Origin of the sequence: Paenibacillus woosongensis (assembly GCF_030122845.1) — a bacterium.
GTDB classification, from domain to species: domain Bacteria; phylum Bacillota; class Bacilli; order Paenibacillales; family Paenibacillaceae; genus Fontibacillus; species Fontibacillus woosongensis_A.
Genome location: NZ_CP126084.1, coordinates 576,713 through 633,680, shown reverse-complemented (window position 1 = coordinate 633,680; position 56,968 = coordinate 576,713). Strand labels below are relative to the sequence as shown.

Below are 56,968 nucleotides of genomic sequence, written 5' to 3'. Positions count from 1 at the left end.
AGATGAATGAGTCCGGGTTGGACTTCCTCGTTGTATTTGCCAAGGATCTGCAAGGAGAGAAGTGGGTGCTTCGAAAGCCTAGACGCAAAGACGTATGGGAGCGAGCGAAAAATGAGCAGAAGGTGCTGCAGGCCGTCGGTCAGCACCTGCCCGTTGAGGTGCCGGACTGGCGTATTTTCACGCCCGGGCTTATCGCATATCCATTGCTGGGCGGGCATCCCATTGCGACGGTCGACCCTGCTGGCGGCGGTTATGCCTGGAGGTTCCCTCAGGATTCATTAACCGATGAGTTCTTTGATTCTCTGGCCGGGGCAATAGCGGCCTTGCATAGCATCGAACACAGCGAAGCAATCCAGGGTGGCGTTCGTTACAAAACTCCGCAGGAAACGCGGGAATCTTTTGCCTCAAACATCGAAGAAGTAAAACAATCCTTCACCATTCCTGCCAAGCTGTACGACCGTTGGACGGAATGGCTCTGTACCGATTCCTACTGGCCGGATCATTCCGTGCTTCACCACGGCGATTTGCATCCGCCTCATATCATTGTGGACGATCACCAGCGGGTTACGGGCTTAATTGATTGGACGGAAGCTGAGATTGCCGACCCCGGCAAAGATTTTGTCATTCTTTATGCCCTATTTGGCCGGGAGGGATTGCGGGATTTACTGGCCCGCTATGAAATAGCAGGGGGCAAAACCTGGCCCCGCATGCATGAGCACATCGCCGAGCAATGGGCGGCTTACCCGGCTATCGTTGCCAAATTCGCGCTGACCACAGGAAAAGAATCCGATATGGAAATGGCCAGGGGCATGATGGCTAACTGGAATGTGGATTAATTCTCTCTAACACCCCTTTTCATTGAGATAAATATCCAATGCCTTGATCCCTCTGCGAGCAAGCTTAATAAATAGGATCAAGCCGTAAACACTCAACCCTACAAAAGACACATAAATTAAAAAAACCAAAAAAGCAAAAACTCCGCCACCTATAGAGGCAAGTTCCATTGTATTCTCCTCCAATCATTTTTGGAATTGCGCATGGGCTCTCAAGCAAACAGCCCCAGCCATAAGATTGCTCTAATCTTAGGCCGGGGCTGTTTCTGCTGGAGCATGTTCCATAGTTATACATACGCTGCTCTAAAAATGCTAGAACCATATCATGCCCTGTAAACAGCGATCACTCCAAGACGGTAAGAAAGCTACTCCCAGTAAGACGGACCCCTGCCCTTCAGCCGAGCCAAGCCTTCCACAAAAAAGAAGTCGCCGTAAATTAACGGAACGTCAATATTGGTTCCCTGCGGGTAGTTGCTGGTGCCATGCAGCAGCAATCCTTCCTCTGCAGGATCATCCCAGGCGCCGTAATTTTCGTACAGTGACTTCAGGATGCGCTCACCGCCTGCACGGTAAACATCCGCATCCCCTCCCTCACTCTTATCCGCGAGCAGCAGAAGACCGCTTGCCGCACAGGAGCCGGCTGAACTATCGCGCAAATTTCGCAGCTCGTCCGGGGCCCGGAAATCCCAAGCCGGCACATGGTCCTCCGGCAGTCTGCTGAGGAAGAAGTTCGCGACACGCTTGGCAGCCTGATAATAATCGTCCTTGCCGGTATGGTGATACGCCAGCGTCAGGCCATACAAAGCCCAGGCAGCACCCCGCGACCAGGCGGATTCCGGGGCATATCCCTGACCGCCCAGCCCTTCCAGCATTTCTCCCGTATGCGGATCAAAATTGACGATATGGTACACGGAACCGTCCGCGCGAATGAAATGCTTCAGCACGGTGTCCGTGTGCGCCTCGGCAATGTGGGCAAAACGAGGATCGTCACTGACACGGGAAGCCCAGTACAGGAGCGGCATATTCATGCAGCAGTCGATGATCGCGAGCCCGTCGTTGCGCGCTCCTTCCGTCCAGGGATTCCACGCCCGAATATATTGCCCTTTCAGATTAAATCGAGCAGCAAGATAGTTCGCAGCCTTCAGAGCCCTGATCCGCGAAGCCTCATTCCCATGGAGCTTGTAGTTCGCCACGCTGGTCAAAATCCACATAAAGCCCATATCATGATCCAGCCTTTCGAACCCATCCAGCACTTCATCCAACTTAGCTTCGCACTCCTCAGCCAGCGCCTTCAGCTGTTCCTGTCCGCTCTCCTGATATAGAAGCCAAAGCATCCCCGGCCAGAAGCCAGCCGTCCACCAGTTCGGCGCCTCTAACTGATATACCCCGTTTTGGCTTGCATGCGGAAACCCGGATCCGATTCTGGCCGTGTTATGCAGTGTTTTTTCGAGCGATCTGTTCCAAGCCTCATTCACCCAACTTAGTTCTGTGTTCATCGAAATCTCCCCTCTCCTAATATGATTAAATATTCATCGTATGAGCCGAAAGATGAAGCTAAGCTCAAGCTGCTCCTGCAACTTCATTACATGGAAACCCAGTATGTACAGCGCTTTCATATTTGCCGGGTGGCAGGTGCCCAAATATAACCTCCTTATCATGTGTAATAATATATTAAATTATTTCATAATTAAAGGGGTTGGAAACTTAAGTCTAGAATGAATAAGAACCCACCTCTGGCGCTGCCTGGGTGGGTTCTTATTTGTCTTACCTTACAAATACAAATCGCCAGTTATGGTCTGCCGTACCGTTATCATCCCATTGTACAATGTTTGCGCCTGATGTCGTGGACATGCTATCCACGCCGAGCACCTTGCCGCTGTGGCGGTTGAGGATCTTGTAGCTGCCATTGCCCACAGGGACGAATTGCCAATCATGGTCTGCCGTGCCGTTGTCGTTCCACTGTATGGCTTTGGCCCCATTGGCGGTGGACATGTTCTCAATCCCGAGCACCTTGCCGCTGCGCATATTCGTCAGCTTATAATAGCCATTATTCAAACTGTCCACCCGCCATTCGTGATCTGTCGCACCAAAATTGTTCGATTGCAGGGCCTGTGCGCCGTCGGCTGTAGATGCGCCTGCTATGCCGATCATCAGACCGCTATGTTCGTTCTTCAGCGTGTACACGCGGCCGCTCTCAATATCAGATGGCTGCCCCCCGCCCGTAGAAGTGCCGAACTGCCAGTAATCCAAGTTGAACAGACGCTGATTATTTGCACCTTTAAACATAAAATACACATGATGAACGCCAGTCACACGGCTTACGGTAGTTTCTCTGAGGCTCCAAGTTTGATTGCCCCCTGTCGGATTAACCTGAAGCGTCCCGATGACCTGGCCTGTCGGACTGTCAAGCCGAATTTCGATTTGCCCTCCTACCGTCGAGGCCACATTTGCTTTGAAGCTCGTCGCGCCATTCGATCCAAAGTCAGCGTTGGCGACGGCGATCCAGTCGCCATTATGAATATCGGTTACGTTCATGTTTACGCTTGGCACCATGCCGCCTGGTGCCTGAGCAGCCTCTGTCAAAATGCCGCCCTGCCAGGCGATCGTCTCGGCTTCCGTCCGTACATACGGATTTAGATTTTTGATCTGCGAAACGCCTTTCATCGTTCCCTGAATCGGGTTGATTTCTCCATTGCCCGCATACGTTAGCTCATTGATATGAGGGGAACGATACCCCAATCCATCGCCAAGGATGGCTTTGCTCACAGTCTGGGCATGGTAGGCTATATACCACTTATTGTTGAATGAGAAGATGGAATGATGGTTATTGCCCCCGACGCCGAAAAACTCATACGGATTTTTTAAGATCGATTTTACATAAGTAAACGGCCCCATCGGGTTATCGCTCACCATGTAGGCAATTTCTCCAGGAGGAGGGGTTCCCGGCGGATGATTTCCGCCAAAGTTGGAGCAGTAGGAATAATAGTATTTGCCGTTATATTTGTGGATTCCCGAGTCTTCAAAAAAGAACGGAGCGTCAATGACCTGCGCGCTGCCTTCCGTATGAATCATATCATCGCTTAGTTTGATGACGCGGGCTGTCTTGGGACTCGCCCATTGCTGCTGCGTCGGATTGTTGCCGCCAGGAATTCCCCCGCCGAAATACAGATAGCCGGTGCCATTATCATCGACTAATACGGCCGGATCAAACAGCCATACAACGCCCGCAACGCCAGGTGTGTTCAAAGTGACCAGCGCTCGTCCAAGCGGATCTGTCCACGGCCCTATCGGGCTGTCCGCGGTAAGCACGCCAAGCCCTCCTGCACTATTGGAGAAATAGAGAAAGAATTTATCCTGTCCGTTGATCTTCTTATGAGCAGCCGCTGGTGCCCAGGAACCGCTGGCCCACTTGGCAATCCCGTTTGGTCCCGCGACGGGAATAGCGCCGTGATCCGTCCAGTTCACCATATCGTCTGAAGAAATGACATGGACTTTGTTCAAATTGCTGAACGAATTCGATTTGATTTTGCCGCTGCTATCGTATTCGTAAGCATCACTGGACATGTATAGATAGACCCTGCCGTTATAGGTCATCGCAAACGGGTCAGCCCCAAGCTTATGATCCATCAGCGGATTGCCGTTGCCAGGGGTTTTGGCGATCGCCGGCGTCTCTGCGTGCGCAGCCTGGCCTTGGAACATCCCTATTCCCAGCAGCATAAAGGTTAATAATACAGCTATGATTCTTTGGTTTGTTTTCATTACCATTTCCTCCCCATTGTTCAAAATAAAATGTGTGTGCATCCGCATTTCATAGATTCGTTATCGAACGAACGAAAATGTCCAGTTGTGATCCGCCGTGCCGTTATCGTCCCACTGCACGATTCTTGCGCCTGCCGTCTTGGACATGCCGTCCACGCCGAGCACCTTGCCGCTATGACGGTTCACCAATTTATAGCTGCCGTCCCCTACGGGAGCGAGCTGCCATTCATGATCCGCCGTGCCATTGTCATCCCATTGTATGGCGGAAGCGCCATTCGCCGTGGACATGTTCTCAACCCCCAGCACCTTGCCGCTGTGGATATTTGTCAGCTTGTAGTAGCCGCTGCTTAAGCGGTCAAACCGCCACTGATGATCCGCACTGCCATTATCGTTCCATTGGACGGCTTGTCCTCCGTTCGCCGTGGACATGCCGGAAATACCGATAACCATGCTGCTGTGCGCATTCCTCAGCTTATACACCGATCCGCTTTGTACAGGTGACTGCGGCGACTCACCCGATCCCCCTGTCCCCGTCATCCGGTTCTCGATTCTAAAATAATCGAAATCCACATACCCGCCAGCCGATTGCGTTGCATAGTTAAATAAGGCAAACCGGTATCCCATAAAATGCGGCAGGGTATAGCTCATTTGCAGCGTGTTGCCAATAGCTGTCCAGCGGTTGCCATCCAGGCTGTAATAGAAGTAGGCTTTGTCGGTATTATTTTTAAAATCCATTTCCACTTTGAAATGCACTGTGTTCTGCGCAAGCGGCACACTCGCGACTTCCACAGGGGCTGTCCCGCTTCCGTTGACCATGATGATGGATTTGGAATTCCCGGACATTTTTACGCCGACGAATCCGTAGTTTTTCTGCAACGCGGCAAGCCCTGCATAGTCCCCGCTTTTCATCCGGCTTACATCGAGGGCAATCCGTCCAGAGCTTTCCGGCCCGATGCTTCTTTGTGTCAGTGAGTTGCGCGCGTCCAAAATGCCCGTGCTGGTCCGTCCGGTCTTCAGCCGCATAAATCCCGGGCGCTCGGTTAGAGACCAAAGATTGTTGTCGGGATTGTGATTCCACTGCCATACGAGCGGAAGCCGGGTTTGATCGAAATCATCGGAAGCCACGATCTTATGATTGGAATTCATCCCGGGAACAGGCATTGGCATTTGCGCGGGAATCTGGCCATTCACGCCGAATACTGGCCAAGCATTCTGCCAGGAAACTGGAACAAGGAAGGGTGTGCGCCCTACAGATCCATGATCCTGGAAGAGCATGCCGTACCATTTGCCATCCGGCGTATCCACGATTCCGCCTTGAGCGACGCCAGCAAAATCCAGAGCAACCCGCCCTTCATAAGGCCCCGTAATGCGATCCGCTCTAAAAACCAATTGCGTTCGGCCTTTTCCCTGCGGCCAGGTGATCAGGAAGATGTAATACTTGCCGTTTATTTTTTGAATATGCGCTCCCTCGGCCGGGAGCCCGACATTAGGACCTGCCACCAGGCTGGCATTGGGAATAATGACCTGATTTAACCCGCCCGGCTTTACGGCGCTGGCATCCGCAGTGAGCTCAGTAAGGCGAATATCGCCACCGCCATGAACAAGGTACACCCTGCCGTCATCATCGAACAGCAAAGACATGTCATGGTAAAAGCCGATCGTGGAGCGCGTCCATGGCCCTTTTTCAATATCCTGCGTCTTGTAGATGAATGTATTGCCCGCTGTGCTGGAGGAAAAAACCACATAATAGGTGCCGTTGTGATATCTTAAACTGCTGGCCCATGAGCCTTTGCCATACTCATTCTGACCATTCCTCAGCGCCTGTGCGTCTGAATCCCCTAGCGTATCGTATACATAATTGACGATTTCCCAATGGACAAGATCATAGGATTTCATGATCGGCACGCCGGGGTTCATATGCATCGTCGTACTTGTCATATAGAAGGCATTCCCCACTCTAATGACATCCGGGTCCGGCACATCGGCCCACAGGATAGGATTCTCAAACGAATTCTGATCCTCTGCTGCATGCAAGCCGGGAGATAGGAATACCGCCATCAATGTAAGCGTTGCCAAAACCAAGCAAAATTTTTGCCTCATCTCTGATCATCTCCTTTCTTGTAACATTTAACTGGACATTCACCGAATCTTAATCCCCCCTTTCGACAAAAGTTCGCGCGATCTGCCTCCCTCCAGATCAAATCTAGCAATTAATTACATTTTTTCAAGTTCATTTTATGATCATTTCTCTGAAATCTAAATGGAATTTCTTGTGAATTTATTGTACTTTCTTTTTTGCAGTAACCCGACAGACTCCTGTATCTTACTATTGGAGAAATACTAATATTTCTGGGGAAAGCGCTTTAATTTACTCAACTCCTGCTGTGTTATGATATAGCCAAATGATGAATAAACGGAGGTTGACATTATGTCTGCGAACCAATTAGGTGCTTTTTATACGAAAGAATACAGGAACCTGTTCAAGGAGCTCGGCTATTCCGAAACGGAAATTGAAGCCAGGCTGGAGCAGGCATGGAACGATCTGTTCTATGGAGAGCCGGATGTGCGGATCTATCACCCGATGGGTGACGATAAAGGCTATATTCTCGATACCGGCAATTTGGACGTGCGGACAGAGGGCATGTCTTACGGGATGATGATGGCTGTGCAAATGAATAAGAAAGAAGAGTTTGACCGGCTGTGGAATTTCTCGAAGACATTTATGCAGCATAAGGAAGGGCCCTACGCCAATTATTTTGCCTGGCATTGCAAGCCGGACGGAACCCGCATCTCCCAGGGTCCTGCACCGGACGGAGAGGAATTTTTCGCGATGGCCCTGTTCTTCGCGGCCAGCCGTTGGGGAGACGGGCCGGAGCCCTATAACTATTCCGAGCAGGCACGAACGATTCTAAGAGCATGCTTGCATCAGGGGGAAAACGGCGAAGGCGATCCGATGTGGGACCCGGAAACGAAACTGATCAAGTTCATACCGGAATCGACATTTAGTGATCCGTCATATCATCTTCCTCATTTCTACGAGTTGTTTGCCCTGCTGGCCGACGAGCGGGATATGAAGTTTTGGCGGGAGGCCGCCAAGGCCAGCCGGGCTTACCTGCATACGGCATGCCATCCGGAATCTGGCCTCGCTCCAGAATATGCGAATTATGACGGTACGCCGGCAGAGCCGCAGCCGCATGGCGACTTCCGTCATTTCTACAGCGATTCCTACCGGGTGGCCGCCAATATCGCCCTGGATTGGCTATGGTTCCGCCAGGATCCCTGGCAGGTCGAGCAGTCCAACCGGATTCAGGCATTTTTCCGGGACATCGAGGTTTCCGACTATCGCCGCTACACCATTGACGGGAAGCCGTTCGATGAGCCAGCGCTGCATCCGATCGGCCTTCTGGCGACCAATGCAGCGGCTTCCCTGGCCGCCGACGGCCCGGACGCGGAGCATTTTGTCCGCCTGTTCTGGGACACGCCGCTTCGTACCGGCGACCGCCGCTATTATGACAACTGCCTGTACTTCTTCAGCCTGCTGGCGTTGAGCGGGAATTATCGGATTTACTAATTGCGGTGACTGGCAGCAATCCAAGATACAAAGGCAGGACCACTATGCGTTGTCCTGCCTTTTATCCTTCTTGATCAATTCCAAAATCCATGCCTCTCCTTATCTTCATCCACCCTATTTTCTTGTTTCCGGTATTTGATATAATCTACTACAAGTTTTATAAGATATATGATCAGCAGCACTGAGACCCCATACGTTGGTAAAATGTGTACCTCATACTGCTCTAGGGTTGTAAAGATTTTTAAGCGATATATATTGAATTCTACATCTGTGATTACAGCTTCTGTGAATTTAATCCTCCCTAATACCGCATACAAATGAACAGCCAGCTTAATACATGCTCCAAAAAGAATAATGAAGCTTCCTATTGCCGCCGACTGATTAAATCTAAATTTTCTCATGCAATCCCCCTTTAGATTCCATTTAAGTTCTCTAGACATCCACTCTTAAAGTCGTGAATTCCTGCCTTAGCAGGGACATTACAATTAGAGATTCGTACTGATCGCCATTCCTAATGCATTCTCTTAATATGCCCTCCTGCTTGAACCCTAGAGCTAAATAAAGCTGCTTCGCTCTCTCATTATATTCTTTCACATCCAGCCATACTCGATGAGCACTTAGCCCATCAAATACATATTGTAAAATCGCCTTGATGGCTTCTCTTCCATATCCTTTATTTTTCTCGGCAATGACAATTCGGACCAGCTCAATGCTATGGTGCGGGCTGTTGAGCCCTGCCAAGATCATATACCCCACCGGGTTCGCAGCCTCATCCTCAATAACTATATGCCTCTTATCCGAGTCGTGCAACGCGGCCATATGCTGGTCCCTGGGCCAAGGTATAATATAGGATCTGTTCTCATGATCGTTTTCAATCGCTAACACCATCTCTAAATCAGAAGCCATAGTTGGCCTATAGGTCAGCCTTTCGGATTTCAAAAACATACTAGAATTCATTCTCCTTGACCCCTCTTGAAATATAATATGTGCTCACTCATGAAATAACCCAGCCCTTGTTAGCTGTTATAATTTAGGCTGGGTCTACAGTGTGCTTATGAATCCTTGTTGAGAGCCTCTTTAATTTGCGGGATCGATAAGCCGCTCGATCTCAGTTCCTTAATGAAATGAATGCGCGCAACGGTTTCCTCTCTTTTATATCGGCGTGTCAGATTTTCCTCCGCCTGTGTGAAAGGCAGCATTCCCTCTTCTGTCTAAAATTTCAATGTACTATAGCGGGAAGCCGTAAGCCGTACTAATTCACCTATAGTTACGAACTCAGAGGCCAATATGGCCTCCATAGAACGCTGTCTGGACATGATTCAAGACTCCTTTAAATTAAGGGCTTCGGGATTAGACGCACACCATGGATCGGCACTCTCCCGTAAATGGCATGCGGAATCGCTTGATACACAATATTATCTATCTTAATTGTTGGAATCTGCCCTTCCTGCAGCACCGCAACAGTATGGCCTTTGGATTCCAACCGCTGTTTTACATCATAGCTGGATTGGAGAACATCGCCTCCAGGTCGATAAACACAGCCTGCGAGCGCTCCAGGATTGGAATCAAAAAATTCAAACCGCTGCCCGCTTGTGTCCTTACTGCCCCTTTTTTCATACGGAAAAATTGTTTCACTGCTAATTCAATGCCACGATGGATGCGGATGGGATACAAGGCTGTGGCCAACGAAGCACCTTGGTACAATTTATACATTCGGGCACTTACTATATCCAGTTCATTCCGAGAAAAAAAAAATCATGCATGCATCCGCTCTCGCGAAGAAGCCACAGCATGCAAATCGTCTCATCAGATACCGGGCCATCCTCCAGAATCTCAGCCCGGATACTCTCTGAAATCCTTGAATATTCCTGGATATCGCTGCGATATTCCTTGATACTAACGCCTGCAGAATGAAAATACAGGTCACACCCCAATAGATGGGGGATTTCCTCAAGCAGCCCCCATTCCTTAAGAGAGCCGGATACAGCCTGTTCTAGCTTTTTTAACGTTGATCCGGGAAGCATAGAGGCTCTTTTCAGCCAATCCCTCATATCCCATAATTTCTTAGCATTTTGGCGGGCTAAGGATTTTAAAATAATCTCCTGAAAAAGCATGGTATGAGATTGCTCCAGGACATCCTTCTTCAGAGCTAATTGATTCCCCCCGCGGCCCTCCATAATACCAAATGAGCGTATCGCTTCTGTCGCGCATCTCATACAACCCCTCCCCTTTTATTTTTTACAAGCCCATCTAGGGCAATTATACACATTTCCGGCACTTTCGGGATCAGCCTTCCGCATCGCCTAATGCTGAAGGTTGAGATAGGGGGTGGAGAGAATGATGATAAAAATACGAAACGCCCAAGCTTTGGAAAAGCCTGGACGTTGTTTGGCTGAACTGGTCAGCTTCTACTCACTCACAGATTTCAGCGCTAATTGCAGCTCCTCCTCCATGAGCTGTAGAGATTCTTGAACGGTCCGTTGCTCAGACAGTATTTCAGACATATATCTCGGTGAGATTTCATCAATCTTAGAGATCACTTCTGGAGGAAGTTCTCTTAACTCATTAATCAAAGTATTATTTACTCTTTCTAATTTATAAAAGGCTTTAATAGATTCCTCCTGATCCTCGTTAATTCTTGCTGGCAAATCAATAGTATTGATTTGCGGGAGTAGTCGAGCATAATCATTCCCAGAAACATACTTAATGAACTCCCATGCTCCCGCATTCTCTTTACTGCTTGATGGAATGGAAAATATCTCATTCATAGCAATCCCATTTCCCGTATCTGGTTGTTCAGCACTAATAGGAAGAGTAGTAATTCCCCATTCAAACTCAGCATCTTTTTCATCTAAAATTCGATATAAAGCTGAATCAGCAACTGCCATTGCAATATTACCTAAAAGGAATGGATTACTTTCCTTCTGGAGTTCTTCCAATTTTAATGATTCAATTTTTTCTACTTGATTAGGATCAAAGCAAACATGCGATTTAAAACAAGTGGTTACCTCATTAAAAACTTTGGTCCACGCCGGAGTATTTAAAGTGAATTTTTCATTACCGTAAATCGACAATCCATTACCTTCACCTATCGTTAAAGCCATCATAAAAAGGTTAGCTGCTTTTTTATGGTAAAATCCAAACTGCGGAAGCTGATCATCTTTAGAGTTTGGAAATTTATGTGCTAGTTCAAATACCTCGTCCCATGTCATAAAATCTTTAGGATATGGAATAAGATAATTATCAAAAATGTCTTTGTTATAATATAGAGCATCTCCAACAAATGTTGGGGTTAACCCATGAATTTTCCCTTGTCCATCTTTAAGAAAGTCGATGATAGCCGGTGAATAATTCGTAAGGTCGAAGTGGTCTTTTGTTATCATCTCATCAAGCGAAAGTAACTTTTCTGACTCTTGAAGTACGGAGTAAGATTCCATGGGGAGAGATAATAAATCTATATTTTCCTTTGCTATTAGTTCTTCAATTGTATCTGTCATATTAGTTCCAGGAGTTAAATTTTCGAAAATAGAGATGACTTCTAAAGAATAGTTTGGATGCGTTGCAATGAAAAAATTCCCGTATAATTGATTAAATATTTTCTCATTAAAAGCAAGTACTTTTAAGTTCCGTGTCTCCTCTATTTGTTCCGGTGCCTGACAACCAGATAGTGTGATTACAAGACTTAACAATAAGCATAACTTTTTCATTTTATATTTACCTCTCGTATTATAGATTCTTAAAAATGAAGGGCTGGTATATTCCAGCCCTTCATTTAAACCTATTTTGACATAAAACCTAAGGATTTCCAACCTAAATTTCTTAGCAACAAGAAATGTATTCTGACTCTAACCACTGGCTGCAGAAGGAGCAAACACCATCGCATAAGGAACCGAATACGTCACAAGTAACCGTGGGTTGAATTGGACTACATCCATAGTATTCACGATACTTAATTTTTCTGTCACCGCATGGATTACTTGTACAATTGTCTCTATAATCACAAGAATTATATGGCGCCGCCATAATTTTCACCTCCTCGTAGTTAAGATAATTTATAGACAAGGCATTCAGGCCCCGACTACCATAAATAGGTACCATATTGATTCAGGGTGTTCTTCATGAAAATTCAAGTTTTTTATCTGCATCTATATAATTTTTCGCTTGGGAATGAAACATATTGAAATAAACCCCTTCCTGTTGAATTAATTCACTATGTGTACCTATTTCTGCAACTTCCCCTTCCTTAAGGACAATGATTTTATCAGCATAAAGACAGCTTCCAAGTCGATGCGTAACAATAATTGAAGTTTTGCCATTACATATATCCATAAAAGAACTTAGAATATCTGCCTCTGTTAGAGGATCTATTGCTGCCGTAGGTTCATCTAACACTAAAATTTCAGATTCTTTATATAATGCTCTACTTAATGCGACCCGTTGCCATTCCCCTCCAGATAATTCAATACCGTCTTGCAATGTTTTTCCAAGTGGGGTAGCGTCATAATTTGGAAGATCACTAATAATATCCGATAATTTAGCATTGTTAATTACATTGCAATATTTTACTTTGTCGAATCCTTCATCTACCTGAGATAAAATTATATTTTCTTTAAAGGATAGATCGTATCTAAAAAAATCTTGAAACAAAACGCTAAGCTTCTTATTTTTTTCAGATCCAGCGAGTTTTCTCGAATCCACATCGTCAAATAAAATTTCACCATCTTGCGGATTATACAAGCCTATTAAGCATTTGACTAAAGTGCTTTTTCCAGAGCCATTATCACCAACAATAACAACCACTTCTTTTGAAGAAATTGTAAATGATATATTTTTCAATGCATACTTATCACTATTCGGATATTTAAAAGAAACATTTCTAAAAGTAATTCCTGATTCTAGTTTATTTTTAAACAATTTAGATTGCTGTTTGTCTTCCTCCAGATTCATGAACAAATTGTATTCACTTAAATATAAATTTTGACTAAAAAAGCCTCCTATTTCATTGGATAAAAATTGAATAGAATTAATACTCATTGAAAGCAATGAAGAAAATGCAACAAAATCACCAATTGTCATAGTGTTATTAATTTGTCCTATCCAAAGAAGGCCTATCATAAATAATGTGCTGACTGCCTGATTAATAGTAATATTGAAATTTTTCTTACCAGCAGCCTTTTTCTCCAATTCAAACTGTTCATCGGCCGTCTTCCAAAAAAAATTTTTCCATAAATTCGCTAAGTATTTGCCGTGATCGAAGATTCTTAATTCCTTTTGTACAACTTTATTACTAAAGAGACTAAAAAGATAATTACTTCTTCTATTCATATGAGTCTGCGACTGATTAAATAGGAAATGGCTTTTTGAAATACCTATATTGGTATATAAAGAGGGTAACAATAATATTATTAACAATAGTGCGAGTGACCAATGTAGTTTATATAAAAGTAGGGAGTAACCAATAAGCATAATAGAATACTTAAGTATACTTAATATGGAAGTAAGTCCAATCACAAATTTAGCTCCTAGACCACTTGTTACACGCTCTATAAGGTTATAATTTTCTGATTTTTCAAAATAAATATAAGGTATTTTCTTAAGTTTTTCGGAAATAGAAGAATCTATACTGAAGCTTAAATATTGGGTAAGCCGCGTTTTAATTAAAGACTTATAAGATAATATAATTTGGTTCATTAATAATAGAGTGAATTGTAATAATATGAAAAACAAAACTTGTGTGATAGGATTATTTCCCGAAAGGAAGAGAGCAATACTGTCTGTAAGTTTTTTTAGTAAATAGACTTGTGCTACAGGAATAAGTCCCTCAACAATGGTAATTAAGAAATAATATATAAGTTTAATGATTTGACCCTTTCCGACTAATTTAAATATCGAAAAATAAAGATAAAATTGGTTCATCCAGTTTCTCATAGCTTTAATCACTCGAGTAAATATATAAAGGATACTCATAAAAAACTTTCTCATCTATTAATAGCCTATATGTATAACTCCCTTCCTCTACAGCAGCAAATCTTGAATTTAAACAAGCCTCCATCCCTGGTACTGCTCCGTCAGGCCTGAAATTTTTAACATCTATGAATGAACTCCTAAATGCCACGATTTTGTCCGGTGAGTGCACTTCTACAACTGCTTCCGCAGAATTGAAATCTTTGGGCAAGATAAGCTTAATTAAAACATCTGTGACAATTGCAGCCGGGAATAACTTAACTTCCACAAGGTTTAAAACACTTTTAATTGAATGACTTCTTCTTAGTGGATGAAACTCAATATCTTCTGCAACTAGAATACATCCCTTTATCTCCATATTATTCCTCCGAATTATTACATGATATCTATTACATTTCGAGAAACTATAGCGCCTTTTTCAGAGCGATAATACATTTTAACTAGTCCATTAGTTTTTAATTCAGCTGAATTTACAAAATAAATCTTGTTATATTTCCATGATTTCTCTTTTAACTTAAATAACCAAGGGCTTGAAATAAATACAATATTTAAATCAATTGGGTTAGTATTTTTTAAATATTCATCGATTCTTTTAAACATTGGTGATTTATAGTCAAATACTAGTAAGTAAGGAACTAAATCTCCTTCATTCAATTTACTGAAAATTTTGGATTCAAACGACTTTGCTCTATGTCTTATGATTAAAGTAGTAATACTTATGACTACAATAAATAACATAAACATAATGAATAAAAGGTTATTGAACATTATCATGTATTTTCCTCATCATATTAAAAGTTACAATTGCATTTATCATATTTATTAATGCAATTGAAAAGCATACTACCGATATTCCGGTAACCATTTGAATTAGTGATAAATTATAATCCCAAATAAGATTAATAAAACATAAACTAATTAAAATAGAATTTCTCAATAGTGGCTTTCTATTTAAAATACTGTCTTTACCAAAACATGAACACGATATTGAACTCGTTTTTTTTCTTTTCAATAAAATAGTAAATGAAAAAAACAACAACAAGATTATCGTAAATATTTCCCGCCAAAAGTACAGTAAATCGAATAGAAAACTAAATGAAACAAAAAGTTCTGCGGCCAGTAGGCAATAAATACTTGGTTTTATTAAAATAGTTGGCACTAGCTTTAATTCGGTGATTTCTTGTTTAATATCAGTAATATCGACTGCTTTGAAATATAGCGAAATAATAAATACCAATCCGAAGACAACTTTGATAAAAAAAGATAATAGAAGCATGATCAAACGACCTTATTACAAAAATTTATTACATCAGTAATAAAAGGCGTAAAATGACTGTCTATGATATTTCCATTTTCATCAACAAGAAGTGCGGTAGGAGTTTTATAAATATTTATTCTGTCATAGGGCTTGGTATAAGAATAGACTTCAAACTCATATTTAAATTCCTTTCTTATTTCCTGGTTGTCATTGTCATTTCCATCAGTTATGAGATAAAAAGTATCTTTGCTATTTAACTCATTAAGATGCGGGATTAACTCGATACAATGCATGCAACTCAATGAGATAACTAAATAAATTGATTTTCTCCCTGATATATAATCGATATCAAAAGCTTGGATAGTAGTTAACTTTGAACTGTTTTCCTCCTTCTTTTGATCTCTAGCTAATTGAAGAATTTCGCTTAGACTTTTCAATTGCATCCCCTCCTAATTATTTGGTAGCAGCTTTCTTAACGGAATTTTAAGAAAATCATAAACGTATTCTGGTCCCAATATCTCAATATGTAAAACCTGTCCAATTTCATTTATTGTTATTCCTTTTGGGAAAGAGTAAATTTTTAATTCTTCATTAATGATTTCTTTGGCAAGTCGGTATACTCTCGGGGAATTATTGTAGTATTCGTCGAGTAACTGAAAGACATCATCAGTGGTATGAATGAATGAAACTATATTGATATGGGGATTTTTCGTAGCAAATGATTTAATGTTATTCATAGCTTCCTCACAAGAGGAACACTCAGTATCAAAAAAAGTAAGTATCAAATGTCGATTTATTATCAAATCATATAGATATACATCTTGGGCTTTATCAACTACCACATTGCTTATGAAATCGCCTACATTTAAATCTGCGCTTGTTGGTTTTTTTAAAAATTTATAGTGTGGTTTTTCTATCGATATTCTAGACATCGTATCCTCCTAATTTTTCTTCCCATAAACTTAATTCCTCCGCCGTTAATAGTAAAATTAAAAGAGTATTTTTTTATAATATGTTGCTTTAGAAGAAAGGCTGATCCTATCACCTCCTAATAACTATGTTTTTTCCTTATATTCCATATTTTATTATAATATAATACATTATGGTTTTTTATCTATATTTTATTTAAATTTTGATGCTTAATCTTTAAGGTAAGATGGATTTAGCCCCAAACCAACGTAGTAGTAATATAAAAATGACTCCTTTTATTCTTACAGGAGTCATTTTTATATAGTATTCTCTTTATTAGTAAAGTTGTTACTCACGAGTCTTGCTGCGGATCCACGGCGCCTAGAGAACCGGTTTGGGACGGAAGTAACGCCTCTTAATTTCATCTTATTGTTGATGCTCCTCGCAAGCCTCAATTGGCGAAGCCTGAATCAATGTGTTTTACTTCTTCGGAAAAAGATCTATTAGCGCTTCAGAGTTCACTCCGCCAAAGCACTAACATAAATATCCTCCGTGAATGAGAAGCAAACTTAATACATGATCATCTTCCATATTCCCTGTTTTAATTCAATATCCTTCCACAATTATACATCTCATTTCCAAAAAATACGCTTGGAAAGGAACTTAATAATTGTTAGTTCCTTTATTAACTTCGTTGTATTATGATATAATTATAAGTTATTGCATTAACCAACCATGGATTGCAAACAATTCGAATACACGGCAATTCTTAATGAAGGGGTTCCAACAATGAATGACAGCATACAGAATAAGCATCAAGGAATTGAAATTGGAGTTTACACTCTCGGCGATCTTGTACCTGATCCGCATCGAGGTCAAACCATCAACAGCCGGCAGCGGCTGTTGGATATGATTGAAGCGGCTAAGCTGGCTGATGAAGCCGGATTAGATATATTCGGAGTTGGCGAGCATCATCGTCTAGATTATGCGGCATCGTCAACCTCGGTGATTTTAGCGGCCATCGCACAAACTACAAAGCAAATTAAATTAACCAGCGCGACAACCGTTCTGACGACTACAGATCCGGTTCGACTGTTCGAGGAGTATGCCACACTAGACTTATTATCGAATGGACGGGCTGAAATTATAGGTGGGCGTGGGGCTTTCCTGGAGTCTTTTCCTCTGTTCGGCTATGACCTGAATGATTATGATGAACTGTTCATGGAGAACTTCGAGCTGTTCCAGCAGTTAAACCAACAGGAGAAGGTTTCCTGGCAAGGCAAATTTCGCGCTCCCCTTCAAGAAGCGGAAATTGCACCACGCCCCATCCAGACGCAAATTCCCATGTGGATCGGTTCAGGGGGGTCGCTGGTCAGCGCGGAACGGGCTGGAAAACTCGGAACCGGCATGGCTTTGGCGATCCTTGGCGGTGCTCCTAATCGATTTCAAGCTTTGGTAGAAGCATACCGTGCAGCTGGAAACGCAGCTGGCCACAAGCCATCCGATCTGAAGGTCGCTATTACAGGCCATGGTTACATTTCTGCTACAACGCAGCAGGCCAAAGACGAATATTATCCGTACTACGCCAATTATAGGCAATATGTAGATCGTCAGCTTGGAAAAACCAGCGCACCCCTGTCGCGCGAGGAGTTCGAACAAATGACCAGCCCGGAAACGGCCTTATTTGTAGGAGATCCGCAATTAATCATCGACAAAATAATGTATCAATACGAGCTATTTGGCCACCAGCGGTTCATGTTACAGCTTGATGTCGGCGGCATCCCCTTTTCTAATGTTGCACAAAGCATAGAACTGCTGGCGACAAAGGTTGCCCCGGTCGTTCGCCAACATACAAGCAAAGCAGTTGCAGAGCCACGCACCTGACCTATAACATTATGCGATAAAGGAATGATTCGATGTCGGATACGAAGCTAGAACCTAAAGCACTGGATATTTTAAAAGAAAAAATTCAATTAATCCAGACCGAGGAAGGCGGCATTTACCTCGTTGGACCGATCAAGCTGCCCGTTGACCTGGACGGTGAGAACGTCATTTTCCAATGGTACTGCTGGCTCAGCCGCTGCCAAGTCACAGATAATTTTCAGGAAATCATCGATCAGCTGTCCTCCGCAAGCTTAGCGGAATACCAGCAGTCAAGCGTACTCGTGTACGGCGACTTCAAAAATGCCGACGAAGCCTTGATCCGCATGCATTCGATCTGCCACACAGGCGACATCTTCGGCAGCCAGAAATGCGATTGCGGTTACCAGCTGAAGAAATCCATGAAGAACATTGTGGAGCACGGGACAGGCGCGCTGTTCTACCTGGCCAACCATGAGGGACGCGGCATTGGATTATTCAGCAAAGCGATGGCCTACGTGCTGCAAGAGAACGGATACGACACCGTTGAAGCTAATTTAAGCCTCGGCTTCGTTGACGATTCCAGAAGCTACACCGATGCGCTAAGCGTGCTGCGAACTCTTCGCACCAAGCCTGTAACGCTCATGACCAACAATCCTAAGAAGCTCGAAGCCCTGCAAAAAGCCGGCCTCGCCTTATCTGGAAGAGAACCGATTTGGGGCGGAGAATCAGCCTTCAACGAGTTCTATTTGCAGACCAAGGTGCAGCGTTCGGGGCATTTGGAGGAATAGGATTTTATAACCCTATAAGCGTGGATATAACATGACCCGTCCTTAGATTGCTTATCTATGATCGGGTCGTCTTTTTTCACTTTGCCTCAGTTACCTCAAAAAGTTAATTTCCCTTAGAAATTCTTCTGTATCCAGCAGTGTTCTTTGATAGGGTCGATTATCATAGTTCCCACAGTTAAAAAAAACATGCCCTAACCGCCGATTTGGCGTTCTTTATATGGGTTAGCATGTTTGCGCCGGACGCTATAGAATCTCATCGCTGCAGGGAGGCCTTTAATTTCAAGGGTGCCGTTATAAATCAGCTCTCTCAACCGATATTCGAAATACGAGTCCCCCACATATTGCTCGCAATAACCTATCGCCTCTCCGATCAGGCGGGCTGCTTTAAGAAAACCATGATCACCGGCGGGTGGCTTTAGCTTGTCCAGCTTGTCCAGCAGATATGAATCATAATAATCTGCAGGTACTCCGAGCACTGCACCTTCCCGCCAAATGCGCAGGGTCGAGGTTTGCTCCGAGATTGCCTGCCATTCCTGCACTAATCGCATCAGGTCAGCATGGCTCAGTGGGCTGCTATCTTCGATGCGGCGGAGTGCTTCCTGGAGCTTGTCAGACGGGATTTCCCCCGAATGCCTGTATTCCATTCTGGCATCTGGTCCGTTATAGAGCTCTTCACAAATTGCGCAAGCGTTGCACACCGTTAACGTATTGCGTTTGCTCTGCAGCAGATGAACCGCATGCCGCATTCCTGCCTGCTCGCAGGCGTTGCTGCTGGTCCAGACAATGATTTTCGCTTGTTCAGGAATATTCGCCAGCTTGTCTACAAGCATGCTGTACTCTTCTTCAACTTCCACATCGTCCTCGAAAGAATCCGTTATATGATCCCGGAACCATTCACGGCGGGCCGCCCTGCCTTTCGGGGAGTCCAACTCGCCCAAAGGACCAATGGCGTAATTCTCCCTCAAGGTAATCACCTTATGCGTCTCTGCCCAACCGAGCTCTTTCAGCGCATATTTCATACTTCCCGCAAAAGAATCACCGATCACGATATGAACATGGGTGCAAGCCGGAACAGGATCCCAGAAGCCTCTTTGCTGCTGAAGCCCCATCAGTCCATCATAAAGCTCAAGCAGCTTCGTGATCGAATCTTCACTAGGCTCGCCCTGATCCCGCAGCCGCTTGATTTCCGCTAGTATAAAACCCAAATACGACCGCAGTTCTGCGTGTCCCAGGGAATCTATAGCCTTCTTAATCGATTGTAGATCTTCCATTTCAGTTCTCTCCCAAACCGGTTTTTATGCTATAAGCAAGCCTATACAGATCAGCGATGTCGAATCGACCGATCGATTCGAATCTTCTAACCGCATCGTCTAAACTAACTTCTTCCACGGAGACAACCATCTCACCGTCAGCCGGATTCAGCGGCTCCGAAACGATCCTTACTTCTCCCAGGCCCATCAATCTAATAAAATTGGGATGAGGGATATGCGGCCGATATGGCTCCTCTGCACTGGAATAGCAATAGAAGTGCCCAAACACTTCAAAGTTGCTTATCTCCGCACCTAACTCCTCAAGCATTTCCCTTCTTAAACACTCGAAATAGCTCTCCCCAGGTTCCATCGTTCCGCCCGGCAGCTCCCATCGGCCATTATCCAATTGCATGACCACACACTTTGAGCCAATAAACGGAATCATGCTTATATTGCTCACCAAAGCCTCATCGAAATCCTTGCCAAGCTTGAATTGGCTAGACACTTGTTTCCAGTGGATAGGCTTTTTCAATGCAGGTACGTTATCCAAGTAATTAGCGATAGGCTTTTTTATGTGTTGTTCCATTGAATTCACCCTCCGATTACTTTAGAAAATAACAATTCCAGAATACCCGGTTCATACTCTTGCGGGTAAATCAATACTGATAGAACTACAGTAATTATTAAGATTACCACCCACAAAAAAAGCTTCAGCGCTTTTTTTAGCCGTTTAGATTGATACAAACAAATAACGATGATCAAACTGTTCATAAAGAAAATCCCTGGCAAATACGCAATTCGCCCTAAACCTCATATTTCCCATCCTCATCGTAAATACATATGTTATAACAAACAATGTATTATGAAACAACCCGGCCTTAGATATTTCTTAATCCAGGTCGGGTCATGTGTTGTATCGTAATATATTTTTCACTATTAAATCTATTTCCTTATAATTCTTCCGTTTATGTTATACTTTTCCCTAATGTTCATGTTCGGCATGTTCATTTTGGCGCTTCTTACCTACATGAAAAAGAAATAGACCGCCCTGCCTAAGGTTACGGTCTATTTCGACCACCACTTAGCGGCCGACTGCTCTTTATGCAGTTATTGTACTTTGGAGCCGTGTTGCTGCACGGCTCCTTACTTATTCTTACCTCAGTATAACTCATTTTATAACGTTTTTATAGGATTTTGTTTGTTTTTATTGTGGCCTTCCCCTCCTCGGAGAACGAACCAAAATGTTCTGTACATATACCCAGCCCCGGATATTCCTATCCTGGATTGGGTCTTGCATGATCCAGATATCAGGCATTTCCGGAATAGACTGGCACACAGCATCGAACAACGCAATACTCTACAGTAGTCTATGGTAAAAAGGAGTGCTCCGATGAAAGGGAAATCATCTTTTGATTATATCGTTATAGGTACAGGACCAGCAGGCGCAGTCATCGCCAAAACGCTTACAGATGATAAGAAAACTTCTGTACTCGTCATCGAAGCGGGCGAAAATCATGATAAAGACAAACCCATTATGGATTCAAGCTTTGCTCTGGAACTGGAGGAGAACTTTTTCCCCAATTACTTCTGGCAAGGAGAAGGCATCCCTCAAGAGAACCTGGATGATCGATCTTTTGAATGGACAACCGGCCGCCTCTCCGGCGGCGGATCTTCCATTAACGGTGAGCAGTATGTGCGTCCAACCACAGCGGTGCTTAGAGAGTGGGAACAGTTACTCGGCCCCATTTGGTCCCCGGATAAAGCCATTCGTCGATTTAAACGACTAGAAAATTATAATGGTGAAACCGATAACGTTGAGGCGCGCGGGTTTCACGGAAGAATAGACATCAGGCAAGCGCCTTCGGAACCAACGCCCCTGGCGGATAAGCTCGTCCTCGCCATTGAGCAAGCCACCGGATTTCCTAGCATTCTTGACTACAATGATCCTGATACTCCACTCGGTCCATTCACCCGCTGGCAATTGTATCAAAAGCCAAATGGAGACCGGGAAAGCTCGTCAACCGCTTTTCTGTCCTCCGATATCGTGACATCCTCTGGCCGAGGCAAGAATGGACGTAAACTAACCGTTTACTATAAGACAACAGCCCTTCGCGTGCTTTTTGACCGCAAACGGGCTATAGGCGTAGAGTTATTAAAAGAAGGGAAGTTCATTAAAGTATATTCGCGAAAAAAAGTGATCATTTCAGCAGGAATCAATAGTGCCCAATTGTTAATGCTATCGGGGATAGGACCCGCCAAATCGCTAAAAGCAGCGGGAATACCTGTCATTGTTCATAATCCGAACGTAGGCCAAAGACTAAAAAATCACACATTAAACTCCGCGGTATTTACAACGAACCCCGATGATGCTGCACTGCCTTCCAATGATTCGGATGCGCTATACACAGGAGGAGCCTTTTTGCCTGACCCCACTGGAACAAAACCTGACCGTAGAGCCGTACAACTGATTGGAATCGGTTCGGATGGCATGTTAACCATCGCGATTCTATATTTGCGGCCTAAGAGCCGGGGATCGATTACCATTCAAAATAATGATCCGCTAAACATTGTGTTGGCTGATGAAGGATTTCTGTCAGATCCAAGAGACATGGAAGCAGTTAAAAATATTTATAAAATATATATCAAAAAAATTGCAGCCGAACTGGCAAGCGTAGATCCTTCTATCCGTCTCGTAACACCGAGTTTGGATGTTATAGATGATGATATGCAGCTAGAACAATTTATTAAGGAAAACTTCGATCATAATCATCACCAGCAGAGCTTCCTTCGGATGGCCCCAAGGAACAAGGGCGGAGTCGTTGATCGTCTAGGAAATGTGCACGGGGTAAAGGATTTAATCGTCGCCGACGCCTCCCTCATTCCATTTACGGTGGACGGCAATACTTCTGCCGCTGCGTTCCTTATCGGATATACGATTGCTAATCAATTACGTAATCGTTCTAAAATTGCGGAACGGGCCGAAGAATAATGATAAGGCTAGGTATATAAAATCTACCTTCCATCACGAGATCCTACAATAATGCGTCCTCAATAATGATCTCTATAGCAATCGATACAAGTAAAATTACAATGGCATACACAATTCCCCATCCTGAGGTCCCGCCTTTTTGGATAGCTAGATTACGGCGTACTTCAGGGTCACTATGATATTGCATGATCTTATCAATCGCTTTTTTAGATTTTTTGTAATACATTTCATTAGCCAGGATCGAGATCCCTATACCTACTCCCGCATATCCAAAACTCGATTCTGAACCTAGCAGCATTAAAAAAATGGACATCAGCGATAAAACTCCAATATACATTGCGCACTCCGCGTACATTTTTCGATATCCAAACCAAATTGGCTGAGAGGATGGAACCGGCGCAAGTCCGACAATACAGTTCCCGCGGAGTTCATTGTTTGCAGATAGTAGCGATTCTCGTCCTTGATATAGCGAGTCAAAATCATGTTACCGTCTCGGGAAGGAATCATCGAGTGGATTTGATCGCTCTCGTTCCTTTTCACCCATACTAGTTCTCCGACTCGGTTTATTTTCGCGTTGACCGCCAAAGAGCCACTGATTTCAGAACTGCTCATCCTCCCGGCAACGATGACCGAACCATCAGGCAGAGCGACTACGTCACGGAATGCGGCCCATGTCCCGATTAAATAAGTGTTCGACCACAGCACCTCACCAATTCCATTATTGAAAAGGAGTACGTTAATGAAAATCCCCCGAAACGCTTATTTTTCTGGCTCAAACTTCATGAAGCGGGTATGAATCCCTTCTAATTATTTATATTTATATAGTTAACAGCCGATAATAATCATAAAGATATATTTACCATAATATAGGGGGAGTGTTTAAATGGCCCACATTTCAAGCGTCTCAAGCAACCCACAATCTACATTACCTGTAAAGACTAGAGCGAATATAATGTCACCTATTGACCGGGAGATTGAGCAGCTAATAAAGCAAAAAGGAATTATTAACGAAAAAATCGCTAGTATTAGATCAGATGAAAAATTAGACTCTAAACAAAAAGATGAAAGAATCAAACTATTAAACATGGATTTGCAGCTGCTCGAATCTCAAATTATGCAGAAACGAATGGAGAAAGCTGAGAACAATAAAAATGACAAAAATGCTTCACCCCAAAAAGAGAATTCCAGTAAAAAAAGCGAAGCAGACATAAGTAACCAAGAAATATCAGGCCCATCGATGGAGAAGCTTTTACAGGCTAGCAATCTGCATGACCAATTAACTAAAATGGCAAGTGTACGCAGATCACTGAAAGTAGAAGCGGACGATCTTAGACTTGAAGTAAAAAAGAATAGAACTATTCTTGAAATTGACAATGATGACCCCAATGACGTTGGCAAAACGGAAATGAGAAAAAATCTCGAGATCACAGTGAATAAATCCAAAAACGAACAAGCACTGGACATAGATAAGAAAATTTATGAATTGGATCGTAAAATAAGTGAAAAGATCGAAGACACTATAGAGGGTATTCAGAACGATGACAAGCAAGTGAAAGTTGTCACCGAAGAGGTGAGTGGTCAGAAGGATGCGTCTGTGTCTGCCCAACCTGTAAATACTGCTGGTACGCTAAGGCCAAATCAGGATACGGGCAAGAACAATATTGGAATTGATATTCGCGTGTAATGAGAATCTTGCTTCAAGAATATACATAGTATTTATCATAGCTCTAGAATCCGTCGGGACAAAGTTTGACATTAATATGAATAGCACCGTCAGAACAGTTATTTTGACTGTCTCCAACGGTGCTATTTTATATAGGAATAGATTAAAAACGCTATTACCTGTATTGGTGAAACTTCACTGCCCGAACAACGGGGACGCCCACAGGATTGCCGCCAATCGTCAATTGTTCTCGAGCCGCATATACATTGGCAGGGAACATCGCGATTAAGAGCACAACCAAACAAGCCGATGATCCGGAACAACAAAAAAGATGCAACAAGGGCAATGAATGGAGCCATAATAATCCCTCCTTAGATAATTAATGAGGACTAATTTTTCAAAGCGGCGACCATAAATGATGATAAATCTTGAGCAGTGTAAAAACCGGAGCCTTTAGGAATGAAGAACGGACGCGTAGGCCAAACGATAGCAGAACAAACATTTCAGCCGTTCTCTCCGAATCAACCGATTCTTGAATAACCCCGTGCTGCTGGCCGATTACAATCCATTGTTTCGCTATATGAACAGATCTCTGATAAAAATGGTGGAGTACTTCCGCCACAGCAGGTTCATCTTCCCTGCCAAGCAAATACATCAGAACTTTATTGATTACTTCATTTGCATTCTCCAATGCTGCTAGATTACTCGATATTGTCAGCATCGGTCCGTCAAATGTTCTCCTTGCTCCACTTCCTTCATGAATTGTTCGTTGATTTCTTCGAGCCGATCCTGCAATACCCAAATAAAAATAAAAAAAACACCTTTCGGTGTTTCTTAATGACGGAGCTTGAGGCGATTCCTACACTTTAATTAGACCCTTAAGAATTCCTTGCAAAATTGCATAAGCTACTTCCGAATCATTAATCTTGCTACCTTCAATCATATTCAATGTCTCTTCAACACTTATTTTTAGAACTTTAATATGTTCATATTCCTCAAGTTGCTGATCAGCAATATCTATAACATCATCCGTATAAAACACATGTGTCATTACATTGCTTATCCAACTAGCTGGAGTCAGGCTGCCCAGATATTGTATCGCTCCGCATTGACCGCCAACCTCCTCCAGAAACTCCCTGCGAACGGCTGCTTCCAGATCTTCACCTAACTCGACCATCCCTCCGGGAAGTTGAATTACAAAATCATTTACTGCTCTTCTAAATTGCTGCACAAATATAAAAGAATCGGACTGTTTCGCTAATATCACAACAGCTTGGTTATTCTCGCTAAGGGTATAAATCTTTCCCAATTCATCTTCTACTATCATATTTCCATTCTTGCGTAATAAAACAGTTAAGTCTCCTTTTTCACGAACTACTATGGAGTCAACCCTAAAATTCACCTGTCATACTATCCAACTTCTTTACCCATTCACTATCGTTCCAAATATCGGGGTCGTCAATGGTTAGATTTTCTCCACGCACCATGAAATCATAACTATCTTTTGCCCCCGTGTACCAATCAACAATGACTAACTTCCCGTTTACATTACGTACGAGAAACTCAGTAACTTCACCATAACCACCTACAGTCATATTAATTTGTACCGGTAAGTGTAAATAGAGATAACCTCCGTCCACATCATCCCTGTACTCCACTTCCCAAGCGCCAATCTCAATATCCTGAACCAGATCATCAGTAAGATTGTGCTTTATATGCACATCGTACTGGGATTGAATTTTTTGTTGTGTATACTGTTTAAGCTGATCGTTTTCAATATATGTATCCAATTCGATATCCGAGCCGTTCCAGACCGCTTTATAATAGTCAGACAGCGCCTTCACACACATTTCATAAGCCGTTTCAAAATCCTGATCAGATAGTTCACCTTCATTTTTAGCTGCATACTCGGGGGAATCCTGTACTACATTTTGTCCAGTGCTGGGTGTAATTTCTGTGTTCATAGCTTGATCTGCGTTCTTACCATTCGTTTGATCTTGACTACAACCCACTAGTACAAGTCCAATGGCGATAAACAACATCATAAATCTTGTCATAAATAACATGACCTTCTCCCCCTAGAAGTTATGAATCAACGAGGCCTAAATTCCTTATCCAAAATCTATGTACTACGTTCCCATTTGCACTGGTTTCAGACAGTTTTGTTTACGATTCGGGCAGATATATTTGCAATTAAATTAACAAGGACTCCATAGAAGATAAGAACAAGACTGTAATGAAGCTTTCCGCTAAAATCCTGAACACTACCGATTTCCGATAAAAACACCAAGCCATAACCAACGGCTATCGCGATTGAGAGAGATTGAATTAAACTTCCCATGTCCTTAAGTACTGTACTTTTCTTATTATCCCTTTTGGATATGAACGTCAAAATAAGAACGAATGCAACGATAGCTAGAATAGTTAATCCAGAACTAAAATTAATAAATAACATAAAATCACTCCATTCTAAAATTTTTATCTGTTTCCTTGGTCTGATTCTTTACCCATGATTATAGCCCATTTGTAAAATAGAGGAAACAACAAAAAGAGACTCCACCCAAGTATCATCTCCAATTTAAATTATTGTTTCATTGATTTGTTTGTATATGACAAGGCTCAATCCGGCTCCTCCGAACACTCAGGAACGCGGATTTTCTCCTCGGCAAAAGCATTTCGAACAAGTAAGGAAAGCCCCTTCGGAGATTCCATTGGCGTCCGTAAATTGTATGAAATGTTCGCAATCAGCTCATTGCGGGATCACTTATAAGTAGCTTGCCCGATTCAGGGATTCCTTTATGGGGTTTACTATTCAGTTCAACTGTATTATATTTTTATTAAGTTCAACTGTATAGTCCAACTGAATAGAAGGTGAAAATAATGAAACATCCATTGTTACCCCTGTCTGAAACGATGCATTATATTTTATTAGCGCTGCGAGAACCTCTTCATGGTTATGCAGTGATGCAGGAAATTGAGCAAATGAGTAATGGCACCGTAGTCTTAGCCGCAGGAACTTTATATGGCGCACTTGATAATTTAAACAAACATGGTTGGATTGAGCCAGTTGGGCAAACGGGCAGAAGAAAAATGTACAAAATTACAGATGAAGGATTAACCATTTTAAAGGGAGAGCAGCAAAGATTACAGCATATCTTATCTTTGTACGAAAAGGAGTGAAGAAGATGAAGAAATTCAAGATGTTCTTTAATATTGTTGAGGAAGAGAAATGGCTGAATGAACAATTGCAGCAAGGTTATCGTTGCACGAAAATCAGTAATTCAGGAATCTATACCTTTGAAAAAGTGAGCGAAGATTATGTCGTACGATTGGATTATCAAGATATTTTACCGAAAGAAAAATTCATAGAATACAAGACCATTTATGAGGATTTTGGATGGTCCCATGTAAAGGGGTCGCGATTCGGAAGCATTCAATATTGGCAAAAGGAAGCTGGAGATCAAAATGAAATTTTCTCTGATCGCCAATCCATATCTCATTATTATAAACGGCTAATGAAATATTCCTTATCACTAGGACTTACATTTTTAGTGATTTGTTTTTACTTATACAACGACGGTCTATATTTAACAGAAGGCCTTTGGGAAATGAAGGGCAAACTATTTTGGTTAGCTTTTTTATTTGAAACCCCGTTTGCGCTATTCCGATTAATTCCATTATTTATATTGTTTATTTTTAGTATGGGTTTCTTCAAAGCCTACCGGCAATACGCAGCATTCAAAGAAAATTAGAAAGAAAGGGGGATACATATGAGGTTTGCTAAACTATTACTAGCTGCTGGTATTTTACTAACCTTAATTACAGGTTGCGGAACTGCAGGGATCGATGAGGCAGAAAAATATGTTACCCCTGTGGAAGATATTGATGTTCCTGATGATGTAACCATTATCGGCTTCGGAGAAGCGACACATGGGAATGTTGAATTTCAGGAATTGAAAAAGAACTTATTTGAAGCGTTAATTAAAAATGAAAATGTGCGGGTTTTTGTTCTAGAAGGCGATTTTGGAGCGGGTCAGCAAATTAATGACTATATTTTGCATGGAAATGGGACAGCTAAAGAAGCGGTATTTGCTCTTGACTACGGCATTTATAAAACGCAGCAAATGATCGATTTGATAGAATGGCTGCATCAGTATAATGAAACTGCAAATGAAGATGACAAAGTATATTTTTATGGCAATGATATGCAGCGGTATGATGCTAGTAAAAAAGGGTTGCTCGCTTTTTATGAAACGGTGAATGAGGAAATGGCCAAAAAATATACTGCACAATTACAACATGTATCTAATGATACCATGCGTAATTTAACGGCCGAACAGCTAGAGAAACTGGATGGAATCATCGATGACCTCATCACGGATTTACAATCCCATGAAGATGAATATTTAGCACAGACATCACAAGAATCCTATGCGTTTGCTTTGCAGTATGCTAACGTCATGAGACAGCGTACAAGCCTTTTGGGGAATGACAAGCAATATTCGATGCTGCGGGATGAATACTTAGCGGAAAATGCCAAGTGGATCGTAGAGTTTGAAGCACAACGTGGACACAATAAATTATTCATCTCTGCACATAACGGACATATTGAAAAAACATCGGCCGCCTTTGGTTATAAATCCATGGGAGACTATTTGGACGAAATGTATGGAAATCATTATTTTGCCATTGGGACTGACTTTATCAACAGCACATTTCAGGCAGATCACAACGGAGCTAATAAAAGAAAAAACTATACTATTAAAAATAGGGATCCCTTGGTGAAAGCATTTAGTGAAGTCGAAAGCAATATTTTTTACGTTGACTTCGAACTAGCGAGTACTTCAAAAGAAATAGCCGAAATTATAACGCAAAAACAGAAAATGCCGAACATCGGTGATGACTTCAGCACCTGGTATAAATTTTCAAAAATGTTCTATACCCTTGAAATGGTACCGAATGAAGCATACGATGGGATGATCATCGTAAAAGAGGCAACACCGACGACGGTTATGGAATCCAGTCCATGATTATACATCAGGCCAACAGGGCGTAAGTACAGCTTCGTGAACACGGTAGTAAATACGCTCCTTTATTGCCATCTCACGTTTTGATACATTTTTTTCTTTGTGTTATTATATATGTAATAAGGACCAAGTGCTGCGAACACTTGGTCAGTACAATTGGCTTGGATGGTTTATTCCCTTCTAAGTCGTATAGGAACAAAACCCACCTTTGGCCTTAACCTTTGGGTGGGTTTTTACTTTCTCTTGTTGTTATTATTGATGTATGTTAAAAGAGCCTAACCACTACATTGTAGTTAAGCTCTGTTTCACTTTGCTGCACAGGCGCCCGCGGTTTGGGCCGTCCCTATAGGCTGTAAATTATACTTTACGAACCGCGAACCAGAGTTCGATATAGTTGAGGCCGTCTTTAGCGCCGTACATTTCGAACTCGATCCCGTCCACCTGTTCATAGCCGGCCGTCGGGAGCCACTCGGTGTAAAAACGTTTGTATAGCGTTTCGATCGTCTCGCCAAACTGATCCCACGAATGCGGCTCCGAGGGGAAGATCACCCATGTATGGGCTGGAATAGTCACCGAGGTGTACCCGTCCATGTTGCTGGATTCGTCTTTGAAGGCACATAGCATGTACGGAAATGTCTCCGGTCCGGTCTTGCGGTAGCTGCATACCGCATGTACGCGATGCAGATTCTGGCTGACGAATGACGGTAAATTACCCGCACGTGCTTCAAGCCGTTTCACATCACCGTTCGCATGACTCTGCTCCCACAGTTTTGCCGGCGTAAATGCCGACTCCCCACCACTGTTTACTGGGAATACACCTTCAATGCCGAACACTTCGAAGCTTTCTTTCGTTTCAATCCGATAATTCATTTCCTCTGCCCCTTTAATGGTGATAAGGAAAGACAGGCGAGGGTACGCTTTGAGCGCAATCCCCTCTTGACGGGCCATGGCTGGGGTGATTCCGTGCAGTGAATGGAACGCCCGCGCGAACGAAACAGGCGACTCATAGCCGTACTTCAATGCGACATCGATCACCTTCCCCGCACCGCCGTGCTGCAACTCTAACGCCGCAAGCGTCAGCCGTCTCCTCCGAATATACTCTGACAACGTCACGTCCGTGATGAATGAGAACATCCTTTGGAACTGATACGACGAACAGCAGGCCATTCGTGCCACCTCGCTCAGTTCGATATTCTCGGTAAGATTCGTTTCAATATAATCTATTGCACGGTTCATCCGCTCCAGCCATTCCATCTCTGTCCCTCCTCTCGTATTCAAGTATAGGTGAGGCATACAATAGCTTCGCAACAATGTGTGCCGCAAGAAGTTGCTTCTAAAATTGAGATTGCTCTTAACTTAGATAATCAAACCACTCTCTTCCTAATGGGTACATATAGATCAACCTTTGCCTTTCCTTCAGGGTCATCCGAAGGATTATTCATGCAAAACTCGAGACAGTATTTATTGTCAGGTTCATACTCGCTATTCGGTAACCACTGTCCATACACCACTTGATATGCAATAGCGAATTTATCAATGGTGTCATAAAACGGATACAATGCATAAAGACCACCACTCAGCGTTTTATACTCCATATCATGATCGATACTCCTATTGAAATCACCAGGGATTGTTACGCATGCATCATAACGGCATTCGTATTCTTCGGTTGAACTTGGATCGTCAAGTGAGATTCCGATGAAATAGTGTTCTGGCGGGAAGAGATGATTCTTCGCTGCCCACTCACCTATTTTCCCCCACGCCTTATGGGTTTCAAGATAACTTCCAATGTGTCTGACATACGCAACCTCGTAATCTGGCAGCTCCTTAATGGTGATATTCATTTCCCAAATCCTCCTCAAAAAGTGGTTTTTAATTCCACTTTCAGCATAACGAGAAGGTTGTTCTGTTTCTTTCTGGTTGTTGCCATATTGTACAGAATTATTGCTAATTATTTTCGGATTTCTTCTAACCTCACTGGGAGTATGGTTATAAAACTTTTTAAAGGCTTGATTAAAATTGGATACTGAATCAAAGCCACATAACATGGATATTTCTAGTACAGTCTTATCCGTACCAACAAGATACTCTACGGATTTGATCAACCGCCTAGAATTCAAGAAAGCATATGGCGTCATTCCAACCATCGACGAAAAAATCCGCGTAAAGTGATACTTAGAGAAGTTGGAAACCTGAGCCAATTCCTCAAGGCTAATCTTCCTGGACAGATGATCTTCAATGTATTGAATGACTTGATCCATTCGGTCAGAGTAATGATTCATATGATTTATGGTCCTTTCGCTATTCTCTTACAACCATGTACCCTCTTTATCAATGATTATAGTTCATTTGTAAAATAGAGGAAACGACAAAAAGAGACTCCACCCGAGTGTCGTCTCCAATCCAATTCCGTACTCAAAGAATATCCAACCCAAGCAGCCCTCTATGATCTCTAGGAAGAATGCCCACATCAATCTCTATATTTTCAATGCTTCATAAATAGAATCCCCTGTTTCGTAGGTCACACCAATTTCCTCTAAAATATCAGGACTGATTATAGTATGTGAAGATCCTGTATCTATAATTACATCTTCTATTCTCAATGTCCGTCCTCTAAACGTCACGGAAATTGACGTTGTAATTAACTGTCCGTCGTAGTTAATTTTCATTGCTATTACGTCTCACTCTTATTAGTGGATCACGTCGGAGGTGAATTACAAAGTCTTGATTTGAAGTACGGTACACTACATTCCCTGGCTTTACTTGAAAAAATTCTTTATTAGCATCTTCATCTGGTACTGTGCGAATTGGTGCAACTTCATCTACTACTTTTATGTTGCCTTCCTCGTGATAATTAAGTATGGAAACCAGAACAAATTGATCAGGAAACAGTATCTCTGATATATTCCCTCATTAATTTAACTCTTGACGATCTAAGGCATAAGCTACGAAGTGGCAACTTATTGTTATCTGAAGCCTGTGCCTTCATCGAATAGCTTAACCTTTGTTTTTATACCGGTCTGTTAGCTCCTTAATAAATACATCAATGGGTTCCTGATAATCGATTGGTTTATAAATAATCCTGTTATTCCACTTATGTCGATGATCTTGGTCTTCAAACCCGTCTTTATTATATTCTAGAGATTTCATAATCATCATGATCTCGTTCAGTGTACTTCTTACACTTCTGTTATCCGTTTTTGTGATGACCATCTCATTACAATTCTTTATATAAAATTCAATCTGTTCTTCTGGAATATCTTCTAAAGTAAGATATCTTATTAGGTTTTTTATAAAAATCTCTTGCAGCCGATTGGCCTGGTTGCTCCTTATTCCAGAGATAGTTAGACTCAATCGAGATAAATCGTTCATAAATACATAATGCTTCTTTCGATATAGAGTGAAAATATTAACGTGCCAACTATAGAACAAGTCAGTTTCTAATACAGGTTCTGGATTGATACGCAAGTCTTTTAAGATATCTTTTGTGGCTTTTATAAAAAGCATATGAGTTAGTCCTTTCATCTAATCAACAAAAAATATACTTCTCCCCAACGCTGAATTATGCGCAGTTACTCGCTTCTTTGAAATTACCGACAACTTCAAGTATGTGTTATTATGAATGTATATTCTTGAATTTCATTGGCTACATTCGTAATGAAAGGGGCTGTTGAAAATGGCCGTATCCAAGAAAGATCTTGCTAATTTAATCCATCAGTTACCAGATAAGGATATTCCTTTAGTTGCTGATTTCTTAAAACGTCTCATAAGCAATCCCCAAGATGCACACATTCCTTATGATGATGAGGAATTAAGTGAAAATGACCTGAAGGCAATTGAGCAAGCGGAGTTAGAATTCAAACAAGGTAAAACGATCCGCCTAAAGGATATTGAACATGAATTACGAAATTGAATTAAGCACAGAATCGGCAAAATATCTTCGTAAATTAGACAAACCAACTAGACTACGGATTCTAAACCACTTAGACTTTCTTAGGAAAAACCCCAGACATACAGAGCTTGACATAAAGAAATTACAAGGAAAAACAAATCTCTACCGTCTAAGAGTCGGTACTTATCGCATCCTCTATAGTATTAAGGATCATGTTCTTGTTGTATATGTTGTAACGATTGGCTCTAGGGGTGATGTTTATAAATAACATGAATAAGTACTTGAAAAACTAATAATTTGATCCCATGAAAAAATGAACTTATTTGAACTTTTGACAGAGCGATCCGCAAAAGGGGACTGCTCTGTTAACCAAATCACACTTTTGTCCTCATGGATAACTTCAACCAGTAGTTGTCCCCGTTGAGTTACATTGTTATCATTCCTTAAAATGTTCATAACGGACATAAAACGCTTCGATAATATCAAAAAATTCCTAGAAGATCCCCTAAATGATGATTGCTTTTTAGCTCTAAGCTGACATCAGAGCCATTAAAATAAACAATTCTTACTCCCTCATCCTCTAAATCAATATAAGTTATTATTGAATTTATTTTCTTGCTTAACTCGACAAACCATCTAGTAATAGACACTGAGTCTCTAAACAGCAAACCCATATCACTGGTAGCTGCGGTGAAAGATACTTCAATTTCATCCAAATTATTCTCTAGGTCCCTAGTAGAAATATAAATACACCCTATCCTTGCTTTTCCATCAGGTTCATATGTAAATCAACTTCAGATTTATCATAATGCGGAGCCCAGCCGTAACCACCTTCAAGATACTTTAATATGAATGAGTCCAAATCAAATGTATACAAGCACAATCACCGTGGTCTATTGTTCCATGTTTTCTTATGTACTCAAATAATCTGTCTTTTTCCTTTTTATGAATAACTGTAATAAAAACTATAATCCAGTCCCATAACCCCCCCAAGCAGATGCATTCACGAACTTCGTATACCCTTCCATTACTGCGGGAATCGCAAACCATCATCATTACCCAAGATTATAGCCCATTTGTAAAATAGAGGAAACCGCAAAAAAGAGACTTCACCGAAGTGTCGTCTCTAACTCAAGTTATTCATTAAAAAGTTTTTTAAAGGATACTAACCAGCTCAGCGCCATTATCTTCCGAAGGAACTAGTAAGTAAATTCTGTTACCATCATAACCAATCGTTTTATAATTAAAGTTCCCAAAAGTTCTAGGGAATTCTTTAAACGTCTCTCCATACTGGTTTATAAGAAACAATTTATTATCCTCTGATTCCGTTAACACAAGCTTACGATTAAAATACTCGGACTTCCAATTTGAATCTTGGGTGGAGAAGCTGCGACTAACTTTGTGGTTTATTTCCCCTGTCTTAAGATCGTATTTTGCATAAATGATATAGTCTGAATCTACATTAATTCCAAGTGGGTGGCCGATTTGACTAGAAGAATTTACAATCAGTTCATTTCCTTCAACCGAAAAACTAGTGTTCACATTCCACTCAGCAGGGATTGTAATCGCCTTTTTGGTAGTTATATTTAATATTCTGTATAAGTCCTGTGATTGAGTTGAATTATCTCCATTCAATTTAATAACTACATATGGTGTTTGTAGTTGAACGTCTTTTATAATAGTATTTTCATATTTCTTATCCTCAGCCAAACTGTAAGGGAAAGTCGTTATTGGCTTTTTCCAAGGATATTCATAAAGAAGTACCTGGCTGCCATTAACAACAGCCAACTTTTCCTTTTCTTTATTTATTGCAGGTGCCCAGCTAATCTTCATACTTTCCGTTAACTTTATACTAGGAAATAATTGCTCCGAAAGAATAGTTCCGTCAGCGGAAATTGTCATCTTTTTCAATTTATTATTTTCTGATGTAATAACGATAATTTTTAGTGGATTGACTAACACTTGACTGTCATAAACTACGGGAAATTTCTTGCTCCAAACTATTTGTTGAGTGCTCAAATTTATAACTTGAAGCTGGTTATTAACATGATCAACGAGTAAGGTTTGCGTAGAAGTTATTGCGTAGGCTTTCGTTGACTCAGCAAGTAAAGTTTTTGAATATTTTGCAGCGGCTTCCGTAGTCTGATCCGTCGAGAAAAATGCAAAAAGGAATATCATTGAAAACAACAGGCTCATTTTCTTCACGGGAAGAACCTCCATCACTAAATTATTCCCTTATTATACCATATTCTGTTCAAAAAGAGCCTGACCGCTACAGCAGCCAGACTCTTTGCGAATCAATTCACTTATTGCTACTAATCAATAAACTCGCACTCAATAGTTCTCCTCCTTTTTCTCCTATTGAGTTGCCAGTTTTTTGCCCCAAGGGTTTTGTAAGATTTTTTTTGCTAACAGGCTCTATTATTTTCAAATCCTATTCCAAGAAATCAATTATGTTCTTTCAAATTCTATATAGAACCACCTTCACCCACCTGGTTTAGGATATTCTTTGCATGCATTTTTCCAAGCATCCTCGTCAGACATTCCATTATCCTTTAAAGATTTATATAGGTCTACCCTCTTTGTAGCAAAGTCATCAAAGGGGCTTCTTAAGATTATTTCTTTGTGTTTCTCCACTAAGATTGATCTCCAATCTTTCTTTAACATGCCCAAAATATCTTCTTGTTTTTTAAATACTATCCTCCTAGAATCTATGTTCTCATCTCTATTTAACAATTCGTATTTACAAGCCTCAGTAAAGCTAATGTCTATAAAAACTAAATACAATAACCTATCTAAATCTTTGGTTTTTGTATGTGAGAGTTCTTTTCCTCTTTCGCTAATGATGTAATGATATTCATCATCTACGAAAATAGCGGGTCGACCCGATCCTTCAATTACTCCAAAAGTAGGTAATGGAGCCGATATATTTATTTTCTTACACATGCTCCTTATTAATTCTTCTAGTTCAGTAAGTCCCTTGATTTTTTTCTTTCTCTTAAAAAACATACTTATTCCCCTTAGCTCCTTAATCATGTATTTGAGCTCTCAATAAATAGTAGTTTCTCTCCGTCCTAAATGCATAATCTTTTGAATAAATTGCATAATAGCGATCTAGCCTAATATCTATTTCAAACACATCATACTCTTGTTTATGTAATAATTTCTCTATTAGGCTGATAAGCTCCTCAATCGTCTGATCTCTTATAAAGAGTATCATTTCAATTTGTTCTTTATATTCCTCAGGCTGCCTACTATATTCATTTAAATAAAAAAATTCCCGAAGTTCTGATTTCAATTGAACTTTCCAATTAATAATCTCACTAAGTTTAAAATAGTTCACGTTTTGAAGTGTTGAAAGCCAAGATTTTGCCTCTTGATCATAGAATGCTCTTAAATCATTTTGCATTGAATCATTTATTGGTACCTCAATAAAATCAAAGTACGCCGACAAACAACCATCAGAGTATTCGCAGTCGTCGTCTTCTATAATTTTTTGAATTTTTTCAATTATCTCCATCAGAATTCCCCATACTATCTCTTGCAATACTTTTTTTGTATTTATGAAACGCCCTGCCCTAAACAGGGCTGAGGCTGAGGCGCTTGTTGTCAGAGCTTTCCTCTCACGATACGATGTGAATCTAATTAGATATTAGCGTTCTTCATTAAGTTTTGAAGTTTTTGTACTGGTATTGCTTTACTGCGTTCGGCTTCGTCATAGAAATTCCAAACATCAATAACCCCAATTAAATTTCCTTCTTCATCAAGAATCACGCCGCCTGATCCGGAGTCAGTTTCGGCACTATGATTGAATGAACCATCCGAATCAACGGAAAGTATGACTCCTTCTCTAATCTTTTGGCCATTCATCTCGTACCAAATGGAATAAACTCTATCCCCTTTTTGTGGTTTTTTTGTACTTATGGATAAGGAATTATCTGTTTCGTAAGGAAAACCAATAAGGTTCACTCTAGGGTCACTAAAGGCGACCATCTCATCGAGACTCCCATATTCAATATTCTTACGGGTATTACTTACGTAAACTTTAAAAGATCCTGCTAATGATAAAAAATCATAATTTGTGACTACAAACCCGTTCGTAAAAAAAACCGTACCAGCCGTATATGCATTCCCTAATTCATTGTAGGCAACAAGATGACCAACACAATCAAGGAGTTTGTTCAGTTCCGTCACTGATAGGTTATTTTGTGGTGCCTTAACATCTACAGTTTGTTTATGAGCATCGAAGTCTACTTTAACACCGAACTCTTTGAGTAAAGAAACAGGCACAAGTGTGCGTCCCTCCATGGATATCGCGGGCACACCAGGTATGTTAATAGTTTTCCCGTTAGATGTAATCTTAATTATTGGATACCCCTTGTAACTCCCCCAAAGCGATCCTGCATAGGCAGTCCCTGCAACAACAAACATAGAAAATACAATAAGTACAACCTTCTTCAACATAGCACTTTCCCCTTTTTTATCCCTAATTAATTGAAGCGTTTCGGCGTATCATTGTGTTGATATCCGAAAACAACAAATATAATATTCCAATTTATACTCCCACTCAACCTCCAGCTCCAGACTAATTAACTAAATATTCGTATTAATTAGCTCTAATAAAGGTAATAATCGGTATTGATTTTCAATAAATCCTCTAAGCGATATGAGCAATTCTCCAAAATTAACACTTGAATAATTTCCGTTAACATTTTGCACCTACGACACGAGACCCGGCCTTAGATAGATCTTATCTTAGGTCGGGTCGTGTTTGTCTGAATATATTTTTTTAACTAACTCTTATTGCAAAATCATTTCACGCTCTATTCCATTCTCTTTTTTTAAGGTATATGCTCCAATAAATCACCAGGCTGACAATCCAGCGCTGCACAAATTTTATCAATGACTTCTAGAGAAACATATTCGTTCGTATTCAATTTAGCCATCGTTGCTGATGAGATACCCGTCATTTTTAATAACTCCTGTTTCTTTATATCCCGATCTATCAGCAATTTTTGTAATGGTTTATAACTTATCATTGCTCGTTCCCTCTCAGATTAATTGAAGTTTTCTTCAATTATATTAAACAATCTTCGCCTAATCAAAAATATATTTATGTTCTCTTGACAAGGATATTTGATATGTTAAAATAATATTCAATAAGTTAAACTTTAATTCGTAAATACAAACGGAATTTAGGAGGTGTCATATTGGAAAACTCCTTAGAGATATTAATCGACCCACTATTCGTAAGCGATTGGAATCATTACACAATGAACTTACAAAACATAATTCTTATTTCATAGAAATATCTAATGAATCTAAGCAATACTTACAGACCCTTCAAACATCTGTCCCTGACAGCCTCCAACATACCCTATTCCTCTATGAAGACGCTCAATTCTCAATACGAACAGTTCTAGATAGTAAAATATATCTACAAGGATTTAAGGACGCCTTATATCTCTTCAATGAATTACATATTTCAAAAAATTAAGTGCCTGTAAGCTCTATTTTTTGAACTTGCGTTTTAATGCTGATTGGGGTGTCTGCCCGATCTATTTCTCTGATATCCACTTCGTGCAGACCACGCCAGAAGCCTCAGTGTGAACACATTGTTCTATTAATTGTATTTGAAAATTCTATTTAGTGTTGTAAAGGATGTTTCTTATGTACGTTTGATCTCCATAACGAATCTCTTTGGGATAATCAAATATTTCTTGTTTCAATAAATTACTACTCTCGTTTATTTTACTTTTTATTTCTGCTCTTGAGTAAATACTATATATTGCGTCCTTTATTTCCTCAAAACTTTTAATAGAACTGCGTACTCCTAGTTTCACCATATTGTACTGATCAGTAAAATCATGAAACAAATCTATTAATATAAAGCTTTCCTTATCGTCTCTCTTAAAAAACACAAGAACATCCCCTTTACCTACACTATCAGGCCCTTCGCCATATGAGTTATATTTATTATATAATTCCGTTAAATCAAGATTGATATTAAATTGTCTTAATAATTTTTCAATACTAGATGCCTCATCTGTATCATCTATTAAATCAAAAAATGGTAAATAAAAAGATATTTCAGTATATGCCTCCATAGTTATATTTCCTTTTCTTCTTAAGATTGATTATTACAGATTGTCGGTTAATTTATATTTCGTTTTTTTACCATCAGTTCTTGAAATCACTTGAAAAGCAACTTTATTTTCACGATCTATTAAATCAACAGCACAGACATTACTGGTTTCAATGTTAGCGTTGATTAATTTGTATCCATCAAGTTCATTTAAACATTACAGGATAATTTTTCAAAATCTAATTACTATCATAATATCCAATTGAATTATTTAATTGTATCTCGCTTATCCAACGCGTTAGGATACCCAATCATTTCTTCTATTTGATTTCTCATGATTTCACCAATGAAATAGAATTACGCATAATATTCTTGCGTTCACAAACCCAAGAACTTTTAGTCCCCCCAACGAGCGCAACCGCGACGTGGTTAGGTTCACAGGTTGTCACCTGAATCCACAACTCTTGGCGACCGAGCGACTGTAATGCTGCAATGCTGCAATGCGTGAATTGTTATACGATGTATCTGGCTTATTCGAGTAGCACCATTGACTGTTTTTTGAAAATATCTTTTGTTATTAATCCAATTTAACTGTCTACTTCATTGAATGGATTCCCCGTAATCAAATATACGAATCCACAGAAAAAGAGAATTGAACAAATAAATGGTAAAATTATCTCTGAACCATCAAATATCATAAGATAATAATTATATCCCATGAACCAGGCTACAATTGAAACCGTGACCATAATAGCTCCTACAATTCTTCTTATTTTAGACTTATCATCTTGATAATTCTTGTTATACTTTATGTTTTCAACTTTTTTATTTATATGTAATCCGAAAAAAGCCCAACAAAAACCAGTTAGAAATAAAGGAATACCTGCCCACATCTTTCTTTCTGGATCTAATTCACCAATACGGTAAAAAAATATCGTTGCAAACATTGGGAACCCAAACCAAAAAATTGAATAAATCAAAAAACGCGTGTACCTTTGCATTAATATCAGGCGATACAATCCCCTAAATCCCAATACAAAACTTAAGATGATTGCTATAATCGTACCTAATCCACCTGTTCTCAAATCATCACCACCAATTATAGTGTGACATAAAAAAGCTTCATCTATTATGGCTTATATTAAAATAGATTTAATAGATCTTCAGGTATGTCGTATAACGTTTTTGTATTCAAGAACCTGAGAATCTTAAGCGAACGGATTGAGCGGCCGCATTGCGGTTAGGTTCGCAGGGTTGTACGCCTGACTCCACTTCCCCCGAATATTCTTGGGCGGACTAAGGAACGATAGCGACGTAGCATGAATACTATGTTAGGCGATGTTACAGACATCTCTGAAATAAAAAAATATTATTCTTTTCTAATTGCCCTTATCTGTGTAATTATTTCATCACCATAAGGTGTTAATGACCAATATGTTCCCTTATCTCTCAAACTCCTCTGTCGATTGCTTTTTATAATTAGTCCGAGTGCTCTAAATTGAATTAGTATTGTTTGAAAGTTAGACTCGTTAATTTCAAAACTCTCCAATACTTTTCCTTTAAAATCATCTTCCTGTTTCAATTCTCCTCTTTCGGATTCACTTATATAATCATTAATCGCAATAAGCAACCTTTGCTCATCAGACTCGTCAATCATAAAAGGAGCGAGTCTAGAAAAAAGTTCATTCCAAGTAGTAATAAAATCAGATTTATATCTAATTCTTTTATAAGTTTTTGGATCTTTTGTAACGAATGAATATTCTAATTCAACTTCGTCAGTGCCTTGCGCCAAGTTTTCAGAACCCTGTGGAGCTTGCGTTCTTGCTTCAGCTAGTGATTTTTCAAGGTCTTCAACTTGCTTGCGCAATCTTAAAATTTCTTTGGATGAATTTTCATCTGGAACTTGGTCTGCCCTAACCCATCCAATTGCAGGATTGGTTTTAATTAATCTTATTAAGCTCCGTGATACCATTGATCCTAAATCAAATGGAGTTGTCCAGTATTTTACTAACTTCATTTCGGCCATTTTGCGAAAATCATTTAATTTTGTAATACTATCAGGATCTTTTTCAGTGCGATTTGCCGATAATTCCCCTGGATTTTTATGTAGGAAGGCAATCACAGGTTTACCGCAACTAACAGCATAACGATATTCCATTTCCGTAAAACTTAATCCATCAGGTCCTATAGAACCGTACCTTCCCCCAATAATAACCATATAATAGTCACTATCATCAATAACTTTTTTTATTAAAGTCCATTGATCATCGTTTGCAGCGGGGAATAACTCCATACCTGAAGGAATACAGTCCAGTTCAAGAAGGGCTTGCATAACTTCTTGTCTCTCTTCCTGAAGATCTTGATAAGTAGAGCTAACAAAAACTTGATACCGTTTATCCATTTTTTATCCCTCAACATTCACACAATTATATTTCCCGGTAATTTCTTATAACTCCTCTTTCGCAAACTTCGCCAATACACTATCAGGAAGTCATTCACAAACTTCGTATACCCTTCCATCTCCACGGCATTCCCACCTTAATGGCAACCATCCTCTCCTCGCTATACATCTCCCCTCCAACACCCTCCCTCATTACCCAAGATTATAGCCCATTTGTAAAATCAAGGAAACGACAAAAAGAGCCTAACTACAACATTGTAGTTAGGCCCTCTCTTAGCCTCTCATTCCCTCTCTTAGCCTCTCATTCCCTCACATATCCCTACTCGCCAAAAACTCCCTCAATCCTTCCCCTTGCCCACTCCCAGCACCTCGGTCGTCCACTTGTTGATCAACCGCTCGCGGTTTTGGCCGGCCCAGTCGAGGTCGTAGGGGATGACGTTCAGCTTCTCCAGCGGGATCGCTTCCTCGGGCGCGATAGCGTCGCGGTTGGTGAGCTGCTGGTAGTTGCCGACCTGCTTGCCGAGCTCCTGGGCTTGTTTGGTCAGCGCCCAGTCGACGAATTGGCGGGCTTCCTCCTGATGCGGGCCGCCCTTGATGATGCCGACGGCGCCGATCTCGTAGCCCGTGCCTTCGGTTGGGAAGCCGATAATGAGGTTTTGGAAGCCTTCCTTGTAGAATTTCAGCGCATCGTGGGAGAACATGACGGCGGTCCCCACTTCTCCCATGCCTACGGTACGTCCGGGAACGCTGCCGGAGGTGGTGTAGATGACATTTTGCTGATGCAGCTGGCGCAAGTAATCAAAAGCCTCGTCTTCGCCGAACAGCTGCACCAGCGTAGCCAACGTGGTGTAGGCTGTCCCCGAGGAACGGGGATCAGCCATCGAGATCATGCCCCGGTATTCCGGCTTCAGCAGATCCTGCCACGACTGCGGAGCCTGCAGCCCCACCTCCTGCAGCCAGGTCTTGTTAGAGACAAAGGCGATCGAGCCTACGTAAATGCCGGTCCAATACCCTTCCGAATCCCAATATTCTTGAGGGATGGCTTCGACATTTTTAGAAACATACGGCTCCAGCAGACCTTCGGTCTTGGCCTGGATGAACGTATCTGCCGGCCCGCCAAACCAGATGCTGGCCTTAGGTGAATTGCGCTCTGCCCGAATTCTCGACAAAATCTCTCCGTTCGACATCCGCACGTAATTCACCTTGATGCCAGTTTGCTTCTGAAAGGTCTCCATCGCCTTAATCGCATGGTCTTCATATAGTCCGGCATACACCGTCAGGGTACCTGGACTCTCCTTGCCGCAGGCAGATAGAAATAATGACATCAGCAGGGAGAGCAGCAAACCGCCTATGGCTATTTTTTTCATGCAATCCCCTTCTTTCTGTGGCATGATGTCAACGATTCTAGATGCAGGCTGAAGTTAAATTACATGAAGGGCGTCCTCCGCAAACTGCAGCGATACGGAGGTACCGACCGAGTAGACCTTCTCCTGGATCGGGTTGTGCTCGGTAATCTGGAACAACTGGCCATCGAGCAGCACTTCGTATTCCTGCGTTTGCCCCATGAACACGCTTTTCTTCACGACGCCCTGGTGCTGCGAGCCTTTAGCCAAAGAGACGGCTTCGGGGCGGATGACCACAGTCACCTTGTCACCTGTTTTGTATCCGTCACGGCGAATCCGCAGCATGCCGGAAGATGTCTCCACAAGCAGCCTGCCGTCTTCCGTTCCTTTAACCGTGCCTTCCAAAAAGTTAGCCGTTCCGATGAAATCGGCAACGAACCTCGTCTTCGGACGCTGGTAAATCTCCATTGGTGTACCGACCTGCTCAATCATTCCTTTATTCATGACGATGACCTTATCGCTCATGCTCATCGCTTCGCTCTGGTCATGCGTTACATACACGGCGGTGATGCCGATCTGCTGCTGAATGCGGCGGATTTCATCCCGCATCACAAGGCGCAGCTTCGCGTCGAGGTTGGACAGCGGCTCGTCGAACAGCAGCACGCCCGGCTCCATGACGAGCGCCCGAGCCAACGCAACGCGCTGCTGCTGACCACCCGACAGCTGGTTCGGCATCCGATCCCGATAATCCTGTAGATTCATTATATCCAAGACGGATTCAACTTTCGAGCTAATTTCCGGCTTGGTCATTTTCTTGATCTTAAGACCGTATGCAATGTTGTCGAATACGTTCAGATGCGGGAACAACGCGTAGGATTGGAACACCATTGTGCAGTCCCTTTTATTCGGCGGAATCTGATCCACCGCTTCGTCCCCGAAGTAGATGTGCCCCTCGGTGATGTCTTCGAATCCGGCGATCATGCGGAGCGTCGTCGTTTTGCCGCAGCCTGATGGTCCGAGGAGAGTGACGAACTCTCCCTGCCCGATCTCCAGGTTGACCCCGGTGACCGCGTAGGATTTCTCGCCTTTATCGTTCGTGAAGGCTTTGGATATATTTTTAAGTGTGACTGATTTAGCCATATTAACATACCTCCTTAAGGATGAACCCAACCGGCAATGGCGAGCATAGCCGCGAAGTAAGGATAAGGGGCCGAGTGTTCACCCCTCCCCCTAACCCTCCACTCATCAAGCAGACCGCTCTTTGCCGCCCATCCATTTCACAAGCAAGTTTAACAAGATGAGCGCCACGACCATGATCAGGATCAGGATCGTACAATAGGCGCTGGCGACGCCGATCCGGCCCGCCTCGACCTGCGCCAGAATCGACGCGGTAATGAGGTTGTATTTGGCCGAGATGAGGAAAATAACGGCGCTCATCGCGGTCATGCTCTTGACGAAGCTGTTTACGAGACCGCTGAAGAAGGCGGATTTGATCAGCGGCAGCACGACGCTCGTGAACACTTTGCTGCCACTCGCTCCCAAATTCGTCGCAGCCTCCTCGATGCTCGGATCGATCTGCTGCAGAGCCGCCACCCCGGAGCGAATGCCCACCGGCATGGAGCGCACAACGAACGCAGCGACGATAATGATCCCTGTGCTGGTCAGCGCTAATGGCGCTTTGTTGAAAGCGAGAATATACCCGATCCCGATGACCGTACCCGGCACCGCAATCGACAGCATGCTGATGACTTCCAAAGCTTTTTTACCAAAAAAGCGTTTGCGGACAATCAGGAAAGCGATGATCATGCCCAGCAGTCCCGCGATCGGCGTCGCGACAATGGCGAGCGTCAGCGTATCCTTGATCGCCTTCTGTCCTATAGAGAATACATATTTGTAGTGATCCAGTGTCAGGCTGTTGTTAATGCCCCACAGCTTGATGAACGAACCGATCGGTACGAGGGCATAGAACGCGATAACAGCAAGCGACATGATCATACAAAATGTGAATAGTCCATGTTTAACCGCCCCGGACTCAATCATTCTCCGCTGTCCGGTAGGCTTGCCCGTTACAGTGACATAGCTTTTCTTGCCAACCCAGAAGTTTTGCAAAATATAAACGATAATCGTGACCGTCAGCAATACCATCGCCAAGGCGGCTCCGGCCTGCAGGTTATAACTTCCGACAGCCTGCAAATAGATCTCTCTGGCAACAGTAGAGTAGTTCCCCCCGATCGTCATCGGGTTCCCGAAGTCAGCAAGCGATTGAACGAACACGAGCAGGAACGCATTGGCGATGCCCGGTACGGACAGCGGCAGCGTGACGCTAAGGAACGTCTTCAGCCGGCTGGCTCCCATGTTCTGGCTGGCCTCTTCCAGGGATGGGCTAATGGAACGCAGCAGCCCGGAGAGTGTCAGGAATGCAATCGGGAAAAAAGATAACGTCTGAACGAGAACCAGGCCATGCAGCCCGTAAATATTCGCATTTTCAAGTCCCAGCAAATTCTTGGTGATCAGCCCCTGCTTCCCGAGAAGCAGCATGGCGGATAGGGCAATGACAAACGGCGGTGAAATGACCGGCAGAATGGCAATGCCGTTAAAGAGCTTTTTGAACGGTACTTTTACATAAGCAAACGTATAGGCAAAAACATACGCAATCGCCGTGGACAACGTCGCCGTCAGGACGGCCAGCACCAGGGAGTTGACCAGGGCGTGGAACAACCCGCCCCCGGACAGCACTCTCTGATACCCCTCTAAGCCAACTTCGCCGGTGGACCCGACGAAGCTGGATTTTGCAATTTGGAATAAGGGATAGACGATAAATACGAGTAAGCAGAGCATGACCAACACGATGAGAATCGGCAGGAGCGGCTCGCGCTTGAATCTCTTGAACATGGCGCTCATTCAAGCTCTCTCCTCTCTGAATATCTACTGAACTGATAGTTATTTCTTAACTTCGGCACTCCATTTGTCGATCAGGCGTTGACGCTCTTTACCCGCTTCAACGACGTCGTAGTCGATCGTGTTGATATCGGACAGCTTCACAGCTTTCTCTGGGCCTACCGCATCTGGGTTCGTCAGGTTCTGGTAGCTGCCTACAGTTTTGCCGACCTCTTGACCTGCCGGAGACAGAGCCCAGTCTACGAACTTCTGTGCAAGCTCTTCGTTTTTCGTATTTTTGATAATCCCGATCGCGCCTGTCTCATAACCTGTCCCGTCTTCAGGAATCGTCAGCTCCAGACTATCGAAGCCTTCTTCTTGATACTTGATGACGTCATGCGCGAACAGAATGCCTACGCCAGCCTCACCCATGCCAACCATCCGTCCTGGTGCGGAGCCGCTGGTCGTATACTGCTGGATTTGCGGATGCAGCTTGCTGAGATACTCAAAGCCCTTCTCTTCGCTGCCCATCACCTTCAGCACGGTATACATCGCCGTATAAGCCGTACCGGAGGAAGCAGGGTCCGCCATAACGATTTCGCCTTTAAACGCCGGGTTCAGCAGGTCTTCCCATGTTTTTGGAGCCTCCAGGCCTTTTTTCGCCAAAAACTCCTTATTGGAAGCAAAACCGAGCGCCCCTACATAGATGCCCGTCCAGTTGCCGTCCGGATCTTTATACTTCGCGTCGACCTTCTCGGCGATCGGCGATGTATACGGCTGCAGCAGTCCTTCCGCTGTCGCTTGCACGAACGTGTCCGCTGGCCCGCCGTACCACACGTCAGCTTGCGGGTTGCCTTGCTCCGCCCGGACCTTCGCAAGAATTTCACCCCCGGACATCCGGATCATGTTGGCCTCAATGCCTGTATCTTCTGTGAACTTCTTGATCGCGGCCACCGCGTGGTCTTCCTGGAATCCGACATATACGGTCAGCTTGCCTTGCGGCTTCGCCGGAGCGGCGTCCCCGCCTCCGTTATTCGCAGGTGCGGCATTGTTGCCGCCTGCAGATCCGCAGCCCGTGAAGAGCATAGCAGCCATCGTCAGCGCGGTGATCGAGCTCATCCATTTTTTCATACCCATTTGTGAATCCCCCTTTGTCCTTTATGGCTCCATTATATTGGTTGCGCTTACAACACTGTGAGTCCAAGTCTCTGCCACTTCTTCCGGCAAAAAAATAGACACCAAAAAAGCCTGACTCCCCTTCGCTTGGAAATGGAATCAGGCTTCCTGATCACCGGCCTTCATCTGCCGTCACTTGAACCAGCTGAACAGCTCATGCACGAGCACCCCGATGACCGAGAAATCGCTGTCGGCAAAAGTCGCGCGCAAATAGCCCAGATTCGACAGCAATGGAATAAGCACCGTCGGTAGAAGCGTAATCGCAAACCCGTGGATTAACGACGATACGATCAGCCCCTTGCGCCCGCCGATTTTATAGGCGATAACGCCCGCTGCCCCGCCGGAGAAGAAATGCGGGATCACCCCGGGAATAATGACGGTATACTGCACCTGCAGCAGCACGACCATCGCCGCCAGCCCTCCGGTGAAGCTGAGCAGGAACCCGATCATCGCCGCAAACGGCGAGAATTTGAACAGCACCGGACAATCCAGCGCAGGAATCGCGCCCGGCACGATCTGGTCGGCAATCCCTTTGAAGGCGGGCACGATTTCCGACAGCAGCATGCGAACCCCCGCCAGAATAACGTAGCAGCCCCCCGCGAACCAGGTCGCCTGAATCAAGGACACGACCAGAATATGCCGTCCCGAGAACATTTCCCGGGTCCCGCCGGGCGAGATGAATAATCCCGAGAAGAGGAACAGCACGAACGTAAACACCGTAATGACGACCATATGATCCTGGAAAAAAGAGCGCAGCTTCTGCAGCCCCTTCGACTCCGGCGGCTCTGGCCCTTTTTTGAACCAGGAAGCGACGAACCCGCTCAATACATAGCCGACGCTGTTGAAATGCCCCATCGCAAAATCGTCGTTCCCCGTAACCCGCCGAATATACGGCTGCGTGATCAGCGGAGCAAGCGACATGCTGAAGGCCAGCACGATCCCCCCGGCGACCATCACCTGCCACATCGGCATCGACATCGACACCAGCACCCCCGCCAGCAGCGAAGCCATAAACAGCATATGGTGTCCGGTCAGAAAAATATATTTGATCCGCGTAAAACGGGCAATCATCAGGTGGACGATCATGCCGACCAGCATAATGAGCGCAATTTCCTCACCGTAATTGATTTGCGCCAGCGCGGTAATCGTCTCATTATGAGGAATGATGCCGATAATTTGAAAGCCCTTCTGGATGACCGCCGATAAATTGGAAAGGGAAGACCCGGCGGCGTTTGCCCCGATCTGCAGTAACGTGTATCCGAGCATCGTCTTGATTGTGCCGTGGATCAGCCTTTGGAACGGCTGCTTCTGCAGCAGCAATCCGACGAACGCGATTAACCCGAGCAGCAGGGCAGGTTCTCCGAGCAGCCCTTTGCTGATCATTTGCGTTGCGTTCATGGGCAACCCCCGCTTTTGTCATAATATTTGTCTATATCTTTGTCTGTTAACCATATCTATCTCTATAAAAATATAAATGCCTACATGGCCAGCCACTGCTTGAACGTCTCACTGCCCAGCAGCCTCGATTTCAAGTACTGGCGGTCCGTAATATCATCCAGCCCGATCACCTCGACGTCCTTGGCGAGCTGCAGCGATTCCATCACATAATTGGAGCCGATGATCAGATCGGCATCGAAGGTGTCGACCGACGAAATGTCCGTATGCTCGACCCAGGCCTTCAGCCCCCATTCCTTCAGGAGCGCCTCCACGTTCAGCCGGATCATCAGGCTGGTGCCGAGCCCGCTGTTGCAAGCTACAATGATTTTTTTCATAAGCCCTCCTTCTCCCGCAGTCTTTGCCATATCGCCCCGGCGTCCTGCGCCTGCCGCAAATCCGCCATGAACGCTTCATCGTTCAGCGCGTCCAGCAGCGTTCCCAGCGCGGCGACATGCCGTTCCTTATCCACCGCCGCCAGCGTAATCATCAGCCAGACCGGCTGCCCGGACGGCCCGAACGCCAGCTCCTCGCGAAAGGTCATCACACTGAAGCCCGTGCGCTTCACGCACTCCGGCATATACACATGGGGAAAAGCTACGCCCGCACGGATGATGAACGGATGCTTGTTGGATTGAATGATTTCGACCAGCTTATCCGCATACCTGGCGTCCGAGACGCCCAGGTCCATCAGCAGCCGGTTCCCCTCGCGCACCGCAGCCTCCCACGGCATCGCCCCAGCTCCGAGCATGATCGATTCCGGCGCCAGCAGCGCGGTCAGGCTGTAGTCATCCTCCTGCTGCTCATCCAGCCGACTTCCGCCCTGGAATAAATGCAGCAGCTCCTCCAGCAGCCGGTTCCGGTTGTGGATATGCGCATTCCGCTCCACCACCTGAAAAATATCGTTCACCGCCTGCACCGCCGCCGCTGCCGCAGCCGACTCGCCCGAAGGCGTCACGCCGAGGAAGCTCGTGATCTGCTTCTGATCCTGCTGATCCAGCAGCGGCGACACTTTGATCCACGGCACCTGCAGGGCATGGCTGATCTCCATCGTGCTGAGGACCGCATCTGCCGTCTGCAACGTAATTTCTGCCGATTCCTTGTACGAGTAAGTGCCCACAATATCGACCTGCGGAAAAATCGCCGCCACCCGCCGCTTCAGCATCGCCGAAGTGCCGAGCCCCGAGCCGCATACAATCGCCACACGCTTGCGCACCGGGGCCTTCGGCGGAATCAGCCCGCTGCCGATATGGAACATAATGTAGCCGACCTCATCTCGGTCGAACACGACCGACCACGGCTCCATCACTTCGTTGACGATCCGCTCCAGCAAATTGAGCAGCGATCCGTACTGCGCCTCCAGCTGCTCCATCAGCGGATTCTTGGACTGCAGGCCGAACTTCGCCCGGTAAATGGCCGGCTTCAAATGGATGACGAGCCCCTGCACGATCTGGTCGATCATTTGCAGCGGGCGGCCGAGCTCCTGCTCGGTGCGCAGGATGATCTGCTTGGCGAGATCAGCGATGATCAGCTCCTCCGCCGGCAGGCTCTGCTTCTGCGCGCCGAGAATATGCTGCGTGATGTACCCGATCTCCGAAGCGGGCAGCTTCACGCCAAAATGCCGCTCGATCTGCGGCACCACCTCGGCGGCGACGAGCTCATACACCTCATGGCCCTGCAGCTCGGACAGCGACTCCTGATCCATCTCGATCGAATGCGTGCGCTTCAGCCGCTCCATCGCCATCAGCAGATGTAGAATCAGCGTGGAATAACCCGCATCAGTGAACTGCACGCCCATCTTCTCTTCAAGCCGCTGGATGGTGTCGAACAGCATCGCCGCATCCTCTGTCTCGAACCAGTCCTTCCACGGCGTCATCGGCGAATACGAATCGCCCCGTTGGTCAAGGATATACCGCAGCAGCTTGTCGTCCGTAATCTCGGAGCGAAGCAGGTTCAGATAGGCTCTGCGCTTGCGCTTCTCTGCCCCTTCAATGTGCAGCTGGCCGCGGTCCCGTACGAGAGTCAGTTCCCAATCCATCAGCCGCCGCTTGATTTCGTTCAAATCCTGCAGGAGCGTATTTTTGCTGATGCCAAGCTCCTCCATAACCGCCTTCACGGATAACTGCATCTCCTGAAGCAGCTGCTTCTGCAGCAGGCTGATCCGCTGCTCGGCGTCCATATAATCCGGACGCTCTCCCATTTGCACGGCTAGACGCTCTGACTGGCCAACCTCCAGCCGCAGACGCACACCGGCAGAGCGGTCGCGATCCAGGCGTACGCCCCGCGCGCGGAGCCAGTCCTCCAGCTGCAGCAAATCGCCGCGCACCGTCCGCAGGGATATCCCGTATTCATCAGCCAGCTGCTGCAAAGGGATATATTGGTCGCTCTCCATCAACTGCTTGACCATTCGCTGTTGTCTGCTAGATATCATAATGTCACCCGAATCGTTCATAGTTTTGTATGCGTTATCATAACTAGATTATTACACATTTAAAAAGCTAGATATAGAGCATTCATGGAAAAAAGACGCACACCCCTTCAGGCGCCCGTCTAATCTTCACATGTACCCCCACATGTATCCCAGCCGTTCGGCTCTCGTATGCTTATTTCGCCACCTGCGCTTCAATTTCCTCCGCCAGCAGCCGCTCTTGCCGGGAAATAGCTTCCTCGTCCGCAGCACTGCGGTAAATCGCGCTTAAGCGGTCCTGATTCTGCTTCACCTCGGCCAAATAAGAAATGGCGATTTGCATCGAGGTGGTGTAGCGGGATTTGACCTCGGCGATTTCCTCGGCATATTTCTCATCCGTATACGGAGCAATAGCCAGCTCATAGACATCCAGGATGCTGTCCCCGTCGCGCAGCGGGAAATGCTCATGCGGCGCCGTGCTGTCGAAGATCGCTACGCCCAGCGAGCGGAATACAAGCATATCGAGACTGTTCGGATCGAAGCCGCAGTGGTACACCTCGGTATCGATTCCGCGCTCCGTTGCGGTAGCTGCGATCTTTTTGAACAAGGTCGATTTCCCTGATCCCGGACGGCCCTTCACAAAGATTCGCGTCGGCACATCCTCCGTCAAATTGAGAACAAAATCAACCGCTCCGCGCCAGGTCGCTGCACCCAGAAAACGCCGGGTCACCGCGCCAGTCTTTTGACCGCCATCTGCATCCCCTGCATCCCCTGCACCCCCTGGATCTCCCGCATTCCCTGAAGCCTGCCCAGAACCCGCAGCTTCTGCCGTAACGAGATATTGATCCGACCAATCCACGGCTAGTTGATTCATGAAATCACGGTCCAGAGCATCAATGTAGATTTTCTCCCAGTCGTCGTGGATTCGCAGCGTTCGCTGAAAGGTCTCGTAAGCCTTCGTATAGCCTTCCGCGATATTGTGCTCCAGCGCGGCAATATGCTCCTGATGGTCCGCCAATCGTTCCCCGCCAGGGTCGCTGCCGAAATCAAAACGACGCACCTCGATGCCTGCCGGACTTCCCTCCTGCGGCCATGCTTGGTCCGCGATCAGTCCGATCCGGGCATCCTCGATAATGATCCCTTCCAGCAGATCGCTTTGCAGCGGCTGGTGGATCAAATGCAGATTCCAGCCTCTGCGGCCCCACCCGTTTGCGAGCCGGGCCAGAATCGTGCCGATCTCCTGCGAATCGCCCTCCAGCACATATACCGCATCCAATGGATTATAGATAGAATCCACCAGACTGACCAAGCCTTCCGCCGTGTTGCCCCGCGCAAAATAGTGACGTTCCCTTCCTGCCATTTCGTTATGCTCCCTTCCCTGACCTTCGAGATTAAAGTGATGCTACACCCTATGCGGAGGAGTTCCGCCGTGTGTTTAGCCTATGCCCGAAAAGGGAAGTTCATCCATGCATTGGTCAAAATAGTCCATGAGACGGTCTGTTGCTCAGGATTCGACGGGACAACTTGCGGACCCTGGAAGTCTTGCGGGTCTTGAGGAATTTGGGGCACTTGGACACTTGGGCACTTGGGGGCCTGGGGATCTTGGGGTACTGAGGATCTCGAGAGCCTAGCGGGTCTTGAGGAACTCGGGCACTTTGGAGAGCTTGGGGTCTTGAGGGCCAATTTGACTTTGGGGGCTAGAGGCCACGTGGACTTTGGGCAGCTTGCGTGCTTTGCAGATTTACAGGTTTAGAGAATTCACAGATTTGCGGATTTTGCGAACCTAGCCTTCCTCTGCCTCATAGCCAACGCTAAATTTGCAGCCACTGATGCAGATCCACGACCGAACGCAGGGCGTACTCCTTCGCCACCGGTTTGCCATGCTCCAGCAGAACCAGACACGGCACGCTCGTAATTTGCCAGTCATTCCGCAACCGGGGCGCAAAGTTGATATTCAGCTTCGATACAGGCATCATGTTACCGCCCGATTGCAGAACGATGTCCAGCATCGTCTCGCCCAGCTTGCACGTTCCGCACAAAGGCGTATATAGATATAAAGCTTCCTTGCCGATTCTGGCAATCGAAGCGTCCACGAATTCTTGTTCTACAGCTTCTCGGATCGTCATGCTGACGCCCACTCCCATCTTTGCCAACTCTTTTTATTCACAAGGTACAGTTATCGTTGTTCCGGAGCTGCCCGTTCTAACAAACAACTTAATTACTATAGCATATTTCATGCCTTGTTCGTTCAATGGCTATACCGCGTGGGATCGCCCGAACTCTCAGCCCTTCTCAGCCCTTCTCAGCCCTTCTCAGTCCTTCCCTGTCCTTCTCTGCCGCTAGAATGCTGCAAAAGTACATCATTTAGCGCAACCATCTCTCCTAGAGCACGGATTGCTGCAATTGTGCATTATTTTTTCGAAAATACGACCATTCTCAGCGAGTTGCTGAATTATTCCTGTACTTTTGCAGCAATGCGCTTTAAAACGCACATACCTAGAGAAATTTCCTGTATTTTTGCAGCATTCCTCTAAAGAAACTCAGCATATAGAACATAACAAGCCGCCACCAGCATAGTAACCTATCCAATAGCCCAAGTAACCATTAGTAACTATTGGACCATTTAAAAGCGGAATGTATTTTATACATCTAGTTAAGCTATTTTATCAAAAAACCATGCGCTGAATGTAAAACATGCAGTTAGTTTTGCCAGAATGGAGCTCATTCGTCGAAATAGCTTAAAACTAATTGTAGGTTTTGCAGTTAGTCCCCCCTAACAGGGCCAAAAACGTTGATCTAACTGTATGAAACACATCTAGTTACCTTACCTAACCTCCCATTACCTTACCTTCTCCTGAACTATCTAGGAACAATATAAATCAGGGGTTTCATTAACTACCAAATCACATCACAGCTCATATACCAGACAACACAAGCAATTGCCACCTGAATATACCCTCGCTCTAAAACACCCGCCTGCACAACACCGCACGCTAACAATATAAATACCCAGCACCCTTCCCCAAATGCCCGCCCCTGCGCTACTGACCGCCCCGGTTGCGGTAGCTTCTTGGCGAGAGGCCGGTAATTCTTTTGAATACCCGGGAAAAATAAAACGTATCCTTATACCCTAAAGCCTCGCCGACTTCCTTCACCGTAAGCTCCGTATTCAGCAAAATATTCCTCGCTTCCGCGACCCTCAGCCGGTGAAGAAACTCATTCAGCGGATAGCCGGTGTAATCATGAACGATGCGCCGGAGCGTGGATACGGAAATGTGGTGCCGCGCAGCCATTTGTGCGGGCTCCAAAGGGGTGTGCAGCGACTGCGACAGATCTTCAATGACCTTCAGCACGAACCGCTCCCGGTTGCCCGCCTCCCGGCGATCCGGTTGCGAAGCCAGGTCATATAGAAAGGATTCCAGCATCAGCGCGGCCCGGTCCAGATTGGTCGGCGCCCCGCTGTCGATCAGCATGAACATCATCTCCATCCGGTGGATGAGGGAGTCATCGAAGGCGGCTTTTTTCACCTGACATGGATTGGGCAGCCACTGCTCCAGCCACTCCGCGATCCGTCCGCCATCGACGGTATAGTAATATTCATCCCAGTAACCGTCTGCATGAGGGCCATAGTTGAACACGGCATCGGGAAAAAGACAAAACCAGCTCCCCGCTTCGACCTGCTGCATTTCCCCGCCCTCCACCTGGTAATAACCGCTGCCGCCGGTAATCATCACAAAAGCCCAATTGTTGAACTTCGCCCGGCTTCGCTGCAGCGTTCTTCCCGGCAAATGCCCGGCATTGACCAGGCGCAGGGACTTGACCTTCTGCCGGCTGGAATCGACCATCGGGTTGAACACGCGGATCGGATGCGAACTGATCATATAGTCCATGTATTTTGTCATCCTATGCATTCTCCCTTTAAAACAACTATGTTAAATTAGTTGTGCCTAGACAAATATGAATAAATATAACATATCTGTGTTGAAGCGTCCTGTCCAATCCATATCAGTCTGCACAGATACCAGAAAGGATGTAAGCATACCCATGAGTGAGCTAAAAATCGGCCTTATCGGCACTGGATCAATCTCTGAATCCCATCTGCAGGCTTATCAAGCCAATCCGAAAGTGCAGCTGGTCGCTGTCTGTGATTTGAATGAGGACAGAGCGCGCGATACCGCCAACAAATACCACATCCCTAACGTATATACCGATTATCGGGAGCTGCTGGCCAGTCCGGAGGTGGATGCGGTCAGCATCTGCACATGGAACAATTCCCATGCTGAAATCAGCATCGCCGCGCTGCAGGCGGGCAAGCATGTGCTTTGCGAGAAGCCGCTCTGCAAAACCGTCGACGAGGCGCTGCAAATCGAGCAGGCCGCCCGCGAGAGCGGCAAGCTGCTCCAAGTCGGCTACGTGCGCCGCCACGCTTCGAATATCGCCGTGCTGAAGAAATTTATCGACGCCGGCGATCTTGGCGAGATCTACTATGCCAAAGCGAGCCTCCTCCGGCGCCTCGGCAATCCGGGCGGATGGTTCGCAGACCGCGCACGCTCCGGAGGCGGACCGCTCATCGACATCGGCGTGCATGCCATTGACCTGTGCTGGTACCTCATGGGCAAGCCAAAGGTCAAATCCGTGAGCGGCAACACCTACCACAAGCTCGGCAACCGCTCAAACATCCAAAACTACGATTTCTACCAAGCCGCTGATTACGATGCGGCGCATAACACGGTCGAGGACATGGCCAACGCCCTGATTCGCTTTGAGAATGGTGCGTCCCTCATGGTCGACGTCAGTTTCGCCCTCCACGCCAAGGAGAATTCGGCGCTAATCAACATTTACGGCGACAAGGGCGGCGCGGAGATCGAACCCGTATTATCGATCGTCACGGAGCGCCATGACACAATCATTAACATCGATCCGCAAATCAGCACGCCGGGCTTTGATTTCCAGGCCGCCTTCGACCGTGAAATCAACCATTTTGTGGACAGCTGCCTTGGATTGACCGAAACGAACAGCCCGGTCGAGGACGGCGTGGAGATGATGAAAATTTTGAACGCGATTTATCAGTCCGCCGCCGAAGGCCGCGAAATCCATTTCTAGGTCGGCAGCAAAAGCAATTAAAGGAGGCAGGCAAAAAATGAAATTGACCAATAAAATTGGCGTCATTGTGGACAGCTTTGGCGTGGGCGTAATGGAAGGGCTGAAGAAAGCAAAGGAGGTCGGCGCGGAGGGCGTGCAAATTTACGCCGTATCCGGCGAGATGGATCCTGCCGCCCTGTCTCCGGCCAAACGCAAGGAGCTGCGCAGCTACATCGATGGACTGGGGCTCGAAATCTCCGCCCTGTGCGGCGATTTGGCCGGACACGGCTTCCAGGATGCAGACGCCAATCCCGCGAAAATCGAGAAGTCGAAGCGTATCCTCGACCTGGCCGTGGAGCTGGGAACCTCCGTCGTAACGACGCATATCGGCATCGTC

General features: G+C 44.5%; 62 protein-coding genes and 1 pseudogene (2 of these 63 cut by a window edge). 14 read left to right on the top strand and 49 right to left on the bottom strand.

Annotation, left to right across the window (positions count from 1 at the left end; translation table 11 throughout):
* Positions 1 to 836, top strand: partial view of a macrolide 2'-phosphotransferase gene (locus QNH46_RS02750; protein ID WP_283926820.1) — the 3' portion only. 97 nt of this gene lie to the left of the window's left edge; 836 of the gene's 933 nt are visible here — the last part of the coding sequence; the start codon falls outside the window, past its left edge; the stop codon is at positions 834 to 836.
* A gap of 6 nt (positions 837 to 842) precedes the next feature.
* Here QNH46_RS02750 and QNH46_RS02745 read toward each other — a convergent pair whose 3' ends face one another.
* The 4 genes from QNH46_RS02745 to QNH46_RS02730 all read right to left on the bottom strand — a co-directional run bounded on the left by QNH46_RS02745 (position 843) and on the right by QNH46_RS02730 (position 6,692).
* Positions 843 to 1,004 (bottom strand): hypothetical protein, encoded by a 162-nt coding sequence (locus QNH46_RS02745; protein ID WP_283926819.1) that lies wholly within the window; start codon positions 1,002 to 1,004, stop codon positions 843 to 845.
* A gap of 194 nt (positions 1,005 to 1,198) precedes the next feature.
* Positions 1,199 to 2,329: a glycoside hydrolase family 88 protein gene (locus QNH46_RS02740; RefSeq protein ID WP_283926818.1), complete on the bottom strand. Its 1,131-nt coding sequence runs from the start codon at positions 2,327 to 2,329 to the stop codon at positions 1,199 to 1,201.
* Between the two features lie 268 nt (positions 2,330 to 2,597).
* Positions 2,598 to 4,550: a carbohydrate-binding protein gene (locus QNH46_RS02735; protein WP_283928331.1), complete on the bottom strand. Its 1,953-nt coding sequence runs from the start codon at positions 4,548 to 4,550 to the stop codon at positions 2,598 to 2,600.
* Between the two features lie 102 nt (positions 4,551 to 4,652).
* Positions 4,653 to 6,692, bottom strand: a complete 2,040-nt coding sequence (locus QNH46_RS02730; protein WP_347342950.1) for a beta-xylosidase family glycoside hydrolase — start codon at positions 6,690 to 6,692, stop codon at positions 4,653 to 4,655.
* A 328-nt stretch (positions 6,693 to 7,020) separates the two neighbouring features.
* On the opposite strand from QNH46_RS02730, the gene QNH46_RS02725 reads away from it, so the two are divergent.
* The gene (locus tag QNH46_RS02725; RefSeq protein ID WP_283926817.1) at positions 7,021 to 8,163 is read left to right on the top strand and encodes a family 8 glycosyl hydrolase; all 1,143 of its coding nucleotides are present in this window, start codon (positions 7,021 to 7,023) and stop codon (positions 8,161 to 8,163) included.
* 74 nt (positions 8,164 to 8,237) lie between these two features.
* On the opposite strand, the gene QNH46_RS02720 is transcribed toward QNH46_RS02725, so the two are convergent.
* The 12 genes from QNH46_RS02720 to QNH46_RS02670 all read right to left on the bottom strand — a co-directional run bounded on the left by QNH46_RS02720 (position 8,238) and on the right by QNH46_RS02670 (position 16,317).
* Positions 8,238 to 8,564 (bottom strand): hypothetical protein, encoded by a 327-nt coding sequence (locus QNH46_RS02720; protein ID WP_283926816.1) that lies wholly within the window; start codon positions 8,562 to 8,564, stop codon positions 8,238 to 8,240.
* A 31-nt stretch (positions 8,565 to 8,595) separates the two neighbouring features.
* Entirely contained in the window at positions 8,596 to 9,069 is a 474-nt protein-coding gene (locus tag QNH46_RS02715) for a GNAT family N-acetyltransferase (protein ID WP_283926815.1), read from the bottom strand.
* Positions 9,070 to 9,215: 146 nt separating this feature from the next.
* Positions 9,216 to 9,362, bottom strand: a complete 147-nt coding sequence (locus QNH46_RS02710) for a MerR family transcriptional regulator (protein WP_283926814.1) — start codon at positions 9,360 to 9,362, stop codon at positions 9,216 to 9,218.
* Between the two features lie 292 nt (positions 9,363 to 9,654).
* Positions 9,655 to 9,876 carry a hypothetical protein gene (locus QNH46_RS02705; RefSeq protein WP_283926813.1) on the bottom strand — a complete coding sequence of 74 codons (222 nt, stop codon included), beginning with the start codon at positions 9,874 to 9,876 and terminating at the stop codon, positions 9,655 to 9,657.
* Positions 9,877 to 9,887: 11 nt separating this feature from the next.
* The gene (locus QNH46_RS02700; RefSeq protein ID WP_283926812.1) at positions 9,888 to 10,379 is read right to left on the bottom strand and encodes a hypothetical protein; all 492 of its coding nucleotides are present in this window, start codon (positions 10,377 to 10,379) and stop codon (positions 9,888 to 9,890) included.
* A gap of 192 nt (positions 10,380 to 10,571) precedes the next feature.
* On the bottom strand, positions 10,572 to 11,870 hold the full coding sequence (locus QNH46_RS02695) for an ABC transporter substrate-binding protein (protein ID WP_283926811.1): 1,299 nt from the start codon (positions 11,868 to 11,870) through the stop codon (positions 10,572 to 10,574).
* Between the two features lie 409 nt (positions 11,871 to 12,279).
* Complete coding sequence (locus QNH46_RS02690) at positions 12,280 to 14,145, bottom strand: ABC transporter ATP-binding protein (protein ID WP_283926810.1); 1,866 nt, start codon at positions 14,143 to 14,145, stop codon at positions 12,280 to 12,282.
* The gene (locus QNH46_RS02685) at positions 14,096 to 14,485 is read right to left on the bottom strand and encodes a hypothetical protein (RefSeq protein ID WP_283926809.1); all 390 of its coding nucleotides are present in this window, start codon (positions 14,483 to 14,485) and stop codon (positions 14,096 to 14,098) included. The genes QNH46_RS02690 and QNH46_RS02685 overlap by 50 nt, the downstream gene beginning before the upstream one ends.
* A gap of 17 nt (positions 14,486 to 14,502) precedes the next feature.
* Positions 14,503 to 14,781 (bottom strand): hypothetical protein, encoded by a 279-nt coding sequence (locus tag QNH46_RS02680; protein ID WP_283926808.1) that lies wholly within the window; start codon positions 14,779 to 14,781, stop codon positions 14,503 to 14,505.
* A gap of 103 nt (positions 14,782 to 14,884) precedes the next feature.
* Entirely contained in the window at positions 14,885 to 15,403 is a 519-nt protein-coding gene (locus QNH46_RS24510) for a MauE/DoxX family redox-associated membrane protein (RefSeq protein WP_430691875.1), read from the bottom strand.
* Between the two features lie 2 nt (positions 15,404 to 15,405).
* A complete protein-coding gene (locus QNH46_RS02675; RefSeq protein ID WP_283926807.1) occupies positions 15,406 to 15,822 on the bottom strand; it encodes a TlpA family protein disulfide reductase in 417 nt (138 codons plus the stop codon).
* A 12-nt stretch (positions 15,823 to 15,834) separates the two neighbouring features.
* On the bottom strand, positions 15,835 to 16,317 hold the full coding sequence (locus QNH46_RS02670; protein WP_283926806.1) for a hypothetical protein: 483 nt from the start codon (positions 16,315 to 16,317) through the stop codon (positions 15,835 to 15,837).
* A gap of 766 nt (positions 16,318 to 17,083) precedes the next feature.
* Here QNH46_RS02670 and QNH46_RS02665 point away from each other — a divergent pair.
* Together QNH46_RS02665 and QNH46_RS02660 are read left to right on the top strand one after the other, a co-directional pair.
* The gene (locus QNH46_RS02665; RefSeq protein ID WP_283926805.1) at positions 17,084 to 18,178 is read left to right on the top strand and encodes an LLM class flavin-dependent oxidoreductase; all 1,095 of its coding nucleotides are present in this window, start codon (positions 17,084 to 17,086) and stop codon (positions 18,176 to 18,178) included.
* 32 nt (positions 18,179 to 18,210) lie between these two features.
* Positions 18,211 to 18,945, top strand: a complete 735-nt coding sequence (locus tag QNH46_RS02660; protein WP_283926804.1) for a GTP cyclohydrolase II — start codon at positions 18,211 to 18,213, stop codon at positions 18,943 to 18,945.
* Positions 18,946 to 19,136: 191 nt separating this feature from the next.
* Here the strand turns inward: QNH46_RS02660 and QNH46_RS02655 are convergent, their stop codons facing one another.
* Both QNH46_RS02655 and QNH46_RS02650 read right to left on the bottom strand, forming a co-directional pair.
* Complete coding sequence (locus QNH46_RS02655) at positions 19,137 to 20,216, bottom strand: DUF1835 domain-containing protein (RefSeq protein WP_283926803.1); 1,080 nt, start codon at positions 20,214 to 20,216, stop codon at positions 19,137 to 19,139.
* A 1-nt stretch (position 20,217) separates the two neighbouring features.
* Complete coding sequence (locus tag QNH46_RS02650) at positions 20,218 to 20,781, bottom strand: NUDIX hydrolase (protein ID WP_283926802.1); 564 nt, start codon at positions 20,779 to 20,781, stop codon at positions 20,218 to 20,220.
* Between the two features lie 381 nt (positions 20,782 to 21,162).
* Between QNH46_RS02650 and QNH46_RS24505 the strand changes: the two genes are divergently transcribed.
* Together QNH46_RS24505 and QNH46_RS02645 are read left to right on the top strand one after the other, a co-directional pair.
* Positions 21,163 to 21,237, top strand: coding sequence for a putative holin-like toxin (locus tag QNH46_RS24505; protein ID WP_430219224.1), 75 nt, complete (start codon positions 21,163 to 21,165; stop codon positions 21,235 to 21,237).
* A gap of 348 nt (positions 21,238 to 21,585) precedes the next feature.
* Positions 21,586 to 23,184, top strand: coding sequence for a GMC family oxidoreductase (locus tag QNH46_RS02645; RefSeq protein WP_283926801.1), 1,599 nt, complete (start codon positions 21,586 to 21,588; stop codon positions 23,182 to 23,184).
* A gap of 43 nt (positions 23,185 to 23,227) precedes the next feature.
* Here the strand turns inward: QNH46_RS02645 and QNH46_RS02640 are convergent, their stop codons facing one another.
* Positions 23,228 to 23,521 carry a hypothetical protein gene (locus QNH46_RS02640; RefSeq protein ID WP_283926800.1) on the bottom strand — a complete coding sequence of 98 codons (294 nt, stop codon included), beginning with the start codon at positions 23,519 to 23,521 and terminating at the stop codon, positions 23,228 to 23,230.
* Positions 23,497 to 23,889 (bottom strand): hypothetical protein, encoded by a 393-nt coding sequence (locus QNH46_RS02635; protein WP_283926799.1) that lies wholly within the window; start codon positions 23,887 to 23,889, stop codon positions 23,497 to 23,499. Before QNH46_RS02635 ends, QNH46_RS02640 begins: the two co-directional genes overlap by 25 nt.
* A gap of 178 nt (positions 23,890 to 24,067) precedes the next feature.
* Between QNH46_RS02635 and QNH46_RS02630 the strand changes: the two genes are divergently transcribed.
* Positions 24,068 to 24,868 carry a hypothetical protein gene (locus tag QNH46_RS02630; protein WP_283926798.1) on the top strand — a complete coding sequence of 267 codons (801 nt, stop codon included), beginning with the start codon at positions 24,068 to 24,070 and terminating at the stop codon, positions 24,866 to 24,868.
* A 376-nt stretch (positions 24,869 to 25,244) separates the two neighbouring features.
* Here the strand turns inward: QNH46_RS02630 and QNH46_RS02625 are convergent, their stop codons facing one another.
* From QNH46_RS02625 to QNH46_RS02610, 4 genes are all read right to left on the bottom strand, one after another.
* The gene (locus QNH46_RS02625; RefSeq protein ID WP_283926797.1) at positions 25,245 to 25,568 is read right to left on the bottom strand and encodes a hypothetical protein; all 324 of its coding nucleotides are present in this window, start codon (positions 25,566 to 25,568) and stop codon (positions 25,245 to 25,247) included.
* A 138-nt stretch (positions 25,569 to 25,706) separates the two neighbouring features.
* Positions 25,707 to 26,249: an NUDIX hydrolase gene (locus QNH46_RS02620; RefSeq protein ID WP_283926796.1), complete on the bottom strand. Its 543-nt coding sequence runs from the start codon at positions 26,247 to 26,249 to the stop codon at positions 25,707 to 25,709.
* A complete protein-coding gene (locus tag QNH46_RS02615) occupies positions 26,239 to 26,913 on the bottom strand; it encodes a putative periplasmic lipoprotein (RefSeq protein WP_283926795.1) in 675 nt (224 codons plus the stop codon). The genes QNH46_RS02620 and QNH46_RS02615 overlap by 11 nt, the downstream gene beginning before the upstream one ends.
* A gap of 86 nt (positions 26,914 to 26,999) precedes the next feature.
* Positions 27,000 to 27,302: a hypothetical protein gene (locus tag QNH46_RS02610; RefSeq protein WP_283926794.1), complete on the bottom strand. Its 303-nt coding sequence runs from the start codon at positions 27,300 to 27,302 to the stop codon at positions 27,000 to 27,002.
* 425 nt (positions 27,303 to 27,727) lie between these two features.
* On the opposite strand from QNH46_RS02610, the pseudogene QNH46_RS02605 reads away from it, so the two are divergent.
* From QNH46_RS02605 to QNH46_RS02595, 3 genes and pseudogenes are all read left to right on the top strand, one after another.
* Positions 27,728 to 28,058: pseudogene (locus QNH46_RS02605) on the top strand (PadR family transcriptional regulator).
* Positions 28,033 to 28,599 (top strand): DUF2812 domain-containing protein, encoded by a 567-nt coding sequence (locus QNH46_RS02600; RefSeq protein ID WP_283926793.1) that lies wholly within the window; start codon positions 28,033 to 28,035, stop codon positions 28,597 to 28,599. Before QNH46_RS02605 ends, QNH46_RS02600 begins: the two are co-directional and overlap by 26 nt.
* An 18-nt stretch (positions 28,600 to 28,617) precedes the next feature.
* A complete protein-coding gene (locus QNH46_RS02595) occupies positions 28,618 to 29,877 on the top strand; it encodes an erythromycin esterase family protein (protein WP_283926792.1) in 1,260 nt (419 codons plus the stop codon).
* 354 nt (positions 29,878 to 30,231) lie between these two features.
* On the opposite strand, the gene QNH46_RS02590 is transcribed toward QNH46_RS02595, so the two are convergent.
* The 5 genes from QNH46_RS02590 to QNH46_RS02570 form a co-directional block, all read right to left on the bottom strand.
* Positions 30,232 to 31,128 carry an AraC family transcriptional regulator gene (locus tag QNH46_RS02590; protein WP_283926791.1) on the bottom strand — a complete coding sequence of 299 codons (897 nt, stop codon included), beginning with the start codon at positions 31,126 to 31,128 and terminating at the stop codon, positions 30,232 to 30,234.
* A 110-nt stretch (positions 31,129 to 31,238) separates the two neighbouring features.
* Positions 31,239 to 32,135, bottom strand: a complete 897-nt coding sequence (locus QNH46_RS02585) for an AraC family transcriptional regulator (protein WP_283926790.1) — start codon at positions 32,133 to 32,135, stop codon at positions 31,239 to 31,241.
* A 216-nt stretch (positions 32,136 to 32,351) separates the two neighbouring features.
* Positions 32,352 to 32,543 (bottom strand): aspartyl protease family protein, encoded by a 192-nt coding sequence (locus QNH46_RS02580; RefSeq protein ID WP_283926789.1) that lies wholly within the window; start codon positions 32,541 to 32,543, stop codon positions 32,352 to 32,354.
* Positions 32,533 to 32,778, bottom strand: coding sequence for a hypothetical protein (locus tag QNH46_RS02575; RefSeq protein ID WP_283928329.1), 246 nt, complete (start codon positions 32,776 to 32,778; stop codon positions 32,533 to 32,535). The genes QNH46_RS02580 and QNH46_RS02575 overlap by 11 nt, the downstream gene beginning before the upstream one ends.
* A gap of 93 nt (positions 32,779 to 32,871) precedes the next feature.
* A complete protein-coding gene (locus tag QNH46_RS02570) occupies positions 32,872 to 33,399 on the bottom strand; it encodes a DUF6933 domain-containing protein (RefSeq protein WP_283926788.1) in 528 nt (175 codons plus the stop codon).
* A gap of 151 nt (positions 33,400 to 33,550) precedes the next feature.
* Between QNH46_RS02570 and QNH46_RS02565 the strand changes: the two genes are divergently transcribed.
* On the top strand, positions 33,551 to 33,787 hold the full coding sequence (locus QNH46_RS02565; RefSeq protein WP_283926787.1) for a hypothetical protein: 237 nt from the start codon (positions 33,551 to 33,553) through the stop codon (positions 33,785 to 33,787).
* Positions 33,771 to 34,034: a type II toxin-antitoxin system RelE family toxin gene (locus QNH46_RS24500; protein ID WP_430691874.1), complete on the top strand. Its 264-nt coding sequence runs from the start codon at positions 33,771 to 33,773 to the stop codon at positions 34,032 to 34,034. The genes QNH46_RS02565 and QNH46_RS24500 overlap by 17 nt, the downstream gene beginning before the upstream one ends.
* Before the next feature lie 214 nt (positions 34,035 to 34,248).
* Here QNH46_RS24500 and QNH46_RS02560 read toward each other — a convergent pair whose 3' ends face one another.
* The 20 genes from QNH46_RS02560 to QNH46_RS02465 all read right to left on the bottom strand — a co-directional run bounded on the left by QNH46_RS02560 (position 34,249) and on the right by QNH46_RS02465 (position 55,391).
* Complete coding sequence (locus QNH46_RS02560) at positions 34,249 to 34,482, bottom strand: hypothetical protein (RefSeq protein WP_283926786.1); 234 nt, start codon at positions 34,480 to 34,482, stop codon at positions 34,249 to 34,251.
* 439 nt (positions 34,483 to 34,921) lie between these two features.
* Entirely contained in the window at positions 34,922 to 35,971 is a 1,050-nt protein-coding gene (locus QNH46_RS02555; RefSeq protein WP_283926785.1) for a hypothetical protein, read from the bottom strand.
* Between the two features lie 279 nt (positions 35,972 to 36,250).
* Positions 36,251 to 36,802, bottom strand: a complete 552-nt coding sequence (locus QNH46_RS02550) for an Imm63 family immunity protein (protein WP_283926784.1) — start codon at positions 36,800 to 36,802, stop codon at positions 36,251 to 36,253.
* Positions 36,795 to 37,286, bottom strand: coding sequence for a hypothetical protein (locus QNH46_RS02545; protein ID WP_283926783.1), 492 nt, complete (start codon positions 37,284 to 37,286; stop codon positions 36,795 to 36,797). Before QNH46_RS02545 ends, QNH46_RS02550 begins: the two co-directional genes overlap by 8 nt.
* 125 nt (positions 37,287 to 37,411) lie before the next feature.
* Complete coding sequence (locus QNH46_RS02540) at positions 37,412 to 38,230, bottom strand: stalk domain-containing protein (protein WP_283926782.1); 819 nt, start codon at positions 38,228 to 38,230, stop codon at positions 37,412 to 37,414.
* A gap of 377 nt (positions 38,231 to 38,607) precedes the next feature.
* Complete coding sequence (locus QNH46_RS02535; protein WP_283926781.1) at positions 38,608 to 38,805, bottom strand: helix-turn-helix domain-containing protein; 198 nt, start codon at positions 38,803 to 38,805, stop codon at positions 38,608 to 38,610.
* A 603-nt stretch (positions 38,806 to 39,408) separates the two neighbouring features.
* On the bottom strand, positions 39,409 to 39,873 hold the full coding sequence (locus QNH46_RS02525) for a hypothetical protein (RefSeq protein ID WP_283926780.1): 465 nt from the start codon (positions 39,871 to 39,873) through the stop codon (positions 39,409 to 39,411).
* A 33-nt stretch (positions 39,874 to 39,906) separates the two neighbouring features.
* A complete protein-coding gene (locus QNH46_RS24495) occupies positions 39,907 to 40,026 on the bottom strand; it encodes a hypothetical protein (RefSeq protein ID WP_430691915.1) in 120 nt (39 codons plus the stop codon).
* 412 nt (positions 40,027 to 40,438) lie between these two features.
* A complete protein-coding gene (locus tag QNH46_RS02520) occupies positions 40,439 to 40,936 on the bottom strand; it encodes a hypothetical protein (RefSeq protein ID WP_283926779.1) in 498 nt (165 codons plus the stop codon).
* A 284-nt stretch (positions 40,937 to 41,220) separates the two neighbouring features.
* Positions 41,221 to 42,252 carry a DUF4062 domain-containing protein gene (locus tag QNH46_RS02515; protein WP_283926778.1) on the bottom strand — a complete coding sequence of 344 codons (1,032 nt, stop codon included), beginning with the start codon at positions 42,250 to 42,252 and terminating at the stop codon, positions 41,221 to 41,223.
* A gap of 338 nt (positions 42,253 to 42,590) precedes the next feature.
* Positions 42,591 to 43,619: an ABC transporter substrate-binding protein gene (locus QNH46_RS02510; protein WP_283926777.1), complete on the bottom strand. Its 1,029-nt coding sequence runs from the start codon at positions 43,617 to 43,619 to the stop codon at positions 42,591 to 42,593.
* 54 nt (positions 43,620 to 43,673) lie between these two features.
* Positions 43,674 to 44,735 carry an ABC transporter ATP-binding protein gene (locus QNH46_RS02505; protein WP_283926776.1) on the bottom strand — a complete coding sequence of 354 codons (1,062 nt, stop codon included), beginning with the start codon at positions 44,733 to 44,735 and terminating at the stop codon, positions 43,674 to 43,676.
* Positions 44,736 to 44,840: 105 nt separating this feature from the next.
* Positions 44,841 to 46,496 carry an ABC transporter permease gene (locus tag QNH46_RS02500; protein ID WP_283926775.1) on the bottom strand — a complete coding sequence of 552 codons (1,656 nt, stop codon included), beginning with the start codon at positions 46,494 to 46,496 and terminating at the stop codon, positions 44,841 to 44,843.
* Positions 46,497 to 46,535: 39 nt separating this feature from the next.
* Positions 46,536 to 47,609, bottom strand: coding sequence for an ABC transporter substrate-binding protein (locus tag QNH46_RS02495; RefSeq protein WP_283926774.1), 1,074 nt, complete (start codon positions 47,607 to 47,609; stop codon positions 46,536 to 46,538).
* 171 nt (positions 47,610 to 47,780) lie between these two features.
* The gene (ulaA, locus tag QNH46_RS02490) at positions 47,781 to 49,046 is read right to left on the bottom strand and encodes a PTS ascorbate transporter subunit IIC (RefSeq protein WP_283926773.1); all 1,266 of its coding nucleotides are present in this window, start codon (positions 49,044 to 49,046) and stop codon (positions 47,781 to 47,783) included.
* Positions 49,047 to 49,126: 80 nt separating this feature from the next.
* Positions 49,127 to 49,420: a PTS sugar transporter subunit IIB gene (locus QNH46_RS02485; protein ID WP_283926772.1), complete on the bottom strand. Its 294-nt coding sequence runs from the start codon at positions 49,418 to 49,420 to the stop codon at positions 49,127 to 49,129.
* A complete protein-coding gene (locus QNH46_RS02480; RefSeq protein ID WP_283926771.1) occupies positions 49,417 to 51,489 on the bottom strand; it encodes a BglG family transcription antiterminator in 2,073 nt (690 codons plus the stop codon). The genes QNH46_RS02485 and QNH46_RS02480 overlap by 4 nt, the downstream gene beginning before the upstream one ends.
* Before the next feature lie 196 nt (positions 51,490 to 51,685).
* A complete protein-coding gene (locus QNH46_RS02475) occupies positions 51,686 to 52,849 on the bottom strand; it encodes a hypothetical protein (RefSeq protein WP_283926770.1) in 1,164 nt (387 codons plus the stop codon).
* A 451-nt stretch (positions 52,850 to 53,300) separates the two neighbouring features.
* On the bottom strand, positions 53,301 to 53,615 hold the full coding sequence (locus tag QNH46_RS02470) for a thioredoxin family protein (protein WP_155611685.1): 315 nt from the start codon (positions 53,613 to 53,615) through the stop codon (positions 53,301 to 53,303).
* Positions 53,616 to 54,530: 915 nt separating this feature from the next.
* Complete coding sequence (locus QNH46_RS02465; RefSeq protein ID WP_283926769.1) at positions 54,531 to 55,391, bottom strand: helix-turn-helix domain-containing protein; 861 nt, start codon at positions 55,389 to 55,391, stop codon at positions 54,531 to 54,533.
* A 142-nt stretch (positions 55,392 to 55,533) separates the two neighbouring features.
* Here QNH46_RS02465 and QNH46_RS02460 point away from each other — a divergent pair, with 142 nt between their 5' ends.
* Positions 55,534 to 56,592, top strand: a complete 1,059-nt coding sequence (locus tag QNH46_RS02460; protein WP_283928327.1) for a Gfo/Idh/MocA family protein — start codon at positions 55,534 to 55,536, stop codon at positions 56,590 to 56,592.
* Between the two features lie 37 nt (positions 56,593 to 56,629).
* A protein-coding gene (locus tag QNH46_RS02455) for a sugar phosphate isomerase/epimerase family protein (RefSeq protein WP_283926768.1) crosses the window boundary here: on the top strand, positions 56,630 to 56,968 show its start. It continues 540 nt past the right edge of the window; 339 of the gene's 879 nt are visible here — the first part of the coding sequence; the start codon lies at positions 56,630 to 56,632; the stop codon falls past the right edge of the window.

What these genes read in the sequence shown, in the direction of transcription:
- QNH46_RS02465 (WP_283926769.1), bottom strand. Translation starts at nt 55,391, where the DNA reads ATGACAAAATACATGGACTATATGATCAGTTCGCATCCGATCCGCGTG.
- QNH46_RS02725 (WP_283926817.1), top strand. Translation starts at nt 7,021, where the DNA reads ATGTCTGCGAACCAATTAGGTGCTTTTTATACGAAAGAATACAGGAAC.
- QNH46_RS02660 (WP_283926804.1), top strand. Translation starts at nt 18,211, where the DNA reads ATGTCGGATACGAAGCTAGAACCTAAAGCACTGGATATTTTAAAAGAA.
- QNH46_RS02515 (WP_283926778.1), bottom strand. Translation starts at nt 42,252, where the DNA reads ATGGATAAACGGTATCAAGTTTTTGTTAGCTCTACTTATCAAGATCTT.
- QNH46_RS24500 (WP_430691874.1), top strand. Translation starts at nt 33,771, where the DNA reads ATGAATTACGAAATTGAATTAAGCACAGAATCGGCAAAATATCTTCGT.
- QNH46_RS02665 (WP_283926805.1), top strand. Translation starts at nt 17,084, where the DNA reads ATGAATGACAGCATACAGAATAAGCATCAAGGAATTGAAATTGGAGTT.
- QNH46_RS02650 (WP_283926802.1), bottom strand. Translation starts at nt 20,781, where the DNA reads ATGGAACAACACATAAAAAAGCCTATCGCTAATTACTTGGATAACGTA.
- QNH46_RS02540 (WP_283926782.1), bottom strand. Translation starts at nt 38,230, where the DNA reads ATGTTGAAGAAGGTTGTACTTATTGTATTTTCTATGTTTGTTGTTGCA.
- QNH46_RS02580 (WP_283926789.1), bottom strand. Translation starts at nt 32,543, where the DNA reads ATGAAAATTAACTACGACGGACAGTTAATTACAACGTCAATTTCCGTG.
- ulaA (WP_283926773.1), bottom strand. Translation starts at nt 49,046, where the DNA reads ATGAACGCAACGCAAATGATCAGCAAAGGGCTGCTCGGAGAACCTGCC.
- QNH46_RS02735 (WP_283928331.1), bottom strand. Translation starts at nt 4,550, where the DNA reads ATGCTGCTGGGAATAGGGATGTTCCAAGGCCAGGCTGCGCACGCAGAG.
- QNH46_RS02720 (WP_283926816.1), bottom strand. Translation starts at nt 8,564, where the DNA reads ATGAGAAAATTTAGATTTAATCAGTCGGCGGCAATAGGAAGCTTCATT.
- QNH46_RS02510 (WP_283926777.1), bottom strand. Translation starts at nt 43,619, where the DNA reads ATGAAAAAAATAGCCATAGGCGGTTTGCTGCTCTCCCTGCTGATGTCA.
- QNH46_RS02470 (WP_155611685.1), bottom strand. Translation starts at nt 53,615, where the DNA reads ATGACGATCCGAGAAGCTGTAGAACAAGAATTCGTGGACGCTTCGATT.
- QNH46_RS02615 (WP_283926795.1), bottom strand. Translation starts at nt 26,913, where the DNA reads ATGTTATTTATGACAAGATTTATGATGTTGTTTATCGCCATTGGACTT.
- QNH46_RS02630 (WP_283926798.1), top strand. Translation starts at nt 24,068, where the DNA reads ATGGCCCACATTTCAAGCGTCTCAAGCAACCCACAATCTACATTACCT.
- QNH46_RS02685 (WP_283926809.1), bottom strand. Translation starts at nt 14,485, where the DNA reads ATGGAGATAAAGGGATGTATTCTAGTTGCAGAAGATATTGAGTTTCAT.
- QNH46_RS02715 (WP_283926815.1), bottom strand. Translation starts at nt 9,069, where the DNA reads ATGGCTTCTGATTTAGAGATGGTGTTAGCGATTGAAAACGATCATGAG.
- QNH46_RS02485 (WP_283926772.1), bottom strand. Translation starts at nt 49,420, where the DNA reads ATGAAAAAAATCATTGTAGCTTGCAACAGCGGGCTCGGCACCAGCCTG.
- QNH46_RS02550 (WP_283926784.1), bottom strand. Translation starts at nt 36,802, where the DNA reads ATGATTAAGGAGCTAAGGGGAATAAGTATGTTTTTTAAGAGAAAGAAA.
- QNH46_RS02565 (WP_283926787.1), top strand. Translation starts at nt 33,551, where the DNA reads ATGGCCGTATCCAAGAAAGATCTTGCTAATTTAATCCATCAGTTACCA.
- QNH46_RS02655 (WP_283926803.1), bottom strand. Translation starts at nt 20,216, where the DNA reads ATGGAAGATCTACAATCGATTAAGAAGGCTATAGATTCCCTGGGACAC.
- QNH46_RS02710 (WP_283926814.1), bottom strand. Translation starts at nt 9,362, where the DNA reads ATGCTGCCTTTCACACAGGCGGAGGAAAATCTGACACGCCGATATAAA.
- QNH46_RS02625 (WP_283926797.1), bottom strand. Translation starts at nt 25,568, where the DNA reads ATGCTGACAATATCGAGTAATCTAGCAGCATTGGAGAATGCAAATGAA.
- QNH46_RS02590 (WP_283926791.1), bottom strand. Translation starts at nt 31,128, where the DNA reads ATGGAATGGCTGGAGCGGATGAACCGTGCAATAGATTATATTGAAACG.
- QNH46_RS02495 (WP_283926774.1), bottom strand. Translation starts at nt 47,609, where the DNA reads ATGGGTATGAAAAAATGGATGAGCTCGATCACCGCGCTGACGATGGCT.
- QNH46_RS02740 (WP_283926818.1), bottom strand. Translation starts at nt 2,329, where the DNA reads ATGAACACAGAACTAAGTTGGGTGAATGAGGCTTGGAACAGATCGCTC.
- QNH46_RS02700 (WP_283926812.1), bottom strand. Translation starts at nt 10,379, where the DNA reads ATGAGATGCGCGACAGAAGCGATACGCTCATTTGGTATTATGGAGGGC.
- QNH46_RS02745 (WP_283926819.1), bottom strand. Translation starts at nt 1,004, where the DNA reads ATGGAACTTGCCTCTATAGGTGGCGGAGTTTTTGCTTTTTTGGTTTTT.
- QNH46_RS02690 (WP_283926810.1), bottom strand. Translation starts at nt 14,145, where the DNA reads ATGAGAAAGTTTTTTATGAGTATCCTTTATATATTTACTCGAGTGATT.
- QNH46_RS02610 (WP_283926794.1), bottom strand. Translation starts at nt 27,302, where the DNA reads ATGTTATTTATTAATTTTAGTTCTGGATTAACTATTCTAGCTATCGTT.
- QNH46_RS02500 (WP_283926775.1), bottom strand. Translation starts at nt 46,496, where the DNA reads ATGAGCGCCATGTTCAAGAGATTCAAGCGCGAGCCGCTCCTGCCGATT.
- QNH46_RS02570 (WP_283926788.1), bottom strand. Translation starts at nt 33,399, where the DNA reads ATGAAAGGACTAACTCATATGCTTTTTATAAAAGCCACAAAAGATATC.
- QNH46_RS02600 (WP_283926793.1), top strand. Translation starts at nt 28,033, where the DNA reads ATGAAGAAATTCAAGATGTTCTTTAATATTGTTGAGGAAGAGAAATGG.
- QNH46_RS02730 (WP_347342950.1), bottom strand. Translation starts at nt 6,692, where the DNA reads ATGAGGCAAAAATTTTGCTTGGTTTTGGCAACGCTTACATTGATGGCG.
- QNH46_RS02645 (WP_283926801.1), top strand. Translation starts at nt 21,586, where the DNA reads ATGAAAGGGAAATCATCTTTTGATTATATCGTTATAGGTACAGGACCA.
- QNH46_RS02505 (WP_283926776.1), bottom strand. Translation starts at nt 44,735, where the DNA reads ATGGCTAAATCAGTCACACTTAAAAATATATCCAAAGCCTTCACGAAC.
- QNH46_RS02705 (WP_283926813.1), bottom strand. Translation starts at nt 9,876, where the DNA reads ATGTATAAATTGTACCAAGGTGCTTCGTTGGCCACAGCCTTGTATCCC.
- QNH46_RS02585 (WP_283926790.1), bottom strand. Translation starts at nt 32,135, where the DNA reads ATGGATCAAGTCATTCAATACATTGAAGATCATCTGTCCAGGAAGATT.
- QNH46_RS02535 (WP_283926781.1), bottom strand. Translation starts at nt 38,805, where the DNA reads ATGATAAGTTATAAACCATTACAAAAATTGCTGATAGATCGGGATATA.
- QNH46_RS02595 (WP_283926792.1), top strand. Translation starts at nt 28,618, where the DNA reads ATGAGGTTTGCTAAACTATTACTAGCTGCTGGTATTTTACTAACCTTA.
- QNH46_RS02670 (WP_283926806.1), bottom strand. Translation starts at nt 16,317, where the DNA reads ATGTCTAGAATATCGATAGAAAAACCACACTATAAATTTTTAAAAAAA.
- QNH46_RS02475 (WP_283926770.1), bottom strand. Translation starts at nt 52,849, where the DNA reads ATGGCAGGAAGGGAACGTCACTATTTTGCGCGGGGCAACACGGCGGAA.
- QNH46_RS02640 (WP_283926800.1), bottom strand. Translation starts at nt 23,521, where the DNA reads ATGTATATTGGAGTTTTATCGCTGATGTCCATTTTTTTAATGCTGCTA.
- QNH46_RS02480 (WP_283926771.1), bottom strand. Translation starts at nt 51,489, where the DNA reads ATGGTCAAGCAGTTGATGGAGAGCGACCAATATATCCCTTTGCAGCAG.
- QNH46_RS02525 (WP_283926780.1), bottom strand. Translation starts at nt 39,873, where the DNA reads ATGGAGGCATATACTGAAATATCTTTTTATTTACCATTTTTTGATTTA.
- QNH46_RS24510 (WP_430691875.1), bottom strand. Translation starts at nt 15,403, where the DNA reads ATGCTTCTATTATCTTTTTTTATCAAAGTTGTCTTCGGATTGGTATTT.
- QNH46_RS02695 (WP_283926811.1), bottom strand. Translation starts at nt 11,870, where the DNA reads ATGAAAAAGTTATGCTTATTGTTAAGTCTTGTAATCACACTATCTGGT.
- QNH46_RS02460 (WP_283928327.1), top strand. Translation starts at nt 55,534, where the DNA reads ATGAGTGAGCTAAAAATCGGCCTTATCGGCACTGGATCAATCTCTGAA.
- QNH46_RS02545 (WP_283926783.1), bottom strand. Translation starts at nt 37,286, where the DNA reads ATGGAGATAATTGAAAAAATTCAAAAAATTATAGAAGACGACGACTGC.